The organism is Pseudomonas reidholzensis, from assembly GCF_900536025.1.
GTDB lineage: Bacteria > Pseudomonadota > Gammaproteobacteria > Pseudomonadales > Pseudomonadaceae > Aquipseudomonas > Aquipseudomonas reidholzensis.
The window spans coordinates 227,401-271,860 of record NZ_UNOZ01000007.1 but is presented as its reverse complement, the minus strand read 5'-3'; the positions used below and the strand labels follow the sequence as shown (position 1 = coordinate 271,860).

General features: G+C 62.4%; 40 protein-coding genes. 26 read left to right on the top strand and 14 right to left on the bottom strand.

Annotation, left to right across the window (positions count from 1 at the left end):
- Nucleotides 1-901: 901 nt before the first annotated feature.
- The 3 genes from CCOS865_RS06925 to CCOS865_RS06915 all read right to left on the bottom strand — a co-directional run bounded on the left by CCOS865_RS06925 (nt 902) and on the right by CCOS865_RS06915 (nt 3,445).
- Nucleotides 902-1,795 carry an SMP-30/gluconolactonase/LRE family protein gene (locus CCOS865_RS06925; protein ID WP_119139182.1) on the bottom strand — a complete coding sequence of 298 codons (894 nt, stop codon included), beginning with the start codon at nt 1,793-1,795 and terminating at the stop codon, nt 902-904.
- Nucleotides 1,796-1,810: 15 nt separating this feature from the next.
- Nucleotides 1,811-2,635 (bottom strand): NAD-dependent epimerase/dehydratase family protein, encoded by an 825-nt coding sequence (locus tag CCOS865_RS06920; RefSeq protein WP_119139180.1) that lies wholly within the window; start codon nt 2,633-2,635, stop codon nt 1,811-1,813.
- 84 nt (nt 2,636-2,719) lie between these two features.
- Entirely contained in the window at nt 2,720-3,445 is a 726-nt protein-coding gene (locus CCOS865_RS06915) for an oligogalacturonate-specific porin KdgM family protein (RefSeq protein ID WP_119139178.1), read from the bottom strand.
- Between the two features lie 365 nt (nt 3,446-3,810).
- Here CCOS865_RS06915 and CCOS865_RS06910 point away from each other — a divergent pair, with 365 nt between their 5' ends.
- The 9 genes from CCOS865_RS06910 (at nt 3,811) to CCOS865_RS06870 (ending at nt 14,368) form a co-directional block, all read left to right on the top strand.
- Nucleotides 3,811-4,965, top strand: a complete 1,155-nt coding sequence (locus CCOS865_RS06910) for a mandelate racemase family protein (RefSeq protein ID WP_019472021.1) — start codon at nt 3,811-3,813, stop codon at nt 4,963-4,965.
- Between the two features lie 69 nt (nt 4,966-5,034).
- Nucleotides 5,035-6,645, top strand: coding sequence for an ABC transporter substrate-binding protein (locus CCOS865_RS06905; protein ID WP_119139176.1), 1,611 nt, complete (start codon nt 5,035-5,037; stop codon nt 6,643-6,645).
- Between the two features lie 66 nt (nt 6,646-6,711).
- Nucleotides 6,712-7,749: an ABC transporter permease gene (locus tag CCOS865_RS06900; protein WP_119139174.1), complete on the top strand. Its 1,038-nt coding sequence runs from the start codon at nt 6,712-6,714 to the stop codon at nt 7,747-7,749.
- Nucleotides 7,750-7,804: 55 nt separating this feature from the next.
- Entirely contained in the window at nt 7,805-9,415 is a 1,611-nt protein-coding gene (locus CCOS865_RS06895) for an ABC transporter substrate-binding protein (RefSeq protein ID WP_119139172.1), read from the top strand.
- A gap of 62 nt (nt 9,416-9,477) precedes the next feature.
- Nucleotides 9,478-10,395 (top strand): ABC transporter permease, encoded by a 918-nt coding sequence (locus CCOS865_RS06890; protein ID WP_023047280.1) that lies wholly within the window; start codon nt 9,478-9,480, stop codon nt 10,393-10,395.
- 11 nt (nt 10,396-10,406) lie between these two features.
- Nucleotides 10,407-11,246 carry an ABC transporter ATP-binding protein gene (locus tag CCOS865_RS06885; protein WP_024717435.1) on the top strand — a complete coding sequence of 280 codons (840 nt, stop codon included), beginning with the start codon at nt 10,407-10,409 and terminating at the stop codon, nt 11,244-11,246.
- 10 nt (nt 11,247-11,256) lie between these two features.
- Nucleotides 11,257-12,033: an ABC transporter ATP-binding protein gene (locus tag CCOS865_RS06880; protein ID WP_119139170.1), complete on the top strand. Its 777-nt coding sequence runs from the start codon at nt 11,257-11,259 to the stop codon at nt 12,031-12,033.
- 70 nt (nt 12,034-12,103) lie between these two features.
- Nucleotides 12,104-12,472, top strand: coding sequence for a 5-carboxymethyl-2-hydroxymuconate Delta-isomerase (locus CCOS865_RS06875; protein ID WP_119139168.1), 369 nt, complete (start codon nt 12,104-12,106; stop codon nt 12,470-12,472).
- 63 nt (nt 12,473-12,535) lie between these two features.
- Entirely contained in the window at nt 12,536-14,368 is a 1,833-nt protein-coding gene (locus tag CCOS865_RS06870) for a glycosyl hydrolase family 28 protein (RefSeq protein WP_119139166.1), read from the top strand.
- Here the strand turns inward: CCOS865_RS06870 and CCOS865_RS06865 are convergent.
- A complete protein-coding gene (locus tag CCOS865_RS06865; protein ID WP_119139164.1) occupies nt 14,356-15,099 on the bottom strand; it encodes a FadR/GntR family transcriptional regulator in 744 nt (247 codons plus the stop codon). The two genes, CCOS865_RS06870 and CCOS865_RS06865, sit on opposite strands and share 13 nt — an antisense overlap.
- A 96-nt stretch (nt 15,100-15,195) precedes the next feature.
- Between CCOS865_RS06865 and CCOS865_RS06860 the strand changes: the two genes are divergently transcribed.
- Nucleotides 15,196-15,900 carry a FadR/GntR family transcriptional regulator gene (locus tag CCOS865_RS06860; protein WP_119139162.1) on the top strand — a complete coding sequence of 235 codons (705 nt, stop codon included), beginning with the start codon at nt 15,196-15,198 and terminating at the stop codon, nt 15,898-15,900.
- A 371-nt stretch (nt 15,901-16,271) separates the two neighbouring features.
- A complete protein-coding gene (locus CCOS865_RS06855; protein WP_167469022.1) occupies nt 16,272-18,173 on the top strand; it encodes a potassium transporter Kup in 1,902 nt (633 codons plus the stop codon).
- A 7-nt stretch (nt 18,174-18,180) separates the two neighbouring features.
- On the opposite strand, the gene CCOS865_RS06850 is transcribed toward CCOS865_RS06855, so the two are convergent.
- Nucleotides 18,181-18,804 (bottom strand): glutathione S-transferase family protein, encoded by a 624-nt coding sequence (locus CCOS865_RS06850; RefSeq protein WP_119139160.1) that lies wholly within the window; start codon nt 18,802-18,804, stop codon nt 18,181-18,183.
- A 95-nt stretch (nt 18,805-18,899) separates the two neighbouring features.
- Here CCOS865_RS06850 and CCOS865_RS06845 point away from each other — a divergent pair, with 95 nt between their 5' ends.
- Nucleotides 18,900-19,700 (top strand): class I SAM-dependent methyltransferase, encoded by an 801-nt coding sequence (locus CCOS865_RS06845; protein WP_119139158.1) that lies wholly within the window; start codon nt 18,900-18,902, stop codon nt 19,698-19,700.
- A 61-nt stretch (nt 19,701-19,761) separates the two neighbouring features.
- On the opposite strand, the gene ttdB is transcribed toward CCOS865_RS06845, so the two are convergent.
- Genes ttdB through CCOS865_RS06830 form a run of 3 tightly spaced genes read right to left on the bottom strand, consistent with a single transcriptional unit; the run spans nt 19,762 to nt 22,650 of the window.
- On the bottom strand, nt 19,762-20,370 hold the full coding sequence (gene ttdB / locus CCOS865_RS06840; protein WP_119139156.1) for a L(+)-tartrate dehydratase subunit beta: 609 nt from the start codon (nt 20,368-20,370) through the stop codon (nt 19,762-19,764).
- Entirely contained in the window at nt 20,367-21,266 is a 900-nt protein-coding gene (gene ttdA, locus CCOS865_RS06835; protein ID WP_119139154.1) for a L(+)-tartrate dehydratase subunit alpha, read from the bottom strand. The genes ttdB and ttdA overlap by 4 nt, the downstream gene beginning before the upstream one ends.
- A gap of 52 nt (nt 21,267-21,318) precedes the next feature.
- On the bottom strand, nt 21,319-22,650 hold the full coding sequence (locus CCOS865_RS06830) for a dicarboxylate/amino acid:cation symporter (protein WP_119139152.1): 1,332 nt from the start codon (nt 22,648-22,650) through the stop codon (nt 21,319-21,321).
- A gap of 193 nt (nt 22,651-22,843) precedes the next feature.
- Between CCOS865_RS06830 and CCOS865_RS06825 the strand changes: the two genes are divergently transcribed.
- The 4 genes from CCOS865_RS06825 (at nt 22,844) to CCOS865_RS06810 (ending at nt 26,416) form a co-directional block, all read left to right on the top strand.
- Nucleotides 22,844-23,773 (top strand): LysR substrate-binding domain-containing protein, encoded by a 930-nt coding sequence (locus tag CCOS865_RS06825; protein ID WP_119139150.1) that lies wholly within the window; start codon nt 22,844-22,846, stop codon nt 23,771-23,773.
- An 80-nt stretch (nt 23,774-23,853) separates the two neighbouring features.
- Nucleotides 23,854-24,324, top strand: a complete 471-nt coding sequence (locus tag CCOS865_RS06820) for a hypothetical protein (RefSeq protein ID WP_119139148.1) — start codon at nt 23,854-23,856, stop codon at nt 24,322-24,324.
- Nucleotides 24,325-24,491: 167 nt separating this feature from the next.
- Nucleotides 24,492-25,883, top strand: a complete 1,392-nt coding sequence (locus CCOS865_RS06815; protein ID WP_208644508.1) for an NAD(P)/FAD-dependent oxidoreductase — start codon at nt 24,492-24,494, stop codon at nt 25,881-25,883.
- 35 nt (nt 25,884-25,918) lie between these two features.
- Nucleotides 25,919-26,416, top strand: a complete 498-nt coding sequence (locus tag CCOS865_RS06810; protein WP_119139144.1) for a RidA family protein — start codon at nt 25,919-25,921, stop codon at nt 26,414-26,416.
- A 105-nt stretch (nt 26,417-26,521) separates the two neighbouring features.
- On the opposite strand, the gene CCOS865_RS06805 is transcribed toward CCOS865_RS06810, so the two are convergent.
- Nucleotides 26,522-27,937 carry an L-lactate permease gene (locus tag CCOS865_RS06805; protein WP_119139142.1) on the bottom strand — a complete coding sequence of 472 codons (1,416 nt, stop codon included), beginning with the start codon at nt 27,935-27,937 and terminating at the stop codon, nt 26,522-26,524.
- Nucleotides 27,938-28,007: 70 nt separating this feature from the next.
- On the opposite strand from CCOS865_RS06805, the gene CCOS865_RS06800 reads away from it, so the two are divergent.
- Complete coding sequence (locus tag CCOS865_RS06800) at nt 28,008-28,562, top strand: helix-turn-helix domain-containing protein (protein WP_119139207.1); 555 nt, start codon at nt 28,008-28,010, stop codon at nt 28,560-28,562.
- 12 nt (nt 28,563-28,574) lie between these two features.
- On the opposite strand, the gene CCOS865_RS06795 is transcribed toward CCOS865_RS06800, so the two are convergent.
- Nucleotides 28,575-29,039 carry an Lrp/AsnC family transcriptional regulator gene (locus tag CCOS865_RS06795; RefSeq protein ID WP_119139140.1) on the bottom strand — a complete coding sequence of 155 codons (465 nt, stop codon included), beginning with the start codon at nt 29,037-29,039 and terminating at the stop codon, nt 28,575-28,577.
- A gap of 171 nt (nt 29,040-29,210) precedes the next feature.
- Between CCOS865_RS06795 and CCOS865_RS06790 the strand changes: the two genes are divergently transcribed.
- The 4 genes from CCOS865_RS06790 (at nt 29,211) to CCOS865_RS06775 (ending at nt 34,680) form a co-directional block, all read left to right on the top strand.
- Nucleotides 29,211-30,470: a Zn-dependent hydrolase gene (locus CCOS865_RS06790; RefSeq protein WP_119139138.1), complete on the top strand. Its 1,260-nt coding sequence runs from the start codon at nt 29,211-29,213 to the stop codon at nt 30,468-30,470.
- An 80-nt stretch (nt 30,471-30,550) separates the two neighbouring features.
- Entirely contained in the window at nt 30,551-31,774 is a 1,224-nt protein-coding gene (locus CCOS865_RS06785; RefSeq protein ID WP_119139136.1) for a diaminopropionate ammonia-lyase, read from the top strand.
- Nucleotides 31,775-31,851: 77 nt separating this feature from the next.
- Nucleotides 31,852-33,489 (top strand): APC family permease, encoded by a 1,638-nt coding sequence (locus CCOS865_RS06780; protein ID WP_119139134.1) that lies wholly within the window; start codon nt 31,852-31,854, stop codon nt 33,487-33,489.
- A gap of 15 nt (nt 33,490-33,504) precedes the next feature.
- Entirely contained in the window at nt 33,505-34,680 is a 1,176-nt protein-coding gene (locus CCOS865_RS06775) for a M20 aminoacylase family protein (protein WP_119139132.1), read from the top strand.
- An 81-nt stretch (nt 34,681-34,761) separates the two neighbouring features.
- On the opposite strand, the gene CCOS865_RS06770 is transcribed toward CCOS865_RS06775, so the two are convergent.
- Nucleotides 34,762-35,208, bottom strand: a complete 447-nt coding sequence (locus CCOS865_RS06770; protein ID WP_119139130.1) for a GNAT family N-acetyltransferase — start codon at nt 35,206-35,208, stop codon at nt 34,762-34,764.
- A 223-nt stretch (nt 35,209-35,431) separates the two neighbouring features.
- On the opposite strand from CCOS865_RS06770, the gene CCOS865_RS06765 reads away from it, so the two are divergent.
- On the top strand, nt 35,432-36,520 hold the full coding sequence (locus CCOS865_RS06765; RefSeq protein WP_119139128.1) for a PDZ domain-containing protein: 1,089 nt from the start codon (nt 35,432-35,434) through the stop codon (nt 36,518-36,520).
- A 16-nt stretch (nt 36,521-36,536) separates the two neighbouring features.
- Nucleotides 36,537-36,986: a GNAT family N-acetyltransferase gene (locus CCOS865_RS06760; protein ID WP_119139126.1), complete on the top strand. Its 450-nt coding sequence runs from the start codon at nt 36,537-36,539 to the stop codon at nt 36,984-36,986.
- A gap of 31 nt (nt 36,987-37,017) precedes the next feature.
- On the opposite strand, the gene lysA is transcribed toward CCOS865_RS06760, so the two are convergent.
- Entirely contained in the window at nt 37,018-38,253 is a 1,236-nt protein-coding gene (gene lysA, locus CCOS865_RS06755) for a diaminopimelate decarboxylase (RefSeq protein WP_119139124.1), read from the bottom strand.
- 120 nt (nt 38,254-38,373) lie between these two features.
- Between lysA and CCOS865_RS06750 the strand changes: the two genes are divergently transcribed.
- The 3 genes from CCOS865_RS06750 to CCOS865_RS06730 all read left to right on the top strand — a co-directional run bounded on the left by CCOS865_RS06750 (nt 38,374) and on the right by CCOS865_RS06730 (nt 43,184).
- A complete protein-coding gene (locus CCOS865_RS06750) occupies nt 38,374-39,288 on the top strand; it encodes a LysR family transcriptional regulator (RefSeq protein WP_119139205.1) in 915 nt (304 codons plus the stop codon).
- Nucleotides 39,289-39,914: 626 nt separating this feature from the next.
- On the top strand, nt 39,915-40,793 hold the full coding sequence (locus CCOS865_RS06740; RefSeq protein WP_119139122.1) for an SGNH/GDSL hydrolase family protein: 879 nt from the start codon (nt 39,915-39,917) through the stop codon (nt 40,791-40,793).
- Between the two features lie 507 nt (nt 40,794-41,300).
- Nucleotides 41,301-43,184 carry a DnaJ-like cysteine-rich domain-containing protein gene (locus CCOS865_RS06730; protein ID WP_147406493.1) on the top strand — a complete coding sequence of 628 codons (1,884 nt, stop codon included), beginning with the start codon at nt 41,301-41,303 and terminating at the stop codon, nt 43,182-43,184.
- 210 nt (nt 43,185-43,394) lie between these two features.
- Here the strand turns inward: CCOS865_RS06730 and CCOS865_RS06725 are convergent, their stop codons facing one another.
- Complete coding sequence (locus CCOS865_RS06725; protein ID WP_119139116.1) at nt 43,395-43,754, bottom strand: cupin domain-containing protein; 360 nt, start codon at nt 43,752-43,754, stop codon at nt 43,395-43,397.
- Nucleotides 43,751-44,344: a GNAT family N-acetyltransferase gene (locus CCOS865_RS06720; RefSeq protein WP_244216067.1), complete on the bottom strand. Its 594-nt coding sequence runs from the start codon at nt 44,342-44,344 to the stop codon at nt 43,751-43,753. Before CCOS865_RS06720 ends, CCOS865_RS06725 begins: the two co-directional genes overlap by 4 nt.
- Nucleotides 44,345-44,460: the final 116 nt, after the last annotated feature.

The window sequence follows — 44,460 nt, the reverse complement described above, 5'->3', positions numbered from 1 at the left end:
TGAGCTTATCCGGTGGGTGTGGTGGCGCTGATGGCCCCTTCCGCCCTTACGGCGGGTCACTTTTTTTCTTGGAAAAAAGTAACCAAAAACCGCTTGCTCCTGCATCCGGCCCTTCGCTGCGCTACGGGTCCCCTCACTCCGGTCTTGCTCCCGTGAGGACCGCGCCGGACGGGCCTTCCTGGCCCGCGGCGCTTGCCGGCCATCCATGGCCGTCACCTCACTCCGCAAGACCTCCGTTCGGCCTCCTGAAGTCGCAGTAGATCAAGAGCCAGATCAAAGGCCAGATCAAGTGCCACGGCAACGGCTGGCGAATCGCTGCGCTCTCGCTGGTTTATAAGGGCGGTACAGCGCGTCAGCGCCAGAATGTGCATTGACCTTCCGGCCATCGCGGGCAAGCCCGCTCCTACAGGTCGGCGCGGTCCTTGTAGGAGCGGGCTTGAACGCGATGAGGCCCGAATATCCACCATTATTGCCACTGACGAAGATAACGCCAGCCCAGGCGCCACCCCTAACTTGGCGACCTCAGGAGGCCGAACGGAGGTTTTGCGGAGCGAGGTGACGGCCATGGATGGCCGGCAAGCGCCGCGGGCCAGGAAGGCCCGTCCGGCGCGGTCCTCGCGGGAGCAAGACCGGAGTGAGGGAACCCGCAGCGCAGCGGAGGGCCGTATGTGGGAGCCAGCGGTTTTTGGTTACTTTTTTCCAAGAAAAAAAGTGACCCGCCGTAAGGGCGGAAGGGGCCATCAGCGCCACCACATCGAACGGATAAGCCCCCACCGCCCAACGCATCTACAGCGAACACACGCAACAAACATAGGCATCACGCAGTCGGCGTGGGAGCGGCGGTGCGCCGATGCGACTTGCCCCGCGATTGCGCTGGATCAGACCAACAACTACGTGTCCATCAAACCTGGGCCAACGGTTCCGGCAGGCCTTTGACACCCGGGTTCAGGGCGAACACGCCGCCGGCCAGCGGCTGGTCGCTCAGGTCGATGCCCTGTGGGCGGATCGAGGTCACGAACAAGGTGTCCAGGCCTGGGCCGCCAAAGGCGCACATGGTCGGCTTCTTCACGGGTAATTCCAGCGTGCGGTCCAGCTTGCCTTCGGGTGTGAAACGCAGCACCAGCCCCGCATCGATCGCACAGATCCAATAGCAGCCTTCGGCGTCCACGGTCGCGCCATCGGGGCGGCCCGGGTGCTGGTTCATGTCGACGAACACCCGGCGGTTGTGCGGGGTGCCCGTGTCGATGTCGTAGTCGAACGCCCAGATCAACTGCACGCTGGGGTGCGAGTCCGAGAGGTAGAGGGTCTTGCCATCGGGGCTGAAGGCCAGGCCATTGGGCACGGTCAGGCCTTGCAGCTGAGGATGCAACGGTTGCACCGCGTCGCCGGCTTGCGGGTCGTAGCGGTACAGCGCGCCGAGCGGGTCGGCGCCCATGTTGGTCTGCATCGTGCCAGCCCAGAAGCGTCCCTGGCGGTCGCAGCGGCCGTCGTTGAAACGCATGTTTGCACGCGGGTGTTCGACGCTGGCGCATTTCACTGCGTGCAGGCGGCCGTCAGCCTGTGGCGTGAGGCGGAACATGCCGCTCTCTTGCGCACCCAGCCAGTGGCCCTGCGGGCTGCGGGCGATACAGGCGAGCATTTCGTCCGCTTGCCAGGAGGTCGTCTGGCCATCCAGCTGCCAGCGGTGCAGCCGCCCGGCGGGGATGTCGACCCAGTACAGGGCGTTTTCCTGAGGTTGCCAGACCGGGCTTTCGCCGGTGGCATTGCGCGCGTCGATGATCAGTTCGGCAGTCATGGGCAGGTTTCCGGGTCAGTCGCCAAAAGGGCCGGCTGCGGTGAACGCGCCACCTTGCAGGCGGGCGTTAGGGTCGTTGGCGGCAGGCTTGGGCAGTTGCTCCATCTGCGCGCGGAAGCGCTCGGAGCTGTCTTGCGGGTTGAAACCCAGGTGCGCCGCGAAGCGGTTGTTCCACCACAGGTCGCGGTTGTCCGACACGCCGTAGACCACGGTGTGGCCGACGTTTTCGGCGAGCAGCGCGCGCTCCACCAGGTGCGCCAGGTCGGCGTAGCTCAGCCAGGTCGAGAGCATGCGCAGGTTGCGCGGCTCAGGGAACGACGAGCCGATGCGCAGGCTCACGGTCTCGATGCCGTAGCGGTGGTAGTAGAAGGTCGCGAGGTCTTCGCCGTACGACTTGGACAACCCGTAGTAGCAGTCCGGGCGGCGCGGCGAGTGCGCGTCGAGCTGCTCGTCCTGCGGGTAGAAACCGGTGACGTGGTTGGAGCTGGCGAATACCACTCGCTTGATGCCGTGTTTGCGCGCGGCTTCATAGATGTGAAAGGTGCCACGGATGTTGGCGTCGAGAATCTCTTCGAACGCACGCTCGGTGGAGATCCCGCCGAGGTGGACGATGGCATCCACGTCCGCGGCGAGTGCCAGCACGCCGTCCTTGTAGGCAAGGTTGCAGCTGATCACCTCTTCATGCTCGCCCGCCGCCGGCGCCATCGCGCTGATGTCCGAGGCGCGCACGACGGTGGCGTGTGCCTGCAGTGCTTCGCGCAGGATCTGCCCCAGGCCACCGGCGGCGCCGGTCAGCAGCAGGCGGTTGAAGGGTTTTTGTGGGGAGGAGGGTGTGCTCATGGCGTGCGCCTTTGATTGAAAGTCCATAGAACGTCGTCGGCTGACGACACCGGGCCACCCGTCAGGGGGCCCGGCCGTGAGGCATTACATGAAGTTGTACTGCACGCCCAGACGCCAGCGGGCCTGGCGGTCGTCGGTGGTGGAGTTGACCTTGATGTCACCCACTTCCATGAACGGCGCCCACTGCTTGTTGAGCTTGTACTTGATGATCAGGTTCTGCTCGTAGTCGCTCTTCTTGTTGTCGTAGCGGATGTAGTCGGTGTCGAAGTAGATGTACTGGTACTCGAAGGCCCACGGGCCTTTGGGGGTGTAGCCGAGCCAGCCTTCGAGGCGGGTGGTGTTCTGGTTGTCCTTGGCGCGGTCGGCCTTGGAGTGGTCGATCTGGTCGCGGTCGAGGCTGCGTGCATCGTGGCGCACGCGGGTGGCGACGTACCAGGTGTCGCTGATCTTGTAGTTGTACTTCAGGCCGAACTTGTAGGCGGTGGCGTCCTTGGAGCTGTCCATCTGGAACGCGGGGGTCAGCGTCGACTTGGGGCTCAACTTGTAGTTGTAGTCCACGGTGAACTCATGGCCGTTGTTGACCATGTTGTCGTACGCGACGTCTTCGCGGTCGCCGGCCGTCTTGTACTTGATTTCAGCGCCGAACCCCAGACCGCTGTCCATGCGGTAATTGAGCTTGATCCGGTCGGAATGGATGCTGTCGTCTTCGGTGAAGCCGTGGCGGTAGTTGATGCTGGCCGAGTCTGCGCAGGCGTAGAAGGACAGGCCAAGCGTACTGACAGCAATGAGCGTGCGGAGTGTGGTCTTCATGCGATCTTCTTTTTTTGTTTTTGTTGAGGTCGTTTTTGACGCGGGGTGTTGCAAGCAGCTGATGCGGTAGGGGGCAAGCCTCCGTGTTCAGTTGCGGCTAAAGTTATCGTACGACTTTTGGGTTGTCTACGATTTTTTAAGATGTTGTCGGACGACTCAGCGAGAAGCCTCTAGATAGCGCATTACAGAGGAGTTCATATGAATGCATGGACACGCAGGGTGGCCGCATAGCCCGGAAAACAGCGGTTTAGAGGTGGGTTTGGAAAGTTTTCAAGGGGTGCTTTTCAAAAGTTGTATGATGACGTAGGATCGTCCCCAGAGCGTGACTCACCCGCCACAAATCCAATAAGAAGGCTCAGACGTCCATGATCATTACTGCTGTAAACGTCCAGGTTTTTTCCTACCCCACACGCCGCGCTGTCGACAGTGCCGGCCATGCCCATCCGGGCGACGTGACGCAGGCCAAGATGGCCTTGCTGCGAATCAAGACTGAATGCGGCAACGAAGGCTTCGCCTTCGGCGCGCCCGAGCTGATCCGCCCGTATGTGCTGGATGGCTTCGTGCGCAAGGTGCTGGTCGGCGCCAATGCCTTCGACCGCGAAAAGATCTGGCACGACCTCGCCCACTGGCAGCGCGGCAGCGCCAGCCAGCTCACCGACCGCGCCCTGGCACTGGTCGAGCAGGCGCTGTGGGACTGGGCCGGGCGCAAGCTCAAGGTGCCGGTGCACAAGCTGATCGGTGGCTACCGCGACAAGGTCCCGGCGTACGGTTCGACCATGTGCGGTGACGAGCTGCCGGGCGGCCTGTCGACCCCTGAAGAGTACGGCCGCTTCGCCGAGACCCTGGTCAAGCGCGGCTACAAGGCGATCAAACTGCACACCTGGATGCCGCCGGTGTCGTTCGCCCCGAGCGTGAGCATGGACATCAAGGCCTGCGCCGCCGTGCGTGAAGCCGTCGGCCCGGACATCGCGCTGATGATCGACGGCTATCACTGGTACAGCCGCACCGAAGCGCTGACCGTCGGCCGCGCCCTCGAGAAGCTGAATTTCGCCTGGTTCGAAGAGCCGATGATGGAAGATTCGGCCGAGTCCTACGCGTGGCTGGCCGGCCAGTTGGACATCCCCGTGCTGGGCCCGGAAAGCCTCGGTGGCAAACACCTGAGCCGCGCCAGTTGGGTCAAGAACGATGTCTGTGACATCCTGCGCGCCGGCGTTGCCGGAGTCGGCGGTATCGCCCCGTGCCTGAAGGTCGCGCACATGGCCGAAGCGTTCGGCATGGATTGCGAGATCCACGGCAACGGCGCGGCCAACCTGGCGGTGGTCGGCGCGATCAAGAACTGCACCTGGTACGAGCGCGGCCTGCTGCACCCGTTCCTCAACTATGACGAAGTGCCGGCCTACCTCAAGCGCCTGGTCGACCCGATGGACGAAGACGGCTTCGTGCACCTCTCCGACCTGCCTGGCCTGGGGGAGGAGATCGACTTCGACTACGTCGAGACCAACACGCTACAGAGCTTCTGATTCGTGCATGGCGGCACGCCTCGATGCGTGCCGCCCGAGAGTCCAATAACTATAAAAAGGCTATCTCACATGAGCGTTCTCCCCAAATTCTGGGCGGGGGTCCTGGCCGCATCGCTGGCGATGACGTCGGTACCTGCCGCATTCGCCAAGACCCCCGCCGACCAGTTGATCGTCGGCATGAGCATGATCAACCTGCTGTCGCTTGACCCGGCCGCCGCCACCGGCCTGGATGTCTCCGAGGTCAATGCCAACCTCTACGACATGCTGCTGGTGCAGGACGTCAAGCAACCGGACCAGCTGGTGCCGGCCCTGGCGCAAAGCTGGCAGGTCAGCGATGACCGCAAGACCCTGACCTTCACCCTGCGCCCCGGCGTGACCTTCCAGTCGGGCAACCCGCTGACTGCCGAAGACGTCGCCTGGTCGTTGCAGCGTGTGCTCAAGCTCAACCTGGCCCTGGCCTCGACCTGGAAGGCCTACGGCTTCACCGCCGGCAACGCCGCCCAGTACCTGCGCGCGACCGACGAGCACACCTTTGTCCTCGAACTGCCGCGGCCAACCGACCCGATGCTGGTGCTCAACACCCTGGCGACCTCGCCCAGCGCCTTTATCCTCGACCGCAAAGTGGTCCAGCAGCACCAGAAAGGCGACGACATGGGCGGCGCCTGGCTGACCACCCACGCCGCCGGCAGCGGCCCGTTCATCCTCAATGACTGGCGCGCCAACGATGTGATCCTGATGAGCCGTTACGACGGTTACTGGGGTGGCCCGGCCAAGCTCAAGCGCATCGTCATGCGCAACATGACCGAGTCGCAGTCGCTGCGCCTGATGGTCGAGCGCGGTGACCTGGACCTGGCCAAGGGCATGTCCGCACCCGACATCGAAGCCCTGGAGAAGTCCGACAAGGTGCGCACCCAGACCGTGCAGCGCGGGACCCTCTACTACGTCGCCCTGAGCGTCAAGAACAAGCCCTACGATGACGCCCGGGTGCGCCGTGCGGTGCGTTCGCTGATCGACTACCAAGGCATCAACCAGACCGTCATGCCGCACTACGGCCAGCTCAACCAGCGCCCACTGCCGCTCGGCCTGCCGGCACGGCTGGACGATCCGGGCTACACCCTGAACGTCGCCGAGGCGAAAAAACTGCTGAACGAAGCCGGCTACCCGAACGGCTTCAAGACCACCATCCGCGTGCTCACCGAGCCGCCGTTCATCAACATCGCCTCCAGCTTGCAGGCGACCCTGGCCCAGGCCGGCATTCAGGCGACCATCGTCACCGGCACCGGTAACCAGATCTACGGCGCCATGCGCGATCGCAGCTTCGACATCCTGGTCGGCCGCGGCGGTGGCGGGGCCGAGCGCCATCCGCATTCGAGCCTGCGCACCCTGGTGTACAACCCGGACAACCGCGACGAAGCCAAGCTGAGCAACTTCCAGGGCTGGCGCACGTCGTTCTACAGCCCTGAGCTGAACGCGCTGATCGAGCAGGCCGAAGTCGAGCCCGACAAGACCAGGCAACTGGCCCAGTACCAGCAGATCCAGAAAACCCTGGACGCGCAGGTCGGGGCGATCCTGCCGGTGTCGCAGATGACCGACACCGTGGTCGTCTACCACGATGTTCAGGATTACCAGACCCACAGTGCGGCCACCACCCGCTACAAAGACGTCTACAAGTCGCGATGAGCGGGAGCGGGGCGTGCGCGCCCCGAACGCCTCGGTGTTGGCTGAACGCATTTTCAGGAGCCTGTTATGTTAGTTTCGACTGCCTCTGTGCTGGGCACGCGCGTGTCTGGCACTGCCCGCCGGGCCAGCACGGTCCTGGTGACCCTGCTCGGTCTGTTGGCGCTGACCTTCTTCATTGGTCGGGTGATGCCGCTGGACCCGGTGCTGGCCGTGGTCGGTCCGGACGCCGACAGCTCCACCTACGACCAGGTGTACCGGGCGATGGGCCTGGACCAGCCGATCTGGGTGCAGTTCGGGCTGTACCTCAACGACCTGCTCCACGGTGATTTCGGCAACGCCCTGCTGACCGGCCACCCGGTGCTGGACGACATCAAACGGGTGTTCCCGGCGACCATCGAACTCGCCACCCTGGCGATCCTTTTCGGCATCGTCATCGGCCTGCCACTGGGCGTGGTCGCGGCCAGCAACCAGGGCCGCGTGGGCGACCATGTGGCGCGGGTGATCACCCTGTTCGGTTACTCCACGCCGATCTTCTGGGTCGGCATGATGGGCCTGCTGGTGTTCTACGCCTGGCTCGGCTGGGCCGGCGGAGCAGGGCGCATCGACCTCGCCTACGACGGCATGGTGCCGGACATCACCGGCCTGCTGCTGATCGACACGGCCCTGGCCGGCGATTGGGAAGCCTTCACCAGCGCGCTGCGGCACATCGTCCTGCCGGGGCTGATCCTGGGCCTCAACTCGGTCGCCTACATCAGCCGCATGACCCGCAGCTTCATGCTCGAACAGCTGTCCCAGGAGTACATCATCACCGCCCGGGTCAAGGGCCTGTCGCGCCGCCAGGTGGTCTGGGGCCATGCGTTTCGCAACATCCTCGTGCAGCTGCTGACGGTAGTCGCGCTGGCCTACGGCTCGCTGCTCGAAGGCGCAGTGCTGATCGAAACCGTGTTTGCCTGGCCCGGTTTCGGCCAGTACCTGACCAGCAGCCTGATGCTCGGTGACATGAACGCGGTGATGGGCTGTGTGCTGGTGATCGGGCTGATCTTCGTCGCCCTCAACCTGATCAGCGACGCCCTGTACAAGGTGTTCGACCCAAGGACCCGCTAAGCCCCGCGCGGCCAGCGCGAACACAGTGCATGACTATAAAAACAAGGACAGCCACATGAAAACTGTATTTCCGATCCTGCGCCTGAGCCTGCTGGGTGCGATGCTGGCACTGGGGCCGATGGCCGCCGTGCAGGCCAAGACCCCCGCCGACCAACTGATCGTCGGCATGAGCATGGTCAACCTGTTCTCCATCGACCCGGCCAACGCCCCGGGCCTGGATGCCTCCGGGGTCAACGCCAACCTGTATGACACGCTGATCAAGCGCGACCAGGGCAACCCGGAAAAACACCTGCCACAGTTGGCCGAACGCTGGGAGATCAGCGAAGACGGCAAGCAGGTCACCTTTCACCTGCGCAACGACGTCAAGTTCCATTCCGGCAACCCGCTGACCGCCGAAGACGTGGCCTGGTCGCTGTACCGCGTGATGAAGCTCAACTTCGGCCTGGCCACCACCTGGAAGGCCTACGGTTACAGCGTCGACAACATTCAGGCGCTGATCCGCGCCACTGACCCGCACACCCTGGTGGTCGAGCTGCCACAGCCCGCCGACCCGCTGCTGCTGATCGACTCGCTGGCGATCTCGCCCAGCGCGGTCATCGTCGATCGCCAGGAGGCCATGAAGCACGAGAAGAACGGCGACCTCGGCGCCGCCTGGCTGGTCACCAACGAAGCCGGCAGCGGCCCGTTCACCCTGACCAAGTGGAGCGCCAACGACTCGCTGGTGATGACCCGCTTCGACGGCTACTGGGCCGGCCCGGCCAAAATGAAGCGGGTGCTGGTACGGCACATGACCGAGTCGCAGTCGCTGCGCCTGATGCTCGAGCGCGGTGACCTCGACCTGGTCTACGGCATGGCCGCGCCAGACATCAAGGCCATCGAGAGCTCGCCCAAGCTGCAGGTGCAACCGCTGCAACGCGGCACCATGTACTACGTGGCGATGAGCATGAAGCAGCCTGAATTCGCCAATCAGAAAGTCCGCGAAGCGGTGCGCAACCTGATCGACTACAAGGGCATCGATGAGCAGGTCATGCCGCATTACGGCACGCTCAACCAGCAGCCGATGCAGCTTGGCCTCGACGCCCGCCTGCCGGACCCTGGCTACAAGATGGATGTCGCCAGGGCCAAGGCGCTGCTCGCCGAAGCCGGCTACCCGCAAGGCTTCACCACCACCATCCGGACCTTGTCCGAGCCGCCGTTCATCGACATCGCCGCGCGCATGCAGTCGACCCTCGCCGAAGGCGGGATCAAGGCCAGCATCGTTACCGGCACCGGCAACCAGGTGTACGGCGCGATGCGCGCACGCAACTTCGAGATGATCGTCGCGCGCGGTGCCGAGCGCTACCCGCACCCGTACTTCAGCCTGCGCACCTTTGTCTACAACCCGGACAACAGCGACAGCGCCGGCCTGCCCAACTTCCAGGGCTGGCGCGCGTCGTTCTTCGACCAACAGCTCAATGCGCTGATCGACCAGGCCGGCGTCGAGCGTGATGCCAGCAAGCGCGTGAGCCTGTACCACCAGGCCCAGCAGCGCTACGACCAGCAGGTCGGGCCGATCATGATGCTGTCGCAGATGACCGACACCGCGGTGAGCGCGGTGGACGTCAAGGGCTTTACCGGCGATGACGCCGAGGCGACCCGTTACCTGGGCGTCTACAAGCAACGCTGAACCTGTCCGGGGGCGCCTGCGGGCGCTCCGGGCGGCCATGATTTCACACCGAGAACATGCCGATGATTGCCAACATGTCTTCTACCCAAGCAAGCGCCAAGCCGCAGGCCGACACCACGCCGGCTTCCAGCCTCGACGCCTTTTACAAAAGCAGCCTGCGGGTGCTGCGCCACCTGTTGCGCAACCCGATGACCCTGGCCGGGCTGCTGGTGGCCGTGCTGCTGATCGTGGTCGCCACCTTCGCCCCGTGGATCGCCACCCATGACCCGGTGGTGCAGAACCTCGCCAACGCCCTGCAGGCCCCCGGTGCCGCGCACTGGTTCGGCACCGACGAATACGGCCGCGACATCTTCAGCCGGTTGGTCTACGGCTCACGCATCACCCTCTACATCATTACCCTGGTGACGGTGATCGTCGGCCCGATCGGGCTGTTCATCGGCACCGTGTCGGGCTACTACGGTGGCATCGTCGACACCGTGTTCATGCGCATCACCGACATCTTCATCTCGTTCCCCAGCCTGGTCCTGGCACTGGCGTTCATCGCCGCCCTCGGCCCTGGCCTGGAGCATGCCGTGGTCGCTATCGCGCTGACCTCGTGGCCACCGATCGCGCGTTTGGCGCGGGCTGAAACCCTGTCGCTGCGCAAGGCCGACTTCGTTGTCGCGGTCGAGCTGCAGGGCGCCTCGTCGACGCGCATCATCCTGCGTCACATCGTGCCGATGTGCCTGTCGTCGGTGATCATCCGCCTGACCATGAACATGGCCGGGATCATCCTCACCGCCGCGGCGCTGGGCTTCCTCGGCCTGGGCGCACAGGCGCCGCTGCCGGAGTGGGGCGCGATGATCTCCACCGGCCGACGCTACATGCTCGAATGCTGGTGGCTGGTGGCAGTACCGGGTGCGGCGATCATGCTGGTGAGCCTGGCGTTCAACCTGTTGGGCGATGGCCTGCGGGACATTCTCGACCCGCGTAGCGAGTAACTGGAGGCTTTATGTCGTCGCTCAAACTCAACGTCGAAGCGCTCAATGTGCGCTTCGTCAACGGCAAGAAAGAAATGCACGCGGTGCGCGATGTGTCGTTCACCCTGGGCCGAGAAAAACTGGCCATCGTCGGCGAGTCCGGCTCGGGCAAGTCGACGGTCGGGCGCAGCTTGCTCAAGCTGCACCCAGGCAGCACGCAGATCACCGCCAAGGCCCTGCAGTTCGGCGATGTCGACCTGCTCAGCGCCAGCGAAAAGGCCATGCAGAAGATCCGCGGCCAGCGCATCTCGATGATCATGCAAGACCCCAAGTACTCGCTCAACCCGGTGGTCAAGGTTGGCGACCAGATCGCCGAGGCGTACCTGGCGCACCACAAGGCCAGCCGCAGCGAGGCCCGCGAGCGGGTCATGCTGATGCTGGAAAAGGTCCATATCCGCGACCCCAAACGCGTCTACAACCTGTACCCGCATGAAGTCAGCGGCGGCATGGGCCAGCGCATCATGATCGCCATGATGGTCATCACCAACCCGGAGGTGATCATCGCCGACGAGCCGACCTCGGCGCTCGACGTGTCGGTGCGCCAGCAGGTGCTCAACGTGCTCGAAGAACTGGTGGTCGAGCAGCAGATGGGGCTGATCTTCGTCAGCCACGACCTCAACCTGGTGCGCAACTACTGTGACCGGGTGCTGGTGATGTACGCCGGGCGGGTGGTCGAGTCGCTCGCCGCCTGCGACCTGCAGTACGCCGAACACCCGTATACCCGTGGCCTGCTGGCGGCCTTGCCGAGCATGGACAACCGCCGCCCGCGCTTGCCGGTGCTGCAACGCGACCCGCTCTGGCTCACCTGCTGAGGTAACTGACATGTCCATGATCCAAGCACAATCGCTGAACCTGAGCTTCGGCATTGGCTCGACCCTCAACCAGGTGCTGCACGACGTCGACCTGACCGTCGAAGACGGCGAGTCGTTTGGCCTGGTCGGCGAGTCGGGCTCCGGCAAGACCACCGTGCTGCGCTGCCTGGCCGGCCAGTACCGGCACTGGAGCGGGGCGCTGAGCATCGCCGGCGGCGCGTTGCAGCACAAGCTGCCCAAGGAGCATTTCCGCAAGGTGCAGATGGTCTTCCAGGACCCCTACGGCTCGTTGCACCCACGGCACACCATCGACACCGCCTTGCGCGAGCCGCTGACCATCCATGGCATGGCTGATCGCGATGACCGGATCAACGACATCCTGGTCAAGGTCGGCCTCAATGACAGCTTCCGCTACCGCTATCCGCACCAGTTGTCGGGCGGCCAGCGCCAGCGCGTGGCGATTGCCCGGGCGCTGATTCTCGAGCCGCGCGTGTTGCTGCTGGATGAGCCGACCTCGGCGCTGGACGTCTCGGTGCAGGCGGAGATCCTCAACCTGCTGGCGGACCTGCGCCAGCGCGAGAAGCTCACCTACCTGATGGTGACCCACGACCTGGGCGTGGTCAGCCACCTGTGCGACAAGGTGGCGGTGATGCAGCAAGGGCGCATCGTCGAGCGCCTCGACAGCCAGGCGTTGAGCCAGGACCTCGCCCGCCATGACTACACCCGCATGCTGGTCCAGGCCAGCCGCGACTTCAGCGCCGAATCGCCGCGCGCCGCCTCTGCCTGAACCTCTCCCAAGCCTGTGCGCCTGAGCCCGCGGGGCAGGGCGCACAGGGCTGCCGATCAAGGACTCCACCATGCCTCATTGCATTATCGACTGCCCGGCCAGCCTGGCCGAGCGGGTTGGCGAGCAGACGCTGCTGGCCGCCGTGCACGACGCCATCGACGCCAGCGGGCTGTTCAAACCCGGCGACATCAAGGCGCGGCTGAACACCTTCAGTCATTACCGCTGCGGCGCCGGCCAGGATGATTTCGTGCATGTCGCGCTGTACCTGTTCGCCGGGCGCAGCGCCGAGCAGCGCCGCAGCCTCGCGTCGGCGGTGGTGGGGGCGCTGGTCGGCTTGCTGCCCGAGGTCGAGGCGCTCTCCATGGATGTGAGGGAAATGGCCCGGGAGACTTTCGTCAACCGCAGCCAGTACCTCGAGCAAGCCGCGTCGACGGTCTGAGCCACGAGGCCCGGCCCATCAAGCGTGGCGTTACCAATGGCAAAAACAAGGAAGATAAAAACCATGCCGTATGCACACCCTGCTGTCGCTGCACGCAAACACCCCTTGGCACGCGCACTGCTGAGCGCCCTGGCCATGGGCTGCAGCCTGCCGCTCTGGGCGCTGGACGCGCCCGCCAAACTTCAGGTGCCGACCCTGGCCTACGATGAGCAACAGATCATCCTGGTCTGGGAGAAACCGGCCGACCACGCCGAGATCGTCGATTACCATGTCTATGCCAACGGCAAGCTGCTCGGTGGCAGCAACGCCAACAACGACCAGGTCTCACCGGCCAAGCCTTACATCGACCACTTCTACCAGCAGGACACGCAAAACTTCCACCACCGCATCGCCATCCACAGCTTCACCGCCCTGGGCCTGAAACCTGACACCGAATACCGCTTCACCGTGCGTTCGGTCGGCCGCGATGGCAAGGAGTCGGCCGACAGCCCGGTGATCGTGCAACGGACCACCGCCGTGCCCGCGCTGTTCGACGTGAAAGCCTACGGCGCCAAGGGCGACGGCCACACCCTCGACACCGCCGCGATCCAGCGCGCCATCGACGCCTGCAGCGTCGGCTGCAAGGTGCGCTTGCCAGCCGGCACCTACAAGAGCGGTGCCCTGTACCTGAAAAGCAACATGACCCTGGAAATCGCCGAGGGCGCGACCCTGCTCGGCTCCGAGCGCGCCGAAGACTACCCGCGCGACGGCTATATCCAGTACCCGTATTCGACCACCGTGCGCCCGGCCTCGCTGATCAACGCCTTGCCACGTGACCCGCGCAAGCACCAGGCCTTCGAGAACATCCGCATCGTCGGCAAGGGCACCATCGACGGCAACGGCTGGAAGCGCAGCGCCGACGTCAAGGACGAGCGTGGCCAACCGCTGCCGGTCTACCTGGCCAGCGACAACACCCGCTACATGCACGATGGCCTGCTGGCCAAGGCCCAGGTCGAACGGGCCGTGGCCGAGGGCATGAACGTCAAGGACGCCTACGGCCAGATGCGTTCGTCACTGATCACCGTGCGCGACGTCAAGAACGTCTTCTATGGCGGCTTCACCGTGCTCAACCCGGCCTACCACGGCATCATGAACCTGGAGACCGAGAACGTGGTGCTGGCCAACACCACCCACAAGACCTACGACGCCAACAACGGCGACGGCATCGAGTTCGCCAACAGCCGCGGCGCGCTGGTGTTCAACAACTTCTTCGACACCGGTGACGACTGCGTCAACTTTGCCGCCGGCACGGGCGCCGAAGCGGTCAAGCAGAAGACCCAGGAAGACGCCTGGATCTTCAACAACTATTTCCGCAAAGGCCATGGCATGGTCGTCGCCGGCAGCCATACCGGTGCGTGGATCCAGAACATCCTTGCCGAAGACAACGTGTCTGACGGCACCGACGCCGGGCTGCGCATGAAGAGCACCAACTTCATGGGCGGTGGCGCACGCAACGTGACCTTCCGTGACTCGGCGATCCGCAACACGGTCAAGCAGGCGTTTATCTTCACCCTCGATTACAACGACCCGAATGCCAAGCTGGACTACAAGCGCTCGACCATCGCGGGCCAGTTCCGCGATATCCGGGTGAGTGACGTGAGTGTCGAGAACGCGCAGATGGCGGCGATCGAGGTCAAGGGCGATAGCCAGCACGGCGCCTATCACGAGGGCCTGGCGTTCGAGCGGGTACGCTTCAGTGGGCCGGCCAAGGTGAAGATCGATGGCTTGAAGGATTCACGCTTCGACGCGATCCGCTTCAGCGAGACCGGCGGGGCCAACCCGTGGCAGGTCAGTGGCAGTGACGGGCTGGCGTTCGAGGATGTGCAGCCCGCCCCCGAGCCGGCTCACTCGCTGTAGAACGCCTGATGTTTCTGCGCCTCACGCAGGCGCAGGCGGCTGTTGCTCAAGTGCAGGAACATGGCCGCACGCGCCGCATCGACCTGGCGGCTGGCGATAGCGTCGAAGATCTGCTGGTGTTCGCTGTTGATGCCCGCCAGGTAGGTGGTGCGGTTGCTTTGCCCGGTGTACGCGGAGTTCATCCGCGTACGCGGGATGAGCTTGGTGCCCAGGTGTTTCATGATGTCGATCAGGTAATGGTTGCCGGCCGCCTTGGCGATCTTCAGGTGAAACTGGAAATCGGCGTTGGTGGTGCTGCCGGATTTTTCCGGGCCTTGCAGCAAGGCTTCCAGGGCCTGCTCGAGCTCTTCGAGGGCCTGCGGCGTGGCGCGTTCGGCGGCCATGCCGGCGGCCTGCACTTCGAGGCTCAGGCGGAACTCCAGCAGGTCGAGCACGTCTGACAACTGCACGATGGTCGCCGGCCCGACGTTGAAGCCTTCCGGCGCTGGCATGTCGCGCACGAAGGTGCCGACGCCGTGGTGCGTTTCGACCAGCCCGGCCGCCTGCATCCGCGACAGGGCATCGCGCACCACCGAGCGGCTGACGCGTTCGGCCGCCATGATCTGCGCTTCGGTCGGGAGTTTTTCGCCGCGCTTGAGGGTGCCCTCGCGCATGCGCTGGGCGAAGCGTTCGACGAGGGTTTCGGCGAGGCGGCGGGGTTTGATGTGGGCAGTAGAGGTGGGGTCCGACATTGTCGTGCTCTAAAGTGATCAGCGGCCAGTGTAGTGCTTTTTAGCGCAAAGCCGCGGGTATAATCCAGTATCTTCTGGTGCGAGTGGAATCTTCCCATGGAGCGTATTGCCTCTGATCGGCGTGTGAGTCTGGCCCAGCAACTGGTGCTCGACCTGTCGCGCCAGATTGCCGCTGGCGAGCTGCCGGCGGGCACCAAGTTGCCGACCGAGCAAGCCTTTACCGAAGCGCGTGGCGTGAGCCGCACCGTGGTCCGCGAAGCCATGTCGCGGCTGCAGGCCGAGGGCCTGGTCGAGACGCGTCGCGGCATCGGTACCTTCGTCGTCGACACCCCGCGGCCGGGTGATGTGCTCGACAATCAGCCAGAGAAGGGCACCGCCGATGATGCGGTGGCGATCTGCGAACTGCGCTTGAGCCTGGAAGTCGACGCTGCCGCGATTGCTGCGCAGCGGGCCACGCCCGAGCAGCTGCAGGCCATCCGCGCCGCGCTGGACGAGGCCAACGCCGTGGGCCCGTTGCACAAGGACAGCGGCCGCATCGAGTTCGAGTTCCACCTGCAGATCGCCTTGTGCACGGGTAACAGCTTTTTCATCGATGCGATGAGGCACCTGGGCAACACCGTCATGCAGGGTGGGCAACCGGCGCTGACCGAGCCACAGCGTGCGCGGCTGGTGCGTGAGCGCGAGCAGGTCTACGCGGCGCTGCTGTGCAAGGATGCCGACGTGGCGCGGGCGGCGATGCGCTTGCACCTGACCAATGCGCTGCACCGCGCGTTGAGCGCCGCGCAGGCGGCTACCGGCTGATTCCAAGCAAGCCCCAAGTGTGGTCGCCACTGGCCTCATCGCAGGGCAAGCCCCAATGCCAGTCATTTAAAAAGCCGGGGCCGCTTTGCGGCCCTTCGCGGGTAAACCCGCTCCCACAGGTACCGCGCAAACTTTCAGAGCAGCTCATATCCCTGTGGGAGCGGGTTTACCCGCGAAGGGCTGCACAGCAGCCCCCTGGCATCGCCCCCGAACCCCCTTTTTTTACGCTTTTTTTACAGCACCTCAGCCCGCTGAAACCGATACTGCACGCTCGTCATTCGCCCGTTGTACCGGGCCGCCCCAAAAGACCCGGGGAGCCTTAAAGCTCAAGGACTGACCGCGTTATCTCCCCCCGTGCAGAGAAGTCATTCGTGAGCGCAACCGCGACCGTCGCCGACCAACCCCACCCCCCGCGTACCTCCGCCATCGGCATGCTCGTCGCCGCCGTCGGCGTGGTCTATGGCGATATCGGCACCAGCCCGCTGTACACCCTCAAAGAAGTGTTCTCCGGCCACTACGGCGTGCAGCCCAGCCACGACGGCGTGCTGGGCATCCTGTCACTGGTGTTCTGGTCGCTGGTCTGGGTAGTGTCGATCAAGTACGTGCTGTTCATCCTGCGCGCCGACAACCAGGGCGAAGGCGGCATCATGGCCCTGACCGCGCTGGCACGCCGCGCCGCCGCGCCGTTTCCACACCTGAGCAAGGTGCTGGTGCTGCTCGGCCTGTTCGGCGCCGCGCTGTTCTACGGCGACAGCATGATCACCCCGGCGATTTCCGTGCTGTCGGCGGTCGAAGGGCTGCAACTGGCGTTCGACGGCATCGACCATTGGGTGGTGCCGCTGTCGGTGCTGGTGCTGGTGGCCTTGTTCCTGATCCAGAAGCACGGCACCGCGCGCCTGGGTATCCTGTTCGGGCCAGTGATGGCGCTGTGGTTCGTGGTGCTCGGCGCACTGGGCATCCATGGCATCGTGCAGCGGCCAGAGGTGCTGCACGCGCTCAACCCGGTGTGGGCGGTGCAGTTCTTCGTGCTGCATCCGGGCATGGGCGTGGCCATCCTCGGCGCGGTTGTGCTCGCGTTGACCGGCGCCGAGGCGCTGTATGCCGACATGGGCCATTTTGGCCGCAAGCCGATCGCCCGCGCCTGGTTCATGCTGGTGTTGCCGGGCCTGGTGCTGAACTATTTTGGCCAGGGCGCGCTGATCCTCGGCAACCCCGAAGCGGTGCGCAACCCGTTCTACCTGCTGGCGCCCAGCTGGGCGCTGCTGCCGATGGTGGCGCTGTCGACACTGGCGACCATCATCGCTTCGCAGGCGGTAATTTCCGGCGCCTTCTCGCTGACCCGCCAGGCGATTCAGCTGGGCTACGTGCCGCGGATGTTCATCCAGCACACCTCGAGCCAGGAGCAGGGGCAGATCTACATCGGCACGGTGAACTGGGCGCTGATGGTCGGCGTGGTGCTGCTGGTGATCGGCTTCGAATCCTCCAGTGCGCTGGCCGCCGCCTACGGCGTCGCCGTGACCGGGACCATGCTGATCACCACGCTGCTGTCCTCGGCGGTGGTGCTGCTGTTGTGGAAGACCCCGCGCTGGCTGGCGATCCCCATGCTGCTCGGGTTTCTCCTGGTCGACAGCCTGTACTTCGCGGCCAATGCGCCGAAGATCCTGCAGGGCGGCGCCTTCCCGGTCATTGCAGGGGTTGCGCTGTTCATTCTGATGACCACCTGGAAGCGTGGCCGCAAGATCATCGTCGAACGGCTCGACGAAGCGGCATTGCCGCTGGACTTGTTCATCGCCAGCATCCAGGCGCAGCCACCGTTCCGCGCCCAAGGCACGGCGGTGTTCCTCACCGCCCGCACCGATGCGGTGCCGCATGCCTTGCTGCACAACCTGCTGCATAACCAGGTGCTGCACGAACAGGTGGTGCTGCTGACGGTGATCGCCGAAGACCAACCCCGGGTCAGCGCCGACCAACGCTTCGAGATCGAGGCATTCGGCGGCGGCTTCTTCCGCGTCACCCTGCATTTCGGTTTTATCGAGGAACCCGACGTGCCCCAGGCGCTGAGCCTGTGCCACCGCGACGACCTGGATTTCAGCCCGATGCGCACCACCTACTTCCTCAGCCGCGAGACCGTCATCGCCACCCGGCGCATGGGCATGGCGCGCTGGCGTGAGCACCTGTTCGCGTTCCTGCTGAAGAACGCCAACAGCAACCTACGGTACTTCCAGCTGCCGCTGAACCGGGTCATCGAACTGGGTACCCAGGTCGAGATGTGATGCCGACTCAGGGCGTGCCGTTTCTGCCGTGCAGGCGGAAACCCGGGCGCTCGCTCAGGCGCTCATAGTAGTCGCTCACCGCCGGCAGGTGAGGGTGCTCGAAGGGCGTCTCGAACCAGCGGTGCACCGAGAGACCGATCGGGATGTCTGCCAGCGTAAAGGTGTCACCGGCCACGTAAGCGCCGGTGGCGGCGAGCTGGCGCTCGAGGATCTGCATGTACCTGGACCACTCCGCGCAACCGGCGCGCAGCGCCTGAGCGTCCTGGTGTGCGGGCGACTGCCTGACCAGCGACATGAACGCGTAACTCCACGCACGGTTGAGGTCCGAGGCCTGCCAGTCGATCCACTGATCGACGCGCGCCCTGGCGTGCGCTTGCGTCGGGTACAACGCGGCCTGGCCATAGCGCGTCGCCAGGTAGCGGATGATGCTGTTGGACTCCCACAGCGTGAAGTCACCGTCCTGGATGACCGGGACCATGGCATTGGGGTTCAGCGCCAGGAATTCAGGTGCATCGGTGGGTTTGAAACCCGCGCCCCAGTCCTCTCGTTCGAAATCGAGTTCGATCTCGGCGCAGGTCCACAGCACTTTGCGCACGTTGATGGAAGCCGCTCTGCCCAATACCCGTAGCATGTGTTCATCCTTGGCTGGTGGCGATAGTCGCCCGCGATGATAATGGGTCGCTCATAGGGTAAATATCAATAGCACTTCAGGGAGTGAAGCAGCGCATGTCCTCTATAGAAAATGTCATCGCCAGTAACCGCGAAGCCTGGAATGCCTCCGCGTCCCAGCACCGCGCCAGTGAAGCCTGGACCACGCTGATCGCAGCGGTTGATCGTGCGGATTTCTCCTGCCTCGATGCGACCCTCACGGGCTTGCTCGAGCAGGTTGATCTGCGCGGCAAGGACGTGGTGCAGTTAGGCTGCAACAACGGACGCGAGTCGCTTTCGCTGTTTTCACTGGGCGCACGCAGTGTGGTCGGGGTAGATCAGTCTTCGGCGTTTCTTGAGCAGGCACATGAGCTCAGCGCCAGGTCGCCGCATGCGCCCGCGTTTGTCGAAGCCGATATCCACGCGTTGCCCGCTTCGCTGAACGCGCGCTTCGATGTCGCCTTGATCACCATCGGCGTGCTCAACTGGATGCCGGACATGCAGGCGTTTTTCGCGCATGTCGCCTCCACCTTGAAGCCGGGTGGGGTGTTGGTGATCTATGAAACGCATCCGTTTCTGGAGATGCTCGAGCCTGGCGCCGCCGACCCGTGGCGGATCAGCGGTTCGTACTTCCAAACCGAGCCGGTGGTCGAAGACAAGGCGATTGTCTACGTGGGCGAGGGCGAGGCGAACGGGGTGACGTCTTACTGGCATATCCATCGGTTGAGCGACATTGTCGGCGGGGTGCTCAGGGCCGGGCTGCAACTGCGCGACTTTACCGAGTACCCGCATTCCAATCGGGAGGACCTCTACGATGTCTACGAAGAGGGCGGGGTGCAGGTGCCGATGTGCTACACCCTGGTTGCCGTGAAGGGCTGAGCGCGATGTGCACGCCGCGAATAAAGGGCCACGGCATTGTTGCCGTGGCCGCGGCCTCAGATCACTTGATGAAACGCACCTGAGCGTTGATTTTCTCGATGACCGAACCCTTGCGCTCATTGAAGCGCAGCTTGTTCTGCTCGAACAGGTTGTTGCCCTTGGTGTCGATCGAAATGATCAGTGGGCCGAACTCACGCACGCGGTTCACCCACAGGGTCTCCGGCATGCCGAGATCTTGCCACTCAGCGCGCTCGATCTCTTCGACCTGGGTAGCCGCCAAGACCGCGCAACCGCCGGGAAACACCGCATGCACCGCCTTGTTTTCGAGGCAGCCCGTGGTGGTCTCCGGCCCCATGCCCCCCTTGCCAACGATCAGCTTGACGCCAGTTTGCTCGATGAACTCCTTCTCGAACTTCTCCATACGCATACTGGTTGTCGGGCCAATCGAGACCATCTCGAAGCTGCCATCGTCTTTCTTGCGCACGATCGGCCCGGCGTGGAAGATCGCGCCACCGCGCAGATCCACCGGCAATTCACGCTTGAGCTCGATCAGGCGGCGGTGGGCAACGTCGCGGCAGGTGACCAACTGCCCGGTGAGGTAAATCACGTCACCGACGTTGAGGTCGGCCAGGTCCTCGTCCTTGATCGGGGTGCTGAGGATCTTTTTCACAGAACTACTCCTTCATGCGAGAGGATGTCATAGGACAGGTCGGCGTTGATCCGGATCTTGCCGCGGCGGTGGGCCCAGCAGCCGGTCGACACGGCAACGCCAATGGTCGAGGGGTGGCGCGCCGAAGACTCGATGTTGACGCCCATGACGCTGCTGTTACCGGTCAGCCCTTGCGGGCCGATGCCAATTTCGTTGAGGCCTTCTTCCAGCAGCTTTTCCATCAAGGCGGCGCTTTCGTTGGGGTGGCTGGAATCCACCTCACGCAGGATCGCCCGCTTCGAAAGACGTGCTGCGGTTTCCACCGACGTCGACACGCCGACCCCCACCAGCAATGGCGGACAGGCATTGATACCGCGGGAGGTGATCACGTCGAAGACGAACTCGGTCACGCCTTCGTAGCCCTGCCCAGGCATCAGTACCTTGGCTGAACCTGGCAGGGTGCAGCCACCGCCGGCCATGTACACATCGATGATCGCGTGGTCGCCGTCGGGGATGATTTCCCAGTCCAGCCATGGAATCTTCGAGCCGGTATTGGTGCCGGTGTTTTTCTCGATGAACGTTTCCACGGCGTTGTGCCGCAGCGGGCCTTTGATGGTGGCTTCCTTGGTGGCATTTTCCAGGATGCCTTCCAGCTCACCGAGCAGCGGGAAGCGCGCCCCAGCCGAGATGAAGTACTGGATCACCCCAGTGTCCTGGCAGCTGGGCCGGTCAAGCTTGTCGGCGTAATCCTGGTTCTCTGCCATTGAGTCGTACACGGCAATCGCCAGCGGGTTGGTTTCCGCCGCACGCAATTGCGCGGTTTTCTTCTTCACGTCGGTAGGCAGGCGTTTACCGATGTACGCGGTGAACTTCGCCATCGTGTCGGTGAGTTCCAATACTGCTGATTGTTTATCCACGTTATTCTCCTTACAGCATCACAAGGCTAGTGCGGGGCTGATGACAGGGCAGTCATACGCCGGCAACGGGTGTTTTCACGGTTGGGTTCAGGGTTACAGCGTGTGGTGGCGGTGCAGGCTCAGGCAGCGGATGGCCGTCGAGTACACGGTTCATTTGTTGTGGGTCGAGAGCACCCACCCACTTGGCGATGGCGAGGGTGCCGACGGCGTTGCCGATCGTGTTGGTAATGGCGCGGGCTTCGGACATGAAGCGGTCTACACCTAGCAGCAGCACCATGCCGGCGACCGGAATCTTGTCCATCGTGGCTAACGTTGCTGCGAGCGTGATGAAGCCAGAGCCGGTCACGCCGGCCGAGCCTTTGGAGGTCAGCAACAACACGCCCAACACCAGCAACTGGTCCATCAGCGATAGCGGGGTATTGGTGGCCTGGGCGATGAAGATCGCCGCCATGGTGTAGTAGATGCACTGGCCATCAGGGTTGAAGGTCAGGCCAGACGGAATGACCAGGCCCACCACCGGCTTGGACACGCCGACCTTTTCCAGCTTGGTCATCAGTTGCGGTACCACCGACTCCGAGGAGCTGGTCCCCAGCACGGTGAAAAGCTCTTCCTTGAGGTACTTGAGGAACTTCCACAAGCTGAAGCCGGACAAGCGAGCGATGAAGCCCAGCACGATCACCACGAACATGAAGCAGGTGAGGTACATGGTCGCCACCAGCTTGCCGAGCGACACGATCGAGTCCAGCCCGTACTTGCCAACGGTGAAGGCCATGGCACCGCACGCAGCCAGCGGCGCAACGCGCATGATCATGCCGACAATGTGGAACATGCCGTGGGAGAACGACTCCAGCACATCCACCATGGGTTTGCCGCGAGGCCCCAGATGCGCCAGTGCGATACCGAACAGGGTAGAGAACAGCAGGATCGGCAGAATCTGATTCTTGGCAAACGCCTCAGTCACGCTCGACGGGATGATCTGCATCAGAAAATCCATGAAACCGCCGCCGGCCTCTGCAGCCGCGGTGTAAGAGGCGATGCTTGCCGTGTCCAGCGTCGCAACGTCGACGTTCATGCCAGCGCCGGGCTTGACGAAGTTGACCACCAGCAGGCCCAGCACCAGCGCGAACGTAGACAGGACTTCGAAGTAGATCAGTGCTCGCGCACCGACACGGCCGAGCTCCTTCATGTTCTCCATCTTGGCGATGCCAAGAACAACGGTGGCGAAGATGATAGGGGCGAACACCATCTTGATCAGTTTGATGAAAGCGTCGCCCAGTGGCTTCAGGTCGACGCCGATGTCGGGCCAGAACACACCCACACTGATGCCGACAGCAACGCCGATGAGTACCTGGACGTACAGCTTTCCTATGAGTCGCTTGACCATAGCCTTCTCCGCTTTATTTTTATGAGTCGGATTGATTTGGCTACTGCGCTGGCTGAACCCTCGTGGGTGGCACACCCACGGGGTAGAAAAAGCACAGACTGTTTTTGTGGTTAATCACGGAGGCAACGATAATCGACTTTTTAAAAGCCTGTAATACAATGGAATTCACTTCATTATTAACCTGAAGCTAATTATGAGCCCTGTGTCCGAGCTGTCGTTTTTCACGCAACTGGTGAGGGTGGGCAGCTTGGCTGCGACCGCTCGTGAGATGAACCTGACCCCGCCTGCCGTTTCCAAGCGGCTCGCGCAGATGGAGCAGCGGCTCGGCGTTCGTCTGCTCAACCGCACGACGCGCAGCATCAGCCTTACTGCCGAGGGCGAGACCTACCTGGTGAACGCACAGCGCATCCTGGGCGAGATCGAGGAGATGGAGCGGCAGGTGTCCAGCAGTCGGGCTGAGCCCAAGGGCCTGCTGCGGGTCAACGCCCCGCTCGGTTTTGGCCGAACCCACGTCGGGCCAGCAGTCTCTTCGTTTGTGCAGCGATATCCTGAAGTCGAGGTACAGCTGCAACTGAGCGACCGCCCGATCAACCTGCCGGATGACGCAATTGATGTGGCCATTCGCTTCGGTGAATTACCAGACTCGCGGTTGATAGCCCGCAAGATTGCAGTGAACCGTCGACTGTTGTGCGCGGCTCCGGCCTATCTGAGTACCTTCGGCTGCCCACAAACCCCCAAGGAGCTCGCGCAGCACAATTGCATTGTGCTGCGCCAGAACGATGCAGCGTTCGGCAACTGGCGGCTGAGCAAGGGTAAGCAGGTAGAAACCGTAAAGGTACGGGGTGGCTTGAGTACCAACGATGGGGAGGTGGCGTTGAACTGGGCGTTGGATGGCCATGGGGTGCTGATGCGTGCCGAATGGAACCTGGCCGAACACTTGCGAAGCGGCAGGCTGGTCGAAGTGCTTGCGGACTACCAAACCCCCTCGGCTGATATCTACGCGGTGTACCTGGAGCGGCTTAATCTGTCCGCCAAGGTGTCATTCTTCATCGAGCACCTGCGCGACTTCTTTCGACGCCATGCGGATGGGCGTGGCGATACGTTGACGACGTGGCGCAAGTGACTCTCCCAAGTGCCTCGCCGATTGCCATGGCCGCGGGGCACTACTAGGGTAAAGGGCAAGCCATTACCGAGCATTGCCCGATGCGGACCTACCTCTTGCTGTTCCTGGCCCTGACCTGCGGCAACGTCGTGGCCCAGGACACCTTGCCCTGGACACTCAGTGACCAGTTCGACAAGACCTACACCCTCGACCGCCAGACCCGCGTGCTGATGATCGCCCGCAGCATGTCCAGCGCCCGGCTGGTCAACAGTGCGGTGGAGCATACGCCGGCGGGTTATCTGGACGCCCGTGGGGTGGTCTTCGTGGCCGATATCGAAAAGCTGCCGAGCATGGTCCAGGCGGTTCTGGTGCCGTCCATGCGCTCGGCGCAGTACCGGATTCTGCTGGACCGCGACGGCCAGGTCGCCGAGCGCTATGCCGGCGACCGGGACAGCGTGCAGTGGCTGGAGATGGAGGAGGGCGCGGTGGTGCGCGAGCGGCGTTTCAACGACCTGGCCAGCCTGCGCCAGGCGCTGGCGGGGTTGGTGGGTGCGGCCTCGAACAATCCGTAAATCTGCTCTAAAAAAGTGCACGGTTGATCGATAGTTTAGAAAAAGATGAACTAAGTTTTTGCCCCCAGCGATTTGTCCGGCACCGGGGCGTCACCAGAATAGCCGCCTATCATGTCGATAACCCATTGAAAAAGGAAAGTGTTTTGGGTATCACCAGGCGGAAATTGTTGATCGGTGGCGCAGCCGTGGCCGTTGTTGGTGGCGCGGGGATACTTACCCCAATGCTAACGCGTGAAGGTAGATTGATCCCCGGCAAACCGAGGTTTGGTTTCGTACAAGGCACCGAAGGGCCGCTTCCCAAGGAAGCCGACGTGGTTGTCGTGGGTGCCGGTATTCTGGGGCTGATGACCGCGATCAACCTCGCTGAGCGTGGCCTGTCGGTGGTTGCCGTCGACAAAGGCGAGATCGCTGGCGAGCAGTCCTGCCGCTTCTATGGTCAGGTCATGACCTACAAGATGCCCGATGCGACCTTCCAGTTGCACCACATGGCGAAGCAACGCTGGCGCGAAATGAATGCCAAGCTCGGTGCCGATACCAGCTACCGCACCCAGGGTCGCGTCGAAGTGCCTTTCGATGAAGAAGACCTGGAAGGCGTGCGCAAGTGGATCGACCTCAAGCACAAGGAAGTCGGCGCCGACATCCCGTTCAAGACGCGCATCATCGAAGGCCGTGAGCTCGAGAAGCGACTCGACGGCGCGGCTTCACGCTGGACGATCGCGGGCTTCGAAGAAGACTCGGGCAGCCTGGACGCCGAGATCGCTTCCTATGTGGTTGCAGAGTACGCCAAGAAAATCGGCGTCAAGATCTACACCCAATGCGCTGCAAGGGGTCTGGAAACCCAGGCCGGTGCGATCTCCGACGTGGTGACCGAGAAGGGCGCCATCAAGACCTCCCGCGTGGTCGTTGCTGGCGGTGCGTGGTCGCGCTTGTTCATGCAGAACCTGGGCGTCGATGTCCCGACCCTGCCTGCCTACCAGTCGCAGCAGATCATCTCCGCGGCGCCTCGTGCACCCGGCGGCAACGTCGCGTTGCCTGGCAACATCTACTTCCGCCAGCAGGCCGACGGCACCTATGCAACCTCGCCACGCGTGGTCGTGGCGCCGGTGGTCAAGGAGTCGTTCCTGTATGGCTACAAGTACATGCCGCTGCTGGCCATCCCTGACTTCCCGGTGCACATCGCACTGAACAAGCAGCTGATCGACTCGTTCCTGCAGCCGACCCACTGGAAGCTGGATGAGGTGTCGCCGTTCGAGAAGAACCGCCTGATGACCGCGGCGCCAGACCTGCCAGAGCTGAACGCCTCGCTGGCCAAACTCAAGGTCGAGTTCCCGGCCTTCGGCGAGTCGAAGCTGATCGATCAGTGGAGCGGCGCCATGGCGATCGCACCGGATGAAAACCCGATCATTTCGACCGTCAAAGAGTACCCAGGCCTGGTCATCAATACCGCGACGGGTTGGGGTATGACCGAGAGCCCAGTGTCGTCCGAGCTGACCGCCGACCTGCTGCTGGGCAAGGCGCCCGTACTGGACCCGACCGCTTTCAGCCTGTACAGATTCTAACCGTCTGATTCTTGGCAATCATTTAAGGAAGAACCATGAAATTTGCTCTGAAGACCGCTGCTGCATTGGCCTTGACCCTGGCCGGTACCGGCGCCGTTTACGCACAGGATGTCGTGCGTCACGGTGCAGGTAGCTTCCCGATCTCGTCCGCAGTGGAGATCCCGGCAGGCAAGACGGTCGTCTACCTCAGCGGTAGCGTGCCATCGGTGATCAATGCCAAGGCTGCCAAGGGTTCGCTGGAATCCTATGGCGATACCAAGGCGCAAACCGTCAATGTGCTGGAGAACATCCAGAAGCAGCTGGAATCGCTGGGTCTCGGCCTCAAGGACGTGGTGAAGATGCAGGTCTTCCTGGTCGGCGGCCCAGAGAACGGCGGCAAGATGGACTTCGACGGCTTCATGGCCGGTTACACCCAGTTCTTCGGGCCAACCGCCAAGCAGCCTAACCTGCCTTCGCGCTCCGCGTTCCAGATCGCAGGCCTGGCTGATCCGGCCTGGCGCGTAGAGATCGAAGTGACTGCGGTTCGTCCGTAACGCTGAGACCTGGCCGCAGCTTGGGCAAGCGATGCCCGGGCTGCGGCAGCCTCTGGAACTCCCGTTCGCTTGCTGGCGCTGCCCAGCGCACCTTTCACGTGTTCATCACGTGGACAGGTAGAACCCCAGCAGCACATTGATAACCGCCAGCAGCCCCGCAACAAGCACCACCACCCCGATCGCCATCCGCTGAATCCAGCGCCGCTCGAAAGCCGCGTCCTCGCCAGCCAGTTGAATAGCCATCTCGATGCGCCCCGGTGAAGCCAGCGTTGCAAAGGCCGCCGCGACGTTGTTGATCGCCATGAACATCAATACATTCATGCCCAGCGAACGCGAAATCTCTGCCTGAGTCGCGGCGAACATCGCATTGGACCCGCTACTGGACCCTGTCACGAACCCGCCCATCGCGCCCACGAACGGGGCGATCGCCAGGTAGCCCGAGCCGATTTCGGACAGCACCCGCGCCATGAACGCAGCCGTGCCGGTCACGGACATGACGATACCCATGACGATAAACAGGACGGTGACCGGCGCCACTTGCAGCCACGACTTTCGCGCCCGTGAAAGCGGCTCGGCGGGCGGACGACCTGACGAGAACCACAGCGCTGCAATGAACAGCCACAGCGCAGGCGAAGCCAGGTAACGCCAATACTCGGGAAGCTGCGACAGCTTCAGCAGGGTGCCGACGATCAACACGCCACCCAGCAGTACGCCGTACGCGTGCAGCGCCCGTCGACCGATAGGGCTGAGGGGTTCGCTGGCGATCTTGCTTCTCGCGCCCCAGAGTAGGTGGAGACAGATGATCACGACAGTGCCCAGCGCACCGGCCGGGGCGGTACCGAAGGCGATGTTCGAAAGCGCTATCGCTGCAGTCAGCACAACGGCTGACAACACAGCCAACGCGAGTGCACGAGGCCTGTTTTGCGGCGCGCTGACCAGCCAGGCCGCCACTACCCCGTTTACCGTGAAGGGCAGCAAGCTGAACATCGCCGATGCCACGCCCAGGTCGTCGAAGCGAATCCCGGCGAGCCCTGCCGCAATCATCGTACCGGGCCCCATGGAGCCCCACGGCACCGCGCACAGGCCGAGCAGTCCGATCAAGGCCGCCAACCGTGCGGGCACCCCCATGAACACCAGCAGGGGGATCCCGATCGTCACACCAATGCCGAAGCCGGTCACCGATTCAGCGAAGGGCGTGATGCCGTGTACCACCAGCAGGACAGCGCCTACCCCCGTGCCCACCCTGTTCTTGATCCAGTTCGCAAGCGCGGCCTGGGCCCCCGCGTGGCGCAGGACCTCGGACATCAGCAAGCCACCGCCAATGATCAGCACGACCTCGGCAACCAACGGCACCCAGCGGATCACCGCAGCAGTTATTTCCGCAGCGCCGATCGGAAAGGCGATAATCGCCGCGAGAACGGCGGCGATCACCCCCAGGAGTGCGGCGTGCAGAGCCCGTATGCCGAGCCCCAAGGCCAGGACGGAAGAGAAAACGGGTGAAGCGGCTAGAAGTGCGTTCATTTTTTGCTCGCTGCTTGCGTATAGGCAATTATATTTGCACATATGCAAGTCGCAACACTATAGGTACATGATGAAAGAAGACATCGGACACGCTGAGTCGGATCAATTTGGCAGTGGCGTGCGGCAGCGGCGGCAGGAGCTGGGCATCACCCTGGACCAGCTGGCGGAAAGCAGCGGGGTGTCCAGCGCTGCGCTTTCGCGCCTGGAGCGCGGCATCCTGAATCCGAGCCTGCGTAACGCGCTCGCCATTGCCAAGGGGCTGGGTTGCGATCTGTCTGAGCTTGTTCAGCAGGAAAGCGCGGAGGTTGTGCGTGCTGGCGAGAACCTTCGATTCGAAGACGAAAGAACGGGCATCGTGCGTCTGACGCTCGCCAGGCCCAGCCCTGAGGTGGAGTTGCTCTCGTACTGCGTGCCTGCCGGGGCCTCATCAGCACGTTTCGGCGCGCACAAGCGAGGCACGAAGGAGATCTTTCACATGGTTGCGGGGAGGCTGGAGGTGCACGCGCCTGACCAGGTTATTCAACTGGAGGGCGGCGATACCGCAACGGTAAGAGCGGACTGCGAGCATTGGTTCGTCAATCCTGGAGAGGCTCCCGCGCATTTCATTCTGACCATCCTTCGCTAGGCAGGCTCCATTTTAGTCCGCAGTAGGTACGAACAACCCCGTCTTTACGTTACTCATCGACACCAGGGTCTTGAAGCGCTTCACGTTGTTGCTTTCAAAGAACAGCTCGCGGGTGAGTTGGGTGTACTGCTCCATGTTCCTCACCAGCAGGATCAGCACGAAGTCGCATTCGCCCGCGACATAAAAGCATTGCTGCACCTGCGGACAGGCCAGGAACGTTCGCTTCATGTCATCGAGCAGATCCAGCCGCTCATTCTCCACCTCCACCTCGGTAATGACGGTGAGGGTATAACCCAGGCTCTGCGCATCCACTTGCGCGACAGTGCCGCGGATGACCCCATCGGCGGTCATTTTCTTCAGGCGTCTGTTTACAGCGGCCGAAGAGAGATTGACCTTGGCGCCAAGGTCGAGCTGAGACGTCCCTGCATCGCGCTGTACCGCATCGAGCAAGGCCAGGTCGAAGTGATCGAGGGTCATTGAGAGCAGTCCGTAATCGAAGGGGGCAAAAGCCCGTAAAAGCGTAATAGAAATTCATATCCTCGCTGTAAATCAAGATTTTCATACGCCGCAACCGAATAAAATTCCTCCAATGAACACGAACAGGGCGTGAGTGCCACAAGGCGCCGCGGCACTGGAGGAGAGAGTCGGATGACCGCAACTACACAACTGCAGCTGAACGGCGCGCGGCTGCTGCAGCAGATCCACGCCCTGGGGCAAGTCGGCGAAGACGTCGAACAGGGCGGCAGAACCCGTATCGCCCTGACCGATACTGAAAAAGCCGGACGCGACCTGCTGGTTGGCTGGATGCGCGAGCTTGACCTGGAGGTGCAGGTGGACCGCATCGGCAATATCTTCGGCACCTTGCGTGCGTCCAGCGATGCGGGTGATCAACGCCCGCTGATGATGGGTTCGCACATCGATACCGTGACCAACGCCGGTGCGCTGGATGGCTGTTACGGCGTGCTCGCCGGGTTGGCGGTCATTCGTGCCTACCGTGATGCGCGCGTGCTGCCGCAGCGCTCCATCACCGTCGCCGCCTTCACCAACGAGGAAGGTGTGCGTTATCAGCCCGATATGATGGGCTCGTTGGTTTACGCAGGTGGCCTGGCGGTGCAAGCGGCGCTGGACACGCTGGACACGCTGGGCACCGACGGTACCCGCCTTGGCGATGAGCTGGCGCGTATCGGCTACGCCGGTTCGCTTGAGCCCGGTGCCATCGTTGCGCATGAGTACATCGAGCTGCACATCGAGCAGGGGCCTGTACTCGAGGCCGAGAACACCTTGATCGGCGTTGTCGAGAACCTGCAGGGGATTTCCTGGCAGCAGGTGGAGGTGAAGGGCAATGCCAACCATGCCGGCACTACGCCGACGCGCCTGCGTCATGACGCGGGTTTCGTCGCCAGCGCCATCGTTGCCGAGCTTCGCGCGATGGCGCTGGAGGCGGGCTCCACGTTGGCGACGGTGGGCTGCATGAGGTTCGAGCCCAACGTGATCAACGTCATCCCGCGCAAGGCCACCTTCACGGTCGACCTGCGCGATCCCGATGAGGACCGATTGGCGACGGCCGAGAGGCGCCTGAACCAGTACCTCGACGCGCTGGCCGAGCATGAAGGGGTCAGCATCACTACCGAGCGCCTGGTGCGGTTCGAGCCGGTGAAGTTCAACGCCGAGCTTGCCGACGACATCGAAGCCTCTGCCAAGCGCTTTGGCTTCAGCCATCGGCGAATGACCTCGGGCGCGGGGCATGATGCGCAGATGGTCGCGCGCATCGCGCCGGCCGCGATGATCTTCGTGCCCAGCCGTGGTGGGATCAGCCACAACCCTCGTGAGCATACTGACGATGACCAGTTGATCCAGGGTGCACGGGTACTGCTCGATGTCGTGAGTCGCCGTATTACCACCGCCTGATTACCCCTTTTATATCCCGACCCGCTGAGGCCTGACTTCAGCGGCACGGGCTTCCTGTTGCCTGTTGAAAGGAGTGCTGCATGTTTATCGCCAATCCCAAGGCCAGCCGCCAGCCGTACCCGCAATCGCTGCAAGCGGTCATGAGCATCGCCAAGGCCGATGAAAGCCGTCAGTGGTTGTGCCAATGGTCACGGCTAAACGCCGGAGCGACTCCGCTGTATTCACTGCCCGACCTGGCCGATGAACTCGGCGTGGCGCAGGTCCTGGTCAAGGACGAATCGGTACGCTCGGTGCTGGGCAGCTTCAAGGCGCTGGGGGCACCGATCGCGCTGGTCCGGCTGATCCTGCGGACCTTCCCTGAGCAGCAGTTCGACCCGCGTGCGCTGCTCGAAGGCAAGTACGCCGAGCGGCTAGGGGCGTTCACCGTGATCAGCGCCACTGACGGCAACCACGGCAAAGGCCTGGCCGCCGCTGCGCAGAGCATGGGTTGCCGCTGCGTGATCGTGCTGCATGCACAGGTCAGTATCGAGCGCGAGCAGGCCATCGCCGCCTACGGCGCGCAGATCGTGCGCATCACCGGCAACTACGACCAGTCCGTCGAGCACGCGGCGGTGCTGGCCGCCAGCAACGACTGGATCGTCGTCTCCGATACCTCCTACGAAGGCTACGAAGTGATCCCCCGCGATGTCATGCAGGGCTACGGCACCATCGCCGCGGAAATCATCGAAGCGACCGCAGCCCACGTGGCACAACCTGCGTTCAGCCACGTGTTTCTGCAAGGCGGGGTAGGTGGCCTGGCCGCCGGCATCGTCAGCTACCTGTGGGAGCAGTACGGCGAAGCGCGGCCGACCTTCGTCATGGTCGAGCCGGTGCAGGCTGACTGCTTGTACCAGAGCGCGCTTGCCGGCAAACCAGCCAGGGCGACCGGCTCGGTGGACTCGGTGATGGCCGGCCTGGCGTGTGGCGAAACCTCGCCTCTGGCCTGGCGTTTTCTTGAATCCAGCGTCGACTTCTTCATGACCATCGAGGATGACCAGGCCATTGCTGCGATGCGCCGGCTGGCCGCGGGCAGTGCGCGGGACATACCGCTGGTGGCGGGCGAGTCGAGTGTCGCCGGGCTGGCCGCCCTGGGTCTTTTGGCCAAAGACGCAGGCCGTGCGGCTGACCTGGGTCTCAACGCTGACTCGCGGGTGCTGTTGATCAGCACCGAGGGTGCGACGGCCCCGGGTGTCTACACCGAGTTGCTGGGCGAGAGTGCTGTGTCCGTGCTGGCCCGGCAAAGCGCCTGGGCACCCGCCGCCTGATCGGCCAGGCAGGCCACAACCAAGGGCTTGCGACGAGCCCTTGGTCGCTCCACACAAAAAAAATAATCGGAGATTGCATGAACACGATAAAACGCGACATCAGCCCGTGGTCGCTGCTGTTGACCGGTCTCGGCTCGATCATTGGCTCAGGCTGGCTGTTCGGCGCCTGGCATGCCTCGGCAATCGCCGGGCCGGCGGCAATCCTGGCGTGGATCATTGGAGCCGTGGTGGTGCTGGCAATTGCCCTGACCTATGCGGAAATGGGGGCGATGTTCCCCGAGTCCGGAGGCATGGTGCGCTATGCGCGTTACTCCCACGGATCCTTGGTGGGCTTCATGGCCGCTTGGGCCAACTGGATTTCCATCGTCTCGGTCATACCCATCGAGGCGATTGCCTCGATCCAGTACATGGCCTCGTGGTCATTCCCTTGGGCGAAGGGATTGATGCACCAAGGCGAGTTGACCAGCACCGGCCTGATCGCCAGTTCAGCCCTGGTGCTGGTGTACTTCGGCCTGAATTACTGGGGCGTGAAGCTGTTCGTCAAGACCAATACAGCCATCACGGTGTTCAAGCTGGTGGTCCCGGCATTGACTGCGGTAGTGCTGGTTACCACCAGTTTCAACACTGAAAACTTTGGCGACGGGTCGCTCTCGAGCTTCGCACCTTACGGCTGGTCCGCTGTGTTCACTGCCGTGGCCGCGAGCGGGATCGTGTTCAGCTACAACGGCTTCCAGAGCCCGGTGAGCCTTGCAGGGGAGGCCCGTAACCCTGGACGGAGCATCCCATTTGCGTTGATCGGCTCGGTGCTGATCGCCCTGGTCATCTACGTCGGGCTGCAGGTCGCCTTCATCGGTGCAGTAAGCCCTGAGAGCATCGTCTCGGGCTGGCACAGCCTGAACTTCGACTCGCCCTTGGCGCAACTGGCCTTGGCACTGAACCTCAACTGGCTGGCGATGCTGCTCTACCTGGATGCGTTCGTCAGCCCCTCGGGCACGGGGTCGATCTATACCGCGACCACCGCGCGGATGATCTATGCGATGGAGAAGAACAACACGCTGCCGAAGGTGTTTGGCAACCTCCATCCACTCTACGGCGTGCCGCGTCAGGCGATGTGGCTGAACCTGGCGGTGAGTTTCATCTTCCTGTTCTTCTTCCGTGGCTGGGGCACGCTGGCGGCGGTGATCTCGGTAGCGGTGGTGATCTCGTTCCTGACCGGGCCTATCAGCGCGATGGCGTTGCGTGTGCATGCCGCGGATGTCGAGCGCCCGCTGCGGTTGAAGGGGCTGCACATCATCGCCCCGTTCGCCTTCATCTGTGCGTCGCTGGTGCTGTACTGGGCGCGTTGGCCGCTGACCGGCCAGGTCATCCTGCTGGTGGTCGGTGCGCTGCCCCTCTACTTCTACTACCAGCGCAAAAGCGGCTGGACGGATTTCAGGCGTGAGCTGCGCGCGGCGCTCTGGTTGATCGGCTATCTGCCGGCGATTGCGCTGGTGTCCTACATCGGCAGTGAAGCCTTCGGCGGTATCGGCATCCTGCCCGAGGGCGTGGACATGGCCGTCGTCGCTGCTGTCGCTTACGCCTTCTACCGACTGGGGGTGAGCAGTGGCTATCGCACCCCTTATCTGCGTGAAAGCAGCCTCTGGCAGAGCTGCCAGCCGGCAAATGCCGAGCTTGCTGCCCAGCCATCTGATCCAAGCCCTGCGCTGGTCAAATAATCGGAGCGTTCAAACATGAGCAATGACCAAGCGTTCGAGCAACGCCTGAAACAATGGCGGCACACCTTTCACCGGTACCCGGAGACTGGCTTTGAAGAATTCAGCACGTCCGACGAGGTCGCCAGCGTCCTCACCGAGCTGGGCCTGGAGGTGCACCGGGGCATCGGCGGAACCGGCCTGGTTGCAAGCCTTACGGTGGGCGAGGGCACTGGCGTGATCGGCCTGCGCGCCGACATGGATGCCTTGAACATCACCGAACAGGCGCACGGGCGCGCGCATGCGTCGTGCAACCACGGCAAGATGCACGCGTGTGGCCATGACGGTCATATGGCGATGGTGCTGGGGGCGGCCGAGCTGCTGTGCCGTGAGCGAAACTTCAACGGCACCGTCAGGTTCATTTTCCAGCCGGCGGAGGAGCATGGCCAGGGTGCCAAGGCGATGATGGCCGACGGGTTGTTCGAGCGGTTTGCGGTAGACGCGATCTACGGGGCGCACAACATGCCAGGCATGCCCGCAGGTCATATCGCCACACGGGCCGGCGGGATCATGGCGAGCGAGGATAACTTCGTCATCCAACTCCACGGACGCGGCACGCACGCGGCGCGCCCGCACATGGGGATCGACCCTCTGGTGATCGGCGCCGAGATCGTTCTGGCGTTGCAGACCATTGTGTCGCGTAATGTCGATCCGAGCCTGTCGGCGGTGGTTTCCTGCACCGAGTTCATCACCGACGGTATACGCAACGCGATCCCCACGCACGTCATCATCAAGGGCGATACCCGCAGCTACAGCCCTGACGTGCAGCGCTTGCTCGAGAAGCGCATGCGCGAGATCAGTGAGGGCATTTGCCACATGCACGGAGCGACGTGCGAGTTTGCCTACACCCATGAATTTGCGCCTACGGTGAACTGGGCGAAAAACACCGAGATTGCGATTGCTGCCGCGCGTAATGTCGTGGGAGAACAGGCTGTCGACGGCGGGGTGTCGCCGATGATGATTTCGGAGGACTTCGGCGCATTCCTTCAACAGGTGCCAGGCAACTTCGTATTCATCGGCAATGGGGCGCAGGGGCTGGAGGGGGCGATACCGCTGCACAATGCGGGTTACGACTTCAACGATGAGATCCTGGCCACAGGGGCACGGTATTTTGCCGAGGTGGTACGGATCAGTCTGCCTGTCGGCAATGCTTGACGTCGCGCCCTTGCACATCCGCCTGAAGGTTCAGCGCGTGCCACTTGATGAAGAACCCTCGCTTGGAGGGCCTGTCATCGGTCAGGTGAGGTGCTTCTCGAAGTAAACGCGCTGGAAGCCGTCTTCTGTCCGCCGCGCCACCTCTGTGTACCCGAGTCTTGGATAGACCGATAGGTTTTCGGTCATCTTCTCGTTGGTATAGAGATGCACTGCGTTGATACCGAGTTGCCGAGCGGCCTCTTCACAGAAGCTGATCAGCGAGCGGCCCACGCCGCGCCCGGCTGCACGGGGCAGGACGGCGATATTTTCCAGCAGGACATGCTCCTCGTTGCGGTAGAACACAATGAAACCTTGGACGCAGTCGTGCTCATCCGTCGCCACATAGACCGCGCCTGCCGCTATCTGCGTGGCGAAATCGGCGACCATGGGGGCGGGCTTACGGCCGATCGCTGGCACATAGCGCGCATAGGCGAGTTTGGCGCACGTCCTGATATTGGCTTCATCACTCGCTTCGGCCAGGCGGATCATATCGGTCACTCAGGTTGCGGGTGGTTCGATACTGTCCGACGCAGGTGCTGGGTGCAACTCCAGCGCCTTCTGCGGATGCCGACCAGGACCGGGCGCTCCAGGTTCTATACGAAAAGAGATGTCGTAAGCACCGCAGTTATGGGTGTATTTCACCGCGAACGGATTGACATAAGGCATCTTGCCATTATCGTTCTGTGACAATCATCGCGTGCGGGGAAGGAACATGGCGAATCTGCTGGTAAAAGGAGCTCGGCTACTGGTCGTTGGGGCGGCAGTGTCCAGCCTGCAGGGCTGCATGCTCGATCCGGCTGGCATCGGCCTGACCCTGGCCCAGGCTGCTTATACGCCGGATGATCCGGAGCCTATCGACCATCTGACCCCGCTCAAGGACATGTATCGGGGGCAGGATTGCCCGCAGTTGGCGCGCACTGACGGGGTGCTGAGAACCACCCTGGCCCAGCCCGGCGAGCACGCTGTCGTGCCGACGGCGCTGGAAGCTATTCGCCAGGTCAAGGCGGAAAAAGGCTGCCCGGCCGGGGCTGAGGTCGCCGCCACGGTGGCACCGACCACGGCGCCGGCTGTAAATACAGCGCCTGCCGCCAGCACGGCGCCAACTGCAAACGCGGCACCGCTCAGCGCCAATGTCGCTCCGCCAACGTCCGGCCGGGGCTGGTTGGGCGCCTCGTTGCTTCCGGCTGACAAGCTGCACGACGTGCTGGTCCGTGACCTGGGATTGCCCGACGGCCACGGCGTGCTGGTAACCGGCGTTATCCCGGGAAGCGCCGCGGCCCAAGCGGGGATCAAGGCCGCTGACGTGATCCAGTCCATCGATGGTCAGGTCTTCGATCAGACCACCCAGTTGGTCGCCTACCTTGCCTCGACCAAGGCGGGCAGTCCGGTGACCCTGAAACTATGGCGCAACCGCAGCAGCGTCAGTCTGGTCGCGACCTTGTCGGGCACCCAGCCGCCGCCGATCTACGCGGCGACGGGTTCGCACATCTACTGCTTTGCCTCGGCGATGCCAGGCACACTCATCCCTGGCGGCGGCAGCTACTGGTTGAGCACGCCATTCGCCTTGCCGGGCGCAACGGCCAGCAATGCCGCCGAGCGCGGAAAAGTGGTCGGTCAGCAGTTCAAGCAGTACCTGCTGAGCCAGGGCGTGAATCCCGCGACGGTCAAGGAGGCGTTCGGCATCTGCAGCCAGGGCATCGGCAACGCGAACACGTTCCTCGAAGCGGAAGAAAATGCGCGCAAACACCCTACGTTCCTGGCCACCAACTCCACCAGCGTGAAGCTCCTCTGGCAGCCCTGAAACACGGACGACGACCATGAACATTCGCAGACTGACCCCAGACGACTTACCCAGCGCCAGCGCCCTGTGCCTGGACGCGTTCACCCAGGCGGTTGCGCCCTCGCTCTCGGCGCAAGGGGTGGCAACCTTTGGCGCGGTGGCATCGGCGCAAGCCTTTGCAGCGCGCATGGAGGGCGACAACCTGATGCTGGTCTGCGTGGCGGAGGGTGCTGTGAAAGGGGTGATCGAACTCAAGGAAGGGCGTCACGTGGCGATGATGTTTGTCGCACCGGACTGGCAGCGCCGAGGGGTCGGCACGCGCCTGATGCAGGCGGCGCTGGAGCAGGCGAGGGCTGAGGTGGTGACGGTCAAGGCATCCTTATCCTCAGTGCCGGCGTATGAGCGCTACGGGTTCGTCCTGGCGGGTGAAGTGGGCGAGTTCGCCGGGCTGGTCTACCAGCCGATGGAGAAGCGGCTGGCCTCATGAAGGCCAGCGCCTGGCAGGTGGGTCATGCCAATCAGATCTGCTCCAGATCCAGCAGGTCCTGAATGGTTTGCCGCCGCCTGATCAGCCGAACCCGCCCATCCTCGATCAACACCTCAGGCAACAACGGCCGGCTGTTGTAGTTCGATGACATCGATGCCCCGTAGGCGCCCGTGTCATGGATCACCAGAAGATCACCGACACAGGCCTGCGGCAGGTCCTGGGCAACCAAGGTGTGTTCGTCCTGGGTGAACACATCGCCCGACTCGCACAGCGGCCCGGCCACCTGGGTGGGCCGCAACGGCCGGGACACCGGGTTGCCGTGTGCGTCGAGCAAGGTCATGCGGTGGTAACTGCCATACAACGCTGGCCGCATCAGGTCGTTGAAGCCAGCGTCGACCAGGATGAAGGTGTTGCCGCCCATTTGCTTCACCGCGCGGACCTCGGTCACCAGGTAGCCAGACTCTGCGACCAGGAACCGACCCGGCTCGATTTCCATCCGCACAGCGTGGCCAAGCATTGCCTCGATTTCCGCCTTGGCCGCAGCCCAGGTGCGGGCATAGCGCTGAATATCGACCGGCGTGTCGGTGACACGGTAAGGCACCGACAGTCCCCCGCCGATCGAGAACGCCTCGATATCCATGCCCAGTTGCCCCACCAGGCTGATCATCGCGCGAGCGACCTGCTCCAGGTGCGCGTAATCCACCCCTGAGCCGATGTGCATGTGCACGCCTACCAGGTTCAGCCCGTAGGCCCGGACACAGTCCAGCGCCTCGCCGAGCTGCTCGTGCCAAATACCATGTTTGCTGTTTTCACCGCCTGTGTTGGTCTTGCGGCTATGGCCATGGCCGAACCCAGGGTTGATGCGAATCCACACCCGGTGCCCCGGCGAGCGTTCACCCAACTGCCGGAGCATGTCGATGGAGCCTGCGTTGACCTCGATCCCCAACTCGACCACCCGCGCCAGGGTCACCTGGTCCAGCACATCGCAGGTCAGCACAACGCCCGCCGGCTGGCTATCCACCGGGGCGCCAACAGCCAAGGCCCGCTCGAGTTCACCCAGGGATACCGCATCCAGCATCAGGCCGCGTTCGCGCATCAGGCGCAGGATATGCAGGTTGGGGTTGGCCTTCTGCGCGTAGCGCACCGTGTCGAAGCCGCGCAGGGCGTCGATCTTGTCGGTGATGATCTTGGCGTCGTATGCCCAAAGGGGCGTTCCGTGATCGCGCGCGGCATTAGCCAGCAGCGCGAAGGGGGCGTTTTCAGTCATGGGAGGTCCTCGTCCAGAAGTGCTACGAGGTTGAACCCATCAAGCAATTTACAAAAATAGCTTTTTATCGCGATGCTATTCATATCTGATATGGGTATTACGTTCTGTTGTGGGCCTGCCGTGAAGCTTACCTTTCGCCATATCGAGATTTTCAGAGCCATCATGTCCGCCGGCAGCGTGACAGGTGCCGCACGCCTGCTGTTCACCTCTCAACCCACCATCAGCCGTGAGCTGGCGAGACTGGAGCAGTTGGTCGGGCTGTGCCTGTTCGAGCGCGAAGGCGGACGCTTGAAGCCGACAGCCCAGGCGTTGTTGTTGATCGAGGAGGTCGAGCGTTCCTACATCGCCTTGGAGCGGATCGATCGCTACGCCCAGGCCATTCGCAACTTCGAGCATGGGAGGCTGGCCATCACCTGCTTGCCACTGTTCTCGCAGACGTTGCTGCCCGAGGTGTGTCAACGGTTTCATCGCGATCATCCGGGTGTGAGCGTGATGATTACGGCGCAGGAGTCTCCCTTGCTGGAAGAGTCCTTGGTCGCGCAACAACATGACCTGGGGCTGACCGAAGTCGACCAGACCCCACGCGGCACATCTGCTGAACTGCTGTTCAGTGCGAGCATGGTCTGCGTATTGCCGGATCAACATCCTTTGCTCCGCAAGCCCCGGCTTGATCTCAGTGATTTTCACGAAGTGGACTTCATCAACCTCTCCAGCCTGGACACTTATCGGCAGCAGTTGGACCAGTGTTTTCGAGCGGCTGGCGTGAATAGGCGCACGGTCATCGAGACCTGTAATGCGGCGTCGGTGTGCGCGATGGTGCGGCAGGGGCTGGGGGTGGCGGTCATCAACCCGCTGAGTGGCCTCGAAGCTGCGCAACGTGGGCTGTCGATTCGTAAGTTGAATGTCTGCGTGCCTTACAAGGTGATGTTGATACGCCCAGACCACAGGCCAGGATCGGCGGCGGTGGATCTGTTCTGCGAGGCGTTGCGTACGCAGGCGCGGAAGATGACAGAGACGTTGAGCAACGATTGCTGAGGCGGCGAAGTGCAACTTGCCACGTCACCTGCGTGGACCTTGCTTTGTCGGTTTGAAATGAAGGAGTGAGCCTTTAACTAAGGCATTGTTCCAGCGAGAAATTTGTACCCGCTGGGGGTGAAACTTGTGTGGCGGAGGGCAGTCTTAGCCGAGCCCTTTCGTGGGCTCCGCCGTCATCCCCTCAGAGCTGTCCGCCCCATGCGCAAAGCTGCCCGCTGCTCACCCTTTTTCTCGATTTGCCTCATTGCGTTGTTCCCTCTATATGTCAGTCCAGTCCATGCCAGCGGCGAAAGGCAACTGGTCGAGGCCATCAACGACAACAACTGGCACGCGAGACCTTTATCTCTCCAATACTGTGCGCATGCATCGCGCATTGCGCGCAGCCAAGGTAAATGCGGAACTTCACGTGCAAGAGGCAGGCCCACACACGGGCTTCCCCGGCTCACCGGAAGGGCAAGAAATCGACCAAGAAGTACGACGGTTCATCACGTCTGTGCTCGGGGAAAAGTGCGAGACTGAGTAAATCTGAACAGGCTGACCACGTACTGATGTAAAGGCCATACCCCCAGCTTCTAACGCCAAGGGGCTGAGCTGATCCAATATAAGCGCTTGCAACAGGATATGTAATGAACCGCAGTGTTAAACGTATTTCACTGGGCGTAGCAGCTGTGGTGGCAGCCTGCACCCTCGCCATTGTGGCTACTCTAATTTATCAAGGACGGCTCAAGCCCTCTGGTGATCCCCAGTACGTCGCGCTCGGCAGTTCATATGCGGCTGGCCTGGGACTCGGTGATCGAGCACTCGGGAGCCCGTTCGCCTGCCAACGCAGCGTGAATGGCTATCCGCAACAACTGGCACGCGCCACCGGGTTGTCACTGGTCGACATGACTTGCTCCGGCTCCACAGCGGAACACGTACTGAACGGCGGACAGTTCTTCCAAGGGCCTCAGCTTGATGCCGTCACATCGTCGACCCAATTGGTGACACTGACATCAGGGGGCAATGACATCTCTTACATTGGTGATCTCGTTGCAATGGGGTATCACAATCGCGGAGGGTTTATAGGCAAGGTCGTAGGGCTATTAATGCCCGCCCCGCACCTTCTATCTGAGCGCAATATCGCCAAAGTTGAAGCTGACATTCGAGCAGCCATTACCGGCATACGAGAACGCGCCCCGTCGGCCCGGATAGTGGTGGCTACCTACGTAGCTGTTCTACCGGAACAAGGTACGTGCGAGGCTCTGAATCTCACTGAGGAGCAGGTTGCCCTTATGAGGCCTGTGGCCGATCAACTAGCGAACGCCACTCGGGCAGCGGCATTGGCAGGTGGCGCGAAGCTGGTCGATATGGCGACGATCGGTAAAGGTCATGATGCTTGCGCGCGTGAGCCTTGGACAAATGGCCTAAGCCCGCAACATGGCGCGGCTTTCCATCCCACGCAAGCAGGCGCCAGAGCAACCGCGCAGGAAATTGCAAAAGCAGCAGGATATGAAATTCGACTGTGACCGTAGTGAGATAGACGATCCAAATCTGACGCCGCTGAAACTGCTGTTGCCGAACTCGGCAAGCGGGCAGGCTATATATCGCAGACTAACGTGCACAACAGCAGGCAGAGAGAAATAACGCATGATGCAGCCGATGGCCAACATCTGTGACCGACTGCTATCGGCCAATAGCTGACCTCAGCGAATGACAGCTATGGGTCGGAAGCAGCCAGTCGCGGATGACCGCTATCGACCCTTAGCGGAGAGTTGGAGGGGGAGCTATCTCAATGGTTGCCCGTTACTTGAAAACCTCGACCCATCAGACCTGCATGGCGGCTCGAACGCAGCCGCAACTGCTTCGATACTCGCCCGAAGCATGCCCGGCATCGCTGGGCATTTTCACGCGTGAATCAAGGATCAAGCCCTCTAGCACAGGTGATTGGAGGCGCTCAATTGGGTGCCAGAGCATCAGCGTTGGTGGCAGAATGGCATGCACCACGTAAAAGTATTCAAGGTCCAGGGTCGGTAATGGCAGCAGCAACAGATGGATTCAAACCAAGTGACATCGCGCATTCGCTCAAGTCAAAAGCGGAGCATGCCTTTGGCGTAGCAGTCACAGACCCATTTGCGGTCAAGGAAATCGAAAATCACAGGGCTGACATCACCTATACGGTGACCGCTTCCTACACAAGCGAACCCGTGAGCCGTCAGGTTCAGTACGCGGCAGGCCCGTCTTATAGTCGGGAGTACATTGGTGAGGTTCTGGCTCAGCGCCACGAACAGATCTTCAGTGATGCGACCTACATGCGCGACCTCATGCAAGGTCACCTCAAGGGGAATGCAGAGCTCTACCGGGAGCCTGTCACCAAGCATCTGATCCTCAGCGATGACGCATACTGCTATACCGTAGAGGACTGTCGGGGGTGCAACGGACGGGGCAAGCATGATTGCTCCACCTGTAACGGCACGATGTACCACACCTGCCGCGAATGTAATGGCCATCCCCGGATGCATTGCACTAACTGCAGCGGCACCGGGAACACCTCGCACAGTCGTTATTGCACTGGATGCGGTGGCTCTGGCGCGAGAATGGGCGACCGCTGCAACCAGTGCTACGGTACCGGCAAAACAGGTAGCCCCTGCTATCGCTGCCATGCGACAGGCACCATGACCTGTAACGGGTGCAACGGGGCAGGCAGGCAGAACTGCCAGCAATGCCACCAGGGCGAAGTCCAATGCAGCAGCTGCAGGGGCGCGTGCCAGCTGACCTACGAATACAACCTGAACGTCTATGCCCAGACCAAGGTTTCGTACGGCTGGAAGAACCTCACTGCGCCATGGCTTGCGCCAGCCCTGAAGGAGATGATGAACGCCCCCGAGTGCAGCACCGTCTTCAGTGTCGACCGCTACGAGCGCGCCAATGAGAACCCGAATGTGTTCGTTGGTACCGGGCACGTCGTGGCTGCGCAGGCGCAGGTTGGCTTCCAGGGCATGAACGGCACCTGCCAGTTCATTGGGCCGGCGCTGGTCCCTGTGTTCCTGGACAATATCCTCAGCGGGGGTTTCAAGAAGACATTGGAGGGCGTGCAGGATCACAAGAACCTCAAGCAGGTGTTCCAGGCATCGAGCAGCAAGATCGCGCGTGAGCTGGTCAGCGAGCAGGCCAAGGGCAAAGGCCTGGATGAATGCTCGCCGGTTCGCAAGGGGATCATCACCTCGAGTGATGCCATGGCGTTTTCCATGGCCCGCAACCTCTCCACGCTCCATATTCTGACCTCGTTCAAGCAGTTTCGCTGGAGCGCAGTGTTTGGGTTGGCCAACGCGTTGTTCGGGGTGCTGTTCGTCCTCTACGGGCTGATGAGCATCCTGCACATGGACGCAACCAACGAGCACAGCAAGGCCGAGTGGTGTCTTGGGCTTCTTGCGGTGCTGGTGGACCCCAAAGGGGTTTCGGACGCATTCATGAGCCCAATGCAGTATTTCTTTGACCGGTTCAGGTACGACATCGACTACCTGCTTATCGCGTGCTGGATGCTTGCCGCCCTGCTGTTCAACCGCTTCACCCTCCCTCTGCTTGCGCCGAGGCTGTGGAACTGGACTACCGGTTCGTTCCTGAAGGCGTTGATTCTTGCAGTGCCGAGCATGGCGGTTGTGCAGATGTTCATGGCGCTGCATCCCTCCCAGTTCGTTCCACTGCAGTTCTCATCGTTGATCCCGACCTTTCACCTGAATATGGGCCAGGTGTTCGCGTGGTTCGTGGTGATTACCCCTCAGATCTATTTGCTCTCCCTCACGATTGCGATCATTCGGTACAAGGCGGCGGGGATTCACTGGGGTGAGAAGATGATGAGGCTGATGCTTCAGGAGGAAAACACAACCGGCATTCGACGGGCGTTCCTGGAGAAATCCTGATCACTCTAGCGCAACCCACGCGCACATTGCGGTAAACACCTGAGGCCCGGCATCTGCTGGGCCTTTGGCATTCTGGGGATAGACCTTTCCCTATCAGCGGGTTCGGGTGCTCCCACAAAGGCTCAGTTGTAGGCGTGACAGCGCAGCCATGAGGTAGAGGGCTGTTGTGGCCTGTCCTTGCGCGGCGCTCGATGAAACGCGACCCGGTGCCTAGCTCGCGGGCAAGAGGATCACGAAGTTCTTTTTCATGTCTTCCAGCACGGTCCACTTGCCCTTGGCGCCCGGTTCGAGAATGAACGTGTCGCCAGCGGCCAGTCTGATGGGGGCGCACCCCTCAAGCTCGATGACGCAGCATCCACTCAGAACATGGCAGAACTCCCAGACTTTGTAGTCGATGCGCCACGCTCCGGTGCTGGCTTCCCACTCTCCGGAAATGCGACCTTGCTGTTCATCGTGATAGTACTTGGACGTCAGCGTATGAGGGGTGCCTTCCAGGACCTCTTCAAAAAAGGGAAGGTCGCGCACCGGTTGGATATCCAGTTCGCGGAACACGGTCAGTTTATTGTTCATGGTTTTTTCTCGAGCACGTTGTGGGTAGGGCGATACATCAAATAGGCTTCACCGGTTACGCCCAGCATCGGGTGCGCAACGATCTGGCAGGTTTTAACAATCTGAAAACCGTGACGTTCGTAGAAGCGGCGTGCACCGTGGTTTTCTGCATAATCGATCAGGCATAGCCCATCCAGGCCAGCGTCCTCAGCGCGCTGCTGGGCGTGGCGAAGAAACTGGACGCCCAGCCCCTGGCTGCGCCAGGCCTCATCCAGGGCCAGGCTGGATATGTACAAGGTGTCGGGTATTTCCATGTCGGAATAGGGCGCGAGGACCGTGTCTGTCTCGACAGGCCTGTCAGGGGTCTCGCGCAAGGTATAGCTGTGCATCATGCCGATGACGCGCCCTTCGAAAGTGGCCATCAGGCAGTTCTTGTAGGAAAAGTCGCCCTGTTCCCTGGCATAGCGAGACGCACCGACGCTCAGCAATGCCTCGCCAGGCGCGGCAAGCTTGCTCCATATGTAATCGGCCATGCCCTCCGATGTCAGTTGAAAGAAGCGCGCAATATCGTGCGCGTCCGAGGCTTGAGCGGGTCTGAAGTCGACAGGCATGTACAGTGCTCCCATGGGATCGGGGGGTTAGTTTTCAAGGATTACGCCTTTGACAGGGGGCAGGGTAGGCGGGTTGAACGGTTGCCATCATGCTCTGGGCGAACACCTTCGGCACG

Coding starts and splice junctions, on each gene's coding strand:
- CCOS865_RS06925 (WP_119139182.1), bottom strand. CDS start 1,795: ATGACTGCCGAACTGATCATCGACGCGCGCAATGCCACCGGCGAAAGC.
- CCOS865_RS06920 (WP_119139180.1), bottom strand. CDS start 2,635: ATGAGCACACCCTCCTCCCCACAAAAACCCTTCAACCGCCTGCTGCTG.
- CCOS865_RS06915 (WP_119139178.1), bottom strand. CDS start 3,445: ATGAAGACCACACTCCGCACGCTCATTGCTGTCAGTACGCTTGGCCTG.
- CCOS865_RS06910 (WP_019472021.1), top strand. CDS start 3,811: ATGATCATTACTGCTGTAAACGTCCAGGTTTTTTCCTACCCCACACGC.
- CCOS865_RS06905 (WP_119139176.1), top strand. CDS start 5,035: ATGAGCGTTCTCCCCAAATTCTGGGCGGGGGTCCTGGCCGCATCGCTG.
- CCOS865_RS06900 (WP_119139174.1), top strand. CDS start 6,712: ATGTTAGTTTCGACTGCCTCTGTGCTGGGCACGCGCGTGTCTGGCACT.
- CCOS865_RS06895 (WP_119139172.1), top strand. CDS start 7,805: ATGAAAACTGTATTTCCGATCCTGCGCCTGAGCCTGCTGGGTGCGATG.
- CCOS865_RS06890 (WP_023047280.1), top strand. CDS start 9,478: ATGATTGCCAACATGTCTTCTACCCAAGCAAGCGCCAAGCCGCAGGCC.
- CCOS865_RS06885 (WP_024717435.1), top strand. CDS start 10,407: ATGTCGTCGCTCAAACTCAACGTCGAAGCGCTCAATGTGCGCTTCGTC.
- CCOS865_RS06880 (WP_119139170.1), top strand. CDS start 11,257: ATGTCCATGATCCAAGCACAATCGCTGAACCTGAGCTTCGGCATTGGC.
- CCOS865_RS06875 (WP_119139168.1), top strand. CDS start 12,104: ATGCCTCATTGCATTATCGACTGCCCGGCCAGCCTGGCCGAGCGGGTT.
- CCOS865_RS06870 (WP_119139166.1), top strand. CDS start 12,536: ATGCCGTATGCACACCCTGCTGTCGCTGCACGCAAACACCCCTTGGCA.
- CCOS865_RS06865 (WP_119139164.1), bottom strand. CDS start 15,099: ATGTCGGACCCCACCTCTACTGCCCACATCAAACCCCGCCGCCTCGCC.
- CCOS865_RS06860 (WP_119139162.1), top strand. CDS start 15,196: ATGGAGCGTATTGCCTCTGATCGGCGTGTGAGTCTGGCCCAGCAACTG.
- CCOS865_RS06850 (WP_119139160.1), bottom strand. CDS start 18,804: ATGCTACGGGTATTGGGCAGAGCGGCTTCCATCAACGTGCGCAAAGTG.
- CCOS865_RS06845 (WP_119139158.1), top strand. CDS start 18,900: ATGTCCTCTATAGAAAATGTCATCGCCAGTAACCGCGAAGCCTGGAAT.
- CCOS865_RS06830 (WP_119139152.1), bottom strand. CDS start 22,650: ATGGTCAAGCGACTCATAGGAAAGCTGTACGTCCAGGTACTCATCGGC.
- CCOS865_RS06825 (WP_119139150.1), top strand. CDS start 22,844: ATGAGCCCTGTGTCCGAGCTGTCGTTTTTCACGCAACTGGTGAGGGTG.
- CCOS865_RS06820 (WP_119139148.1), top strand. CDS start 23,854: ATGCGGACCTACCTCTTGCTGTTCCTGGCCCTGACCTGCGGCAACGTC.
- CCOS865_RS06810 (WP_119139144.1), top strand. CDS start 25,919: ATGAAATTTGCTCTGAAGACCGCTGCTGCATTGGCCTTGACCCTGGCC.
- CCOS865_RS06805 (WP_119139142.1), bottom strand. CDS start 27,937: ATGAACGCACTTCTAGCCGCTTCACCCGTTTTCTCTTCCGTCCTGGCC.
- CCOS865_RS06800 (WP_119139207.1), top strand. CDS start 28,008: ATGAAAGAAGACATCGGACACGCTGAGTCGGATCAATTTGGCAGTGGC.
- CCOS865_RS06795 (WP_119139140.1), bottom strand. CDS start 29,039: ATGACCCTCGATCACTTCGACCTGGCCTTGCTCGATGCGGTACAGCGC.
- CCOS865_RS06790 (WP_119139138.1), top strand. CDS start 29,211: ATGACCGCAACTACACAACTGCAGCTGAACGGCGCGCGGCTGCTGCAG.
- CCOS865_RS06785 (WP_119139136.1), top strand. CDS start 30,551: ATGTTTATCGCCAATCCCAAGGCCAGCCGCCAGCCGTACCCGCAATCG.
- CCOS865_RS06780 (WP_119139134.1), top strand. CDS start 31,852: ATGAACACGATAAAACGCGACATCAGCCCGTGGTCGCTGCTGTTGACC.
- CCOS865_RS06775 (WP_119139132.1), top strand. CDS start 33,505: ATGAGCAATGACCAAGCGTTCGAGCAACGCCTGAAACAATGGCGGCAC.
- CCOS865_RS06770 (WP_119139130.1), bottom strand. CDS start 35,208: ATGATCCGCCTGGCCGAAGCGAGTGATGAAGCCAATATCAGGACGTGC.
- CCOS865_RS06765 (WP_119139128.1), top strand. CDS start 35,432: ATGGCGAATCTGCTGGTAAAAGGAGCTCGGCTACTGGTCGTTGGGGCG.
- CCOS865_RS06760 (WP_119139126.1), top strand. CDS start 36,537: ATGAACATTCGCAGACTGACCCCAGACGACTTACCCAGCGCCAGCGCC.
- lysA (WP_119139124.1), bottom strand. CDS start 38,253: ATGACTGAAAACGCCCCCTTCGCGCTGCTGGCTAATGCCGCGCGCGAT.
- CCOS865_RS06740 (WP_119139122.1), top strand. CDS start 39,915: ATGAACCGCAGTGTTAAACGTATTTCACTGGGCGTAGCAGCTGTGGTG.
- CCOS865_RS06730 (WP_147406493.1), top strand. CDS start 41,301: ATGGCAGCAGCAACAGATGGATTCAAACCAAGTGACATCGCGCATTCG.
- CCOS865_RS06725 (WP_119139116.1), bottom strand. CDS start 43,754: ATGAACAATAAACTGACCGTGTTCCGCGAACTGGATATCCAACCGGTG.
- CCOS865_RS06720 (WP_244216067.1), bottom strand. CDS start 44,344: ATGCCTGTCGACTTCAGACCCGCTCAAGCCTCGGACGCGCACGATATT.